Here is a 55391-nt window from a genome sequence, read left to right as displayed (position 1 = left end):
TCGGCATCCATGGCCGATGATGCTCCCATGCCGAGCGTCTCCACCCAGATCACCTACATCGTGGTCGGGTACGCCGTGCTCGTTGCGGTGCTCGCGCTGGTCATCGCTCTCCGTCGCCGGGAGCGGCCGCGCTGGCTGGACCAGATGGTGTGGATGCTCGAGCTGCTGCTCATCGTCCGGGCCCTCGCCGGCCTCGGCCCGCTGGTGGGTGACGACGAGCCCGACTCGACCTCGACGTACGTCGGCTACCTGATCGCGTCGATCTGCGTGCTGCCGATCGCGATGAAGTCGATCGAGGGCGATCGGGCCGTCTGGTCGTCGGCGGTCGTCGCGGTCGCCGCGCTCGCGATCGGCGTGATCGCCGTACGACTGGAGATGACCGCATGAGCACCCGCTCGGGGCCGCACAAGGTCCTGCTCGCGTTCTACGCCCTGTTCACCCTCGCCGCCGGTGCGCGGGCGCTCGTCCAGCTGACCACGCAGTACGACGAGGCCCCGGTCGCGTACTGGCTCTCGCTCGCGGCGGCGGTCACCTACGCGCTCGGGTGGTACGCGATCCGCGAGGCGTCGGCCGGCCGCACGGGATTCGCGAGCGTGATGCTCTGGATCGAGCTGGGGGGCGTGCTCACCGTCGGCACGCTGAGCATCGCGGTCGAGCGCTGGTTCCCCGACGCGTCGGTGTGGTCGGACTACGGCATCGGCTACGGCTTCGTGCCCGCGGTGCTGCCGATCGCCGGCCTGCTGTGGCTGCGGCGGCAGAAGCAGGACACTCGCACGAATCTGTAACGTGTTCTAGATTCGGCTCGTGACCGACGTCTTCGCCCCCGCGACCCTGGGCCCGGTGCGGCTGCGCAACCGGACCGTCAAGGCCGCCACCTTCGAGGGCCGGACGCCCGAGGGGCGGGTCACCGACGAGCTGATCGAGTACCACGCGTCGGTCACCCGCGGCGGCGTCGGCCTCACCACGGTCGCGTACCTCGCGATCGCGCCGGAGGGCCGCACCCACCGCGAGCAGATCGTCGTGGGCGAGCACTCGCTGGCGGGGCTGCAGCGGCTCACCGACGCGATCCACGCGACCGGCGCCGCGATCGCCGGCCAGGTCGGGCACGCCGGCCCGGTCGCCAACGGCCGGTCCAACGGGGTCAAGGCGCTCAGCGCGTCGCGGATGCCGAGCCCGCTGTCGATGCAGATGATCGGGTCGGCCTCCGAGGCGGACCTGACCCGGATCACCCGGGCGTACGTCAGTGCCGCCCGGACCCTGGTCCGGGCCGGCTTCGACGTGCTCGAGCTGCACATGGCGCACAGCTACCTGATCTCCTCCTTCCTCGCGCCCGGGCTGAACCGCCGCAAGGACCGGTGGGGCGGCTCGCTGGAGAACCGCGCCCGGCTGGGGCGCCAGGTCGCGCGCGCCGTACGCGACGAGGTGGGTGCGGAGGTGGCGCTCACGGCCAAGGTCTCGCTCTCCGACGGGTTCAAGGGCGGGGTCACGACCGAGGAGGGGCTGGCGTACGCGCAGCTGCTCGAGGCCGACGGATGCCTGGACGCGCTGCAGATGAGCGGCGGCTCGTCGCTGATGAACCCGATGTACCTGTTCCGCGGTGACGCCCCGGTCTCGGAGTTCGCCTCGACCATGCCGCTCGTCGTACGACTCGGCATGAAGACCCCGGTCGGCAAGGGCTTCCTCAAGAGCTACCCGTTCGAGGAGGCCTACTTCCGGGAGAAGGCGCTGCGGTTCCGCGCCGGGCTGTCCCTGCCGTTGATGCTGCTCGGCGGCATCAACCGACGCGACACCATGGAGCAGGCGATGGCCGACGGCTTCGACTTCGTGGCGATGGGCCGGGCGCTGCTCCGCGAGCCCGACCTGGTCGACCGGCTCCAGTCCGAGCAGGCCGCCGCCGGCGTCTGCATCCACTGCAACCGCTGCATGCCGACCATCTACTCCGGGACCCGCTGCCCGGTCATCACGGCGGCGCCCCTTCCGCGAAACTAGAACATGTTCTAGGTTGACCGCATGGCAGAACCACTGAAGGTCGTCGTGTGGTCCACGGGCACCGTCGGGCGGCACGCGATCGCCGGCATCGACGCGCACCCGGACCTCGAGCTGGTCGGGGTGTGGGTGTCGAACCCCGCCAAGCACGGCAAGGACGCCGGCGAGCTGGCCGAGCTGGGCCGCGAGCTCGGGGTCCCGGCGACCACGGACCGCGACGAGCTGCTGGCGATGAAGCCGGACGCGATCGTGCACACCGCGATGACCGACGACCGGGTGTTCGAGGCCATCGAGGACCTGACCGGGTTCCTCGAGGCGGGGGTGAACGTGACCTCGAGCGGCCCGGTGCTGCTGCAGTGGCCGGAGCAGATCCTGCCGCCGGAGCTGATGGAGCGGATCACCAAGGCCGGGGAGCGGACCGGAGCGAGCCTGCACGTCAACGGCATCGACCCGGGCTTCGCGAACGACGTGCTGCCGCTGGTCCTCACCAGCCTCAGCCAGCGCATCGACGAGGTGCGGGTCATGGAGATCTGCGACTACTCGACGTACTACCAGCCGGTCGTGATGAACGACCTGTTCGGCTTCGGCAAGCCGATGGACCAGCCCGGGTTCCTCTTCGCGCCCGGGATCCTGAGCATGGCCTGGGGCAGCGTGGTCCGGCAGCTCGCCGCCGGGCTCGGGATCACCCTGGACGAGCCGCTGACCGAGGACGTCGACCGACGCCCGGCGGAGGTCGACACCGAGAGCGTGTCGGGCGAGGTCAAGGCCGGCACCATGGGCGCCGTCCGGTTCCAGGTGATCGGCAAGGTCGAGGGCGTGCCCCGCGTCGTGCTCGACCACATCACCCGTACGGCGCCCGACCAGGTGCCCGAGTGGCCGACCCCGCCCGAGGGTGACGGCTGCTACCGCATCGTGATCAAGGGAGAGCCCTTCATGCAGTGCGACTTCGTCCACCACGGCGAGCACGGCGACCACAACGTGTCCGGGATGATCGTCACCGCGCAGCGGATCGTGAACACGGTCCCGGCCGTGGTCGCGGCGAAGGGCGGCCTGGTGACCGCGCTCGACCTGCCGCTGGTGACCGGCAAGGGCCTGGTGAGCAAGGCATGACCATCCTCGACCGCTTCGCGATCCCCGGCCAGGTCGCGATCGTCACGGGCGCCGGCCGCGGGCTCGGCGCCGGCACGGCCGTCGCCCTCGCCGAGGCGGGCGCCGACGTCCTCATCTCCGCGCGCACGGAGCGCCAGCTGGACCGGGTCGCCGAGCAGGTCCGCGCCGCCGGACGGCGGTGCCTCGTCGTACCGGCCGACCTCAGCGACCTGGACGCCGTCGCCGGCCTCGCGCAGGCGGCGTACGACGAGTTCGGCCGGCTCGACACGGTCGTGAACAACGTCGGCGGCACGTTCCCGACCGAGTTCCTCAAGACCAGCAACGAGTTCCTCAACGAGGCGTTCGCGTTCAACGTCACCACCGCCCATGCGCTGACCAGGGCGGCCGTGCCGCTGATGCTGCAGGACGACGACGGCGCCCAGAAGAGCGTCGTCACGATCAGCTCGATGATGGGCCGGACGGCGGACCGCGGCTTCATCGCCTACGGCACCGCCAAGGCCGCGCTCGCGCACTGGACCAAGATGGCCGCCCGGGACCTCGCGCCGCGGATCCGCGTCAACGGGATCTACGTCGGCTCGATCATGACCAGCGCTCTCGAGTACGTCGCCGGCCAGCCCGAGATGATGAGCCAGCTCGAGACGAAGACGCCGCTCGGCCGCGTCGGCGAGCCCGAGGACATCGCGGCCGGTGTCCTCTACCTCGCCTCGAAGGCCGGGCAGTACGTCACCGGCAAGCTGCTCGAGATCGACGGCGGCATCCAGCAACCGACCCTCGACCTCGGGTTCCCGGACATCGCGCCGTAGGGTCCGACCCGTGACCACGACCTCCACGGCGCACGCCGTCTCGCCGGACTCGGGCGAGCACTGGAGCAAGGAAGGCGCGTGGCGGGTGGCCGACGGGATCCACCGGATCCCGCTGCCGCTGCCGATGGACGGGCTCAAGGCCGTCAACGTGTACGCGATCGAGACCGACGACGGCCTCACGCTGATCGACGGCGGCTGGTCGATCGAGGTCGCCCGCAACCTGCTCGAGCGCTGCCTGCGCGACATCGGCTTCGGCTTCGGCGACATCCGGCGCTTCCTGGTCACCCACATCCACCGCGACCACTACACGCTGGCGACCGTGCTCGGCCACGAGTACGCCGCCGACGTCGCGCTCGGCCTCGACGAGAAGCCGGGCCTGGACCTGCTCAACGGCAAGCTCGAGCTCACCGGCAACCCGTTCCTCGACGTGCTGCGCACCGCCGGCGCGCACGAGGTCGCCGACCAGTGGGCGGCCGGTCCGGCCGAGCTGCCGGACCCGGCGTGGTGGCAGTACCCGCACACCTGGCTCGTGGGCGACCAGCGGATCGCGGTCGGCGACCGCACGCTCGACGCCGTGCACACGCCCGGCCACACGCCCGGCCACTTCGTGTTCGCCGAGCAGGCCGCCGGCCTGCTCTTCGCGGGCGACCACGTGCTGCCGACGATCACGCCGTCGATCGGCTTCACGGTGCCGGCCGTGGCCGACCCGCTCGGCGACTTCATGGCCTCGCTCACCAAGGTGCGCGCGCTGCCCGACCTGACGGTCCTGCCCGCGCACGGTCCGGTCGCGCCGTCCTCGCACGCCCGGGTGGACGAGCTCCTCGTGCACCACGAGAAGCGGCTCGACCTCAGCCTCGCCGCCCTCGCCGGTGGTCCGCTCACCGGGCACCAGGTCGCCCACCACCTGCCGTGGACCCGCCACGACCACGCGTACGACGAGCTGGACCTCTTCGCCCAGGGGATGGCCTCGATGGAGACCAAGGCGCACCTGGACCTGCTCGTCGCGCAGGGCCGGGCGAGCGCCGAGCACACCGCGGACGGCGTGCGCTACTCCGCTACCGGCTGAGCCGCATCGGGGTGTGCGGGATCCCGTCCTCGAGGAACTCCGGTCCGTCGACCTCGAACCCGAGGGACGCGTACCAACGCACCAGCGGCGACTGCGCGTCGAGGACGACGTCACGGCCCTTCGACACGTCCAACGCGGTCCTCATGATCAGGTCTGCCCAGCCGCGTCCACGGGCATCGGGCGCGAGGAGGACGCGACCGATGCGCCAGGTCTCGCCCTCGTCGAGCACCCGGCCGTAGCCGAGCAGCGCGTCGTCGATGGACAGCAGGACGTGCCGGGTCTCCGGGTCGACGTCCCGGGCGTCGAGATCGGGGTAGGGACACTGCTGCTCGACGACGAAGACGTCCTGCCGGAGCTTGCAGATCGCGTACACCGCATAGGGATCGAGCCGGTCGAAGGGAACCGCGACGGCCCTCAGCGGAGGAATGCCAGTGTGCTTCGCCATGCGTCTCTCGCTTCCGGGATCAGGGGCAGCAGGGGATAGACGTGGAGGAGTCCGGGCCGCTCGACGTACGTGAGGTCCCAGCCGGCCCCGGCCGCGCGCCGCGCGAGCATGCGGCAGCCCGGCGCGAGGGTGTCGCGGGTGCCGCAGAACGTCAGCGCCGGCGGCAGCCCGGACAGGTCGCCCAGCGCCGGTGACACCTCCGGGCGGCCGAGGTCCTCGGGCGTGCCGGCCCACCAGCCGGCGTACGCCTCGAGCTTCCCGAGGAAGAGCCACGGGTCGTCCGCGGAGTACGCCGCCGTCTCCGGCGTGCTGGTCGTCAGGTCCACCCAGGGCGAGTGCAGGAGCAGCCGGCCGGGCTGCGGGCCGCCGCGGTCCCGGAGCGTCACCGCGACCGCGAGCGCGAAGCCACCGCCGGCCGAGTCCCCCGCCAGCACCAGGTCGTCGGAGTCCGCCGCCCAGCGCTCGGTCAGGTCGGCGACCTGGTCGTGGGAGTCGCGCCACGTGTGGGCGGGCGCGAGCGGGTAGTCCGGCAGCACGATCCGCGCGTCGAGCGCGGTCGCGAGGCGCGCCAGGTAGCGGACGTGGAACGGGTCGACGCCGGCGACGTACCCGCCGCCGTGCAGGTAGACGACGGTCCGGTGCGGGTCGCTGCCGCGCGGGGTGATCACGTACGACGGGAACTCGCCGCTCGCCCCCTTCAGCTCCTCGGTGAGGACCGAGAAGCGCTTCTCGAAGCGCGGCACCAGCTCGCGGCGGACCCCGCCCTTCGTCGTCGACCGCGCCTTCGCCTGCCACGCCAGGAGGGCGGCGCGCTCGGTCTCCGGGCTCTCGAGCTCGGCGCTGCCCCGCAGTCGGGGGAGGGCCCAGGCGAGGAGCTCGTGTCGACGGCTCGGGCGCATGGGGGGAGTGTCACAGATCCGCGGTGGTCGGTGTCTCGTGGTCGACGATCGAGAACGAGGAGTCAGCATGCCCAGCACATTCCGCATCCCCAAGGCCCCCGTGACGGGCCTCTACGGCAAGTTCCTCACGGCGTACGCCCGCCGGACCTACGGCGAGGTCCCGGACGGGGTCCACGTCTACTTCCACCACAAGCCGGTGCTCAAGGCGGTCCTCGGCTTCGAGGGCAAGGTCGCCAAGTGGCGCGAGCTCGACCCGTCGCTGAAGTCGTACGCCCAGCTCGCGAGCGCGTCCGTGATCGGGTGCAGCTGGTGCATGGACTTCGGCTACTTCCTCGCCCACAACGACGGTCTCGACGAGGCGAAGGTCCGCGAGGTGCCCCGGTGGCGCGAGTCGGGCGTGTTCACCTCGCTGGAGCGCGAGGTGCTCGCGTACGCCGAGGCCATGTCCACCACGCCGATGACGGTCACCGACGAGATGACCGTCAGCCTGCTCGCCCAGCTCGGGACACCCGCGGTCGTCGAGCTCACCCAGATCGTCGCGGTCGAGAACATGCGGTCGCGCTTCAACTCCGCCGCCGGGCTGCAGAGCCAGGGTTATTCGGATGTGTGCGAGCTGCCGCTCGCCGTACCGTCGGGTGCTGTGAGGGACGCACCGCGGGACCCATCGGGGCACGCATGAGGAACACGGACGTCTTCGTCGAGCACCGCAACCTGCTCTTCACGGTGGCCTACGAGATGCTCGGCTCCGCGGCGGACGCCGAGGACGTCCTCCAGGAGACCTGGCTGCGCTGGTCCGAGGTGGACGCGGCCGAGGTGCGCGACGAGCGCGCCTACCTGGTCCGGATCACCACCCGGCTGGCCCTGAACCGGATGCGCACCAACGCCCGCCGCCGCGAGTCCTACGTCGGCCCGTGGCTGCCCGAGCCGCTCCTCACCACCCCGGACGTGGCCGAGGACGTCCAGCTCGCCGACAGCGTGTCGATGGCGATGCTCACCCTGCTCGAGTCGCTCGGTCACACCGAGCGCGCGGTGTTCGTGCTGCGCGAGGTCTTCGCCTTCGGGTACGACGAGATCGCGGCAGCCGTCGACAAGACGCCGGCCGCCGTACGCCAGATCGCGCACCGCGCCCGGGCCCACGTCGACGAGCGTCGGCCGCAGGGCGCGCCGACCTCGTCGGAGCACGACCGGGCGATGCACTGCTTCCTCAACGCGGTGGCCACCGGCGACATCCAGAGCCTGATGGACGTGCTCGCGCCGGACGTCGTGCTGATCACCGACGGCGGCGGCGTGAAGAAGGCCGCGCTGCGGCCGATCCTCGGGCGCGACAAGGTGGTCCGGTTCCTCGACGCGGTCAGCGGTGGCCTCGACGCGGTCGCCGACGTGGTCGTCGTCAACGGCGCCCCGGCGCTGCGCGTGGTGGTCGACGGCGAGCTCGACACGATCGCGTCGATGGTCGTGGAGGACGGCCTGGTCACGGGACTCTACGTCGTCCGCAACCCGGCCAAGCTCGCCCGGCTGGACGCCGCCGTCACGCTCACGAGGTGAGGGCGGCGCTTCGCGCCTCTCGCTCGACCACCTTCAGCGGAGCCGCTGGCGGGTCTCCGCTACCCTCGACATCAGAAGACAGGGGAGCACGCCTCACCACGTGCTGAGAGTGCGGATCAGCCGCAGACCCTACGAACCTGCTCCGGTTAGCACCGGCGAAGGGAGTCGGAGTTGAGACGCATGCTGGCCTTGGCGCCTGCCCTGGTCCTCGTGGCCACGGGCTGCTCGGCGATCGGGGAGGACAGCGGCGGCGACGGGCCGTCGTTCGACCGGGTCGTGCTCGTCACCCACGACTCGTTCGCGCTGCCGAAGCCGCTCATCCGGCAGTTCGAGCAGGAGTCCGGCTACGACCTCGTGGTCCGCGGGTCCGGTGACGCCGGGGCGCTCACCAACAAGCTGGTGCTCACCAAGGACGACCCGCTCGGCGACGTGTCGTTCGGCGTCGACAACACCTTCGCCTCCCGGGCGCTCGACGAGGGCGTGTTCGCGCCCTACGACGCGCAGCTCCCGGCCGGTGCCGACCGGTACCGGCTGCCCGGGGACGGTGCGGACGGCAAGGCCCACGACCTCACGCCGATCGACGACGCCAGCGTGTGCGTCAACGTCGACGACACCTGGTTCGCCGCCCACCACCTCGCGCCGCCGAAGACCCTCGACGACCTCGTCGACCCCCGCTACCGCGACCTGTTCGTCACTCCGGGCGCCACCACCAGCTCGCCGGGGATGGCGTTCCTGCTCACCACCATCGCGGCGTACGGCGAGGACGGCTGGCAGGACTGGTGGACGAAGCTGATGGCCAACGGCGCCAAGCTCGACGACGGGTGGTCGCAGGCCTACGAGGTCGACTTCACCCAGGGCGGCGGCAAGGGCGACCGGCCGATCGTGCTGTCCTACGACTCCTCACCGGCGTTCACGGTCTCCGACGGGAAGTCCTCGACGAGCGCACTGCTGGACACCTGCTTCCGGCAGGTCGAGTACGCCGGCGTGCTCGCCGGCGCCGAGAACCCGGACGGCGCCGAGGCGCTGATCGACTTCCTGCTGACCCCGGAGGTGCAGGCCGCGCTCCCGGACAGCATGTACGTCTTCCCCGTCGACTCCTCGGTCGAGCTGCCGGCGGAGTGGGCGAGGTTCGCCGTGCAGCCGACGGACCCGTACGCCGTGGCTCCCGCGGACATCAGCGCGCACCGCGACGAGTGGCTGCGCGAGTGGAGCGACCTCACGTCCCGATGATGACCAGGTGGTCACGGCCACTCACCCTGGCGGGGCTGGCTGCGGTGCCGCTCGTGGTGCTCGGCGTCTTCTTCGTGCTGCCGGTGCTCGGGATGCTCTCCGAGGGCTTCTGGGCGGACGGGAAGCTCGACCCGGGAGCGGTCGCGGAGGTGCTGGCCCGGCCGCGGGTGCACCGGGTCGTCTGGTTCACCGTCTGGTCCGCACTCGCCGGTACGGCGTTCTCGCTGCTGCTCGGCATCCCTGCGGCCCACCTCCTGCACCGGCGCCGGTTCCCGGGGCGGCGGGCGCTCCGCGCACTGCTGCTGGTGCCGTTCGTGCTGCCGACCGTGGTCGTCGGCGTGGCGTTCCGCGAGCTGATCGGCGAGGCCGGGCCGCTGGGCTTCCTCGGCCTCGACGGCTCGGCGGGCGCGATCGTCGCCGGTCTGGTGTTCTTCAACGTCGCGGTCGTGATCCGCGCGGTCGGCGCCGCGTGGGAGTCGATCGACCCGCGGCCGGCCGAGGCCGCGGCCGCGCTCGGCGCGAGCCCGGCGTACGTGTTCCGCACCGTCACGCTGCCGATGCTGCGGCCGGCGATCGTGTCGGCGGCGAGCGTGGTGTTCCTGTTCTGCGCGACCGCGTTCGGCGTGGTGCTGACCCTCGGCGGCCTGCGGTACTCCTCGGTCGAGACCGAGATCTACCTCCTCACCACGAACCTCCTCGACCTCCAGGCGGCCGCGGCCCTCTCGATCGTGCAGCTGCTCGCGATCACCGGCCTGCTGTTCGTCACCAGCCGGCTGCGGGCGGTGCCCGACCCGACCCTGGCGCGGTCGACGGGCCGGCCGCCGCGGGTCTCCCGCGGGGACTGGCCCGGTGTCCTGTCGACGCTGGTGGTCGTCGTGCTCGTCGGCCTGCCGATCGGCGCGCTCGTCGTCGGCTCGCTGCAGGTCGGCGACGGGTACGGGTTGGCGAACTACCGCGCGCTGACCACCGAGGGGTCGCGGAACGCGCTCCTGGTGCCGGTCACCGACGCCCTGACCACCTCGCTGCGGACCGCCGTCGACGCGACCTGGATGTCGCTGTCGCTCGGGCTGCTGGTCGCCGTCGCGGTCACCCGGCGCTCGCGCACCCGTGCCGAACGCCGCGCGCGCGGGTTGCTTGACGGCCTGTTCATGCTGCCCCTCGGGGTGTCCGCGGTGACGCTCGGCTTCGGGTTCCTGATCACGCTCGACCGGCCGCCGGTCGACTTCCGCGACTCGCTGCTGCTGGTCCCGGTAGCGCAGGCTCTGGTGGCGCTCCCGCTCGTCGTCCGCACCCTCGCGCCGGCCCTCGGTGGTGTCGACGACCGGCAGCGGCAGGCCGCGGCGTCGCTCGGGGCTGGCCCGCTGCGGACCTTCGTGACCGTCGACCTGCCGGTGATGTGGAAGCCGCTGCTCGCCGCCGCCGGCTTCGCCTTCGCGGTCTCGCTCGGCGAGTTCGGGGCGACGTCGTTCCTCGCGCGCGAGGACCACCCGACGATGCCGATCGTGATCTTCCACCTGATCGGGCACCCGGGTGCGATGAACTACGGCATGGCCCTCGCCGCCTCCGTCGTCCTCGCCGCCACCACCGCCCTGGTCATGCTGCTCGTCGAGCGGCTCCGCGTCCCGTCGGTGGGGTCGTTCTAGTGCTCACCCTCGACGGCGTCACGATCGCCTACGACGGCAGGCCCGCCGTCGTCGACGCCTCGCTCGCCCTCGAGGACGGCCACGTGCTGGCGGTGCTCGGCCCGAGCGGCTCGGGGAAGTCCACGATGCTCCGGGCGATCGCCGGGCTGGAGCCGACCGCGGCCGGCCGGATCTGCTGGGACGGCGCCGACCTGGCCGCCGTACCGACCCACAAGCGCGGGTTCGCGCTGATGTTCCAGGACGGGCAGCTGTTCGGGCACCTCACCGTCGCGCGCAACGTCGGCTACGCGCTCCGGCTGCGGCGTACGCCGGGCGCGGCGAGCCGGGTGCGCGAGCTGCTCGCGCTCGTCGGTCTGTCCGGGTACGAGGACCGGCTGCCCGCCACCCTCTCCGGAGGGGAGCGGCAGCGGGTCGCGCTGGCCCGCTCGCTGGCCGTGCAGCCGCGGCTGCTGCTGCTCGACGAGCCCCTGTCCGCGCTGGATGCCGGGCTGCGCGAGCGGCTGGCCGCAGACCTGCGCGACATCCTGCGCGAGGCGGGCACCACGGCGCTCATGGTCACCCACGACCAGGAGGAGGCGTTCGCGGTGGCGGACCGGCTGGCGGTGATGCGCGACGGCCGCATCGTCCAGCAGGGCGACATCGCCCAGGTCTGGCGGGCCCCCGCGGACGCGGAGACGGCGCTGTTCCTCGGGTACGCACGCGTCCTCTCCGGGGCGCCGGCCGCGGCGCTGCTCCGGGCCGCGGAGCTGCCCGCGGCGCCCGCGGTCGCCGTACGGCGCTCGGCCCTGGTCGTGGCGGCGAGCGGACCGTTGTCGGGGACCGTCGTGTCCGGCCGGGTCACCCCCGAGCAGATCCGGCTGGTGGTCGACGTGGACGGCATCGGCGAGCTCGACGCCGTGGCGAGGCTCGACTCGCACCCGGGCGCCGGCGACCGCGTCGCGCTCGTGGTGGACGCCTCACGGTTGGCGCCGACGCCGTACGCCGGCTGACTCCCTAGACTGGCGGGCGTGTACCGCCGCGCCTATGTCCTCCTCGTGGGGAACGCCGTCTTCATGGGCGTGGCCGCGATCGTCGTCGCGGTCGTCTACGACAAGCGGCTCGTCGACCCCGACGGCAGCTTCCTCGGCCCGTCCTGGGCGCGGCTGCCCATCCTGCTCGGCGCCGCGGTGCTGATCGACCTGCTGCCGCGCGCGCTGTGGCTGTCGAGGATGAACCCCAAGCTGATGCCCGCCGTCGTCCGGGAGCGCTGGCGGACGCACTGGAACCGGGAGCGGCTCACCCTGGTGGCCCTCGGCGTCGTGTGCTTCTACGTCGTGTACGTGAGCTACCGGAACCTCAAGTCGTTCCTGCCCTCGGTCATCTCGACCAAGTACGACCGCGAGCTGCACATGCTGGACCGGGCCCTGCTCTTCGGACACGACCCCGCCGTCCTCCTCCACCACATCTTCGGCGAGGGCTTCATGGCCTGGCCGCTGTCGTTCGTCTACCTGTGGTTCCTGCCGCTCGTCCCCATCGCGGTCACCGTCTGGCTGGTGTGGTCGCGCAACCTGTCGTTCGGCTACTGGTTCGTGACCTCGCAGTGCCTCGCGTGGACGCTCGGCACCGCGTCGTACTACGCGCTGCCGACCCTAGGCCCCGGCCTGAAGTACGTCTGGCTCTACGAGGGCCTGCCGAACACCCCGGCCAGCCAGCTGATGGAGTCGCTGGCCAACGGCCGGCACATCGTGCTGTGGGCGGGGAGCACCGACACCGTCCAGTCTGTCGCGGGCTTCGCGAGCCTGCACGTCGCGATCACCCTGCTGGTCGCGCTGATGGTGCAGTACACCGTCCGCGGGCGCTGGCTGAAGATCGTCTTCTGGGTCAACTTCTCCTTCACCGTCGTCGCCACCCTCTACTTCGGCTGGCACTACATCGCCGACGACATCGCCGGCGTGATGATCGCGTTCGTGTCCTTCTGGGTCGGCGGGCTCGCCAGCGGCCAGAAGTTCGACCGGCAGGGCCTCTCCTCGCACCCCACCACCACCGACTCGCGGGTGCCGGTCGAGCGCTGAGGTCGGGGTAGTCCCTGCCCGAAATGTCGGTTTCGGCATGCCCGGAGAGCATTTTCGGCAGGGAGTACCGCAGTCTTCGAAGAGTTACACGCGTGTAGTTCGTCAAGCCGACACGCCGTGCGTTCGAGAAAAAGTCGAGGAATTCGTTCCCTTTGTGACAAAAGTTGTCTAGCGTGCTCCGAGTGCCGCATGGGGCGGCAGTGACGACGAGGGGGATGGCACGGTGCGTGCGAGCGGGGCGGCAGCGGCTCTGGCCCTGGTGCTCGTCACGGGCGGTGCCATCAGCGGCGCGGCGGTCGCGGACGACCACGGGACCCCCACCCGGCAGGACGTCCGCGACGCCCGCGCCGCGGTCCGTGACACCGCCGACACCGTGGCCGGTGTCCGCGCCCGGCTGGTCGTCGCCAACCAGGCGCTCGAGCAGTCCGCGGTCGTCGCCGCTCAGGCCGCCGAGGCCTACAACGGCGCGCGCTGGAAGGCGGCCGAGGCCCGCAAGGCCGCCCGCGAGGCCCGCCAGCGGTCCCGGACCGCCGCCGCCGACGTACGCCGCCAGCAGGAGTCGTACGGCGACGCGCTGGTGTCGTCCTACGAGATGTCGCCCACCCTCACCGCGCTCGCCGGCATCGTCAGCTCCGACGGCATCGACACCGTCGTCGAGCGCACCACCGCGCTGCAGAACGCCGAGAGCGCGATGGACGACACCTACGACCGGTACCGCGCCTCGGCGACGCTCGCCGACGTCGCCACCAGCCAGGCGGAGGACGCCGAGGACGCGGCCGTCGCCGCGCAGCAGGAGGCCAGGGACGCCAAGGTGGCCGCGCAGGCCGCCGCCGACCAGGCCGCCGCACAGGCGTCCTCGATCGCCGCGGAGAAGACCGCGCTGATCGGCCGGCTCGCCGAGCTCCAGCACGTCAGCGTCCGGCTCGCGCAGCAGCGGCAGTCCGCCCTCGAGGAGCAGGCCGCCGCAGCCGCCGCGGCCGCCGCCCGGCACGAGCAGGAGCAGCAGGGGCAGCAGTCCGCCGGCACGCCGACTCCGACCCCCACCCCGGAGTCGACCCCCACGCCGACCCCGAACCCGACGTCGACCCCGGACCCGACGCCCACCCCGGATCCGACGCCCACCCCCACGCCCGACCCCACCCCGCCGCCACCGGCCTCGGGCGCATCCGCGGCGATCGCGTTCGCCCGGGCCCAGATCGGCGAGCCGTACCGCTGGGGCGCCGCGGGCCCGGGCGCGTGGGACTGCTCGGGTCTCACGATGGGCGCCTGGGGCGCGGGCGGGAAGCCGCTGCCGCACTACTCGGTCGCGCAGTACGAGCAGTCCACGCCCGTGTCGGCGAGCCAGCTCCAGCCCGGGGACCTGGTCTTCTGGGGTTCGTCCAGCGACCCGTCGTCGATCTACCACGTCGCCCTCTACGTCGGCGGCGGCCGGATCATCCAGGCGCCCCGGACCGGTGAGAACGTCGAGGAGACCTCGATGTACTACTGGATCTCGCCGAACTTCTTCGCCCGCCCGTAGCGGTCCAGATCACTGCTTGGCGAGTCGTCGGCGCGGGTAACGGACGGACATGGCCACCGACACCGCGGCGCCGCCGACGACCGGCTACGTCCAGCCCGAGGTCGACGTACCCGCCCTGACCGCCCTGCTCGACGGCAGGTACGCCGAGGTCCGCGACCTGGTCCGGGCCAACCTCGCGACGTACGCCGACATCCTCGAACAGGCGGAGGAGCTGTCCGTCGACGACTTCCGCGAGCGGGTCCGCGAGGTCGTCGTCGAGATGGCCGCGACCGGCCAGACCGGCATGGGCTTCCCCGAGGAGTACGGCGGCGGCGGCGACATCGGCGCGTCCATCGCGGCGTTCGAGACCCTCGCGTACGGCGACCTCTCGGTCCTCGTGAAGGTCGGCGTCCAGTTCGGGCTGTTCGGCGGCGCGATCCTCCAGCTCGGCAGCAAGCACCACCACGACGCCTACCTCGCGGACCTGGTCAGCGGGAAGGTGATGGGCTGCTTCGCGATGACCGAGACCGGCCACGGCTCCAACGTCCAGGCGCTCGGCACGGTCGCCACGTACGACGCGGACGCGCAGGAGTTCGTGATCACGACGACGACCGAGTCCGCGCGCAAGGACTACATCGGCAACGCCGCGAAGCACGCCGAGCTCGCGGTCGTCTTCGCGCAGCTCGAGGTCGGCGGCACGTCCGAGGGCGTGCACGCGTTCGTCGTCCCGATCCGCGAGGACGGCGAGCCGTGCGCCGGCGTACGCATCGAGGACGACGGCCGCAAGCTGGGCCTCAACGGCGTCGACAACGGGCGACTCTGGTTCGACGGCGTCCGCGTGCCGCGCACCGCGCTGCTCAACCGGTTCGCCGACGTGACGCCCGAGGGCCGCTACGAGAGCCCGATCGAGAACCCCCACAAGCGCTTCTTCACCATGCTCGGCACCCTGGTCCAGGGCCGGGTCTGCGTCGGCGGGGCGGCCATCAACGCGGCCAAGGTGGCGCTCGCGATCGCGACGAAGTACGCCGTCCGTCGCCGGCAGTTCGAGGCCACCTCGGACACCGAGGAGGAGCTGCTGCTCGACTACGGGCTGCACCAGCGCCGGCTGTTCCCGTTGATCGCCCGCACCTACGCGCTGCACTTCGCGCAGGAGGTCGTCTCGGGGCAGCTGCACGACGTCTTCTCCGGCATCACCGACGACGAGCACACCCGGCGCGAGCTGGAGTCCCGCGCCGCCGGCACCAAGGCGCTCGGGACCTGGCACGCGACCCGCACCATCCAGGAGTGCCGCGAGGCGTGCGGCGGTGCCGGCTACCTGGCGGTCAACCGGTTCGCCGCGCTCAAGGCCGACAGCGACATCTTCACGACGTTCGAGGGCGACAACCACGTGCTGCTGCAGCTCGTCGCCAAGGGCCTGCTCACCGACTACGCGAGCGAGTTCGAGGACCTGGACCAGCTCGGCATGGTCCGCTTCGTCACGAACCTCGCGGTCGAGACCGTCATCGAGAAGACGTCGGTCCACAAGCTGTTCGAGCGGGTGAAGGACCTGCTCCCCGGCGGTGACGAGTGGGACCAGGAGGCCGGCCTCCTCGACCCGGAGTACCAGCTCGCGATGCTGCGGTTCCGCGAGGAGCACATGCTCGCCGGCGTCGCCCGTCGCCTCAAGCGCGGCATCGACCAGAAGATGAACCCCGGCCAGGTGTTCTCCCACGTCCAGGACCACGTGGTCGCGGCCGCGAACGCGCACGTCGAGCGCCTGGTGCTCGAGGCGTTCGTCGAGAAGGCCCGCGCCGTACCGGACGGCGACAACAAGGTCGCGCTGAACCTGCTCCGCGACCTCTTCGCGCTGTCCACGATCGAGGCCGACCGTGCCTGGTTCATGGAGCACGGGCGGCTGACGGTGCAGCGCTCGAAGACGATCAGCCGCGAGGTGAACAACCTGTGCCGCAAGATCCGCCCGATCGCGGTCGACCTGGTCGACGCCTGGGCGGTGCCGCCGGAGATGCTCCGGTCACCCGACCTCGTGGGGTGACGGACCGCTGCGACCGGGTCAGTGGCCGTCGGTCGCGAGCCGCTTGAACGACGCCTGCACCTCGGCCTCGGCCTCGGTGCGGCCGACCCACTCGGCGCCCTCGACGGACTTGCCGGGCTCGAGGTCCTTGTAGACCTCGAAGAAGTGCTGGATCTCGAGCCGGTCGAACTTCGAGACGTGCGAGATGTCGCGCAGGTGCTCCAGGCGCGGGTCGGTCGCCGGGACGCAGAGGACCTTGTCGTCGCCGCCGGCCTCGTCGGTCATCCGGAACATGCCGATCGCGCGGCACCGGATCAGGCAGCCGGGGAAGGTCGGCTCCTGCAGCAGCACGAGGGCGTCGAGCGGGTCGCCGTCCAGGCCGAGGGTGTTCTCGATGTACCCGTAGTCGGCCGGGTACTGCGTCGAGGTGAAGAGCGTCCGGTCCAGCCGGATCCGGCCGGACTCGTGGTCGACCTCGTACTTGTTGCGCTGACCCTTGGGGATCTCCACCAGCACGTCGAACTCGAGCACGTCATCCTCCGGCAATCGTCTGCGTCGTCCATCGTCGAGGGGCCCGGGACGCGGGCCTCGTCCAGTCTCCCGCACAATGACCGCAAACAGTGAGTCGGGAAGGGGAGACGAGTGGGCGGACGTGACGCACGCCACCTGACGCTCTGGCTCCCCGTGATCCTCGTCCTGGCGGTCCTCGCCGCCGCGACGACGGCGTACCTCCTGGACCCCGGCGCCCCCGAGCCCGACCAGCCGGCCGCGATCCCGCCGCCGCCCGGGCTGGACCTCCCCGCCGTCCGGACGCCCGCGCCCGTCGTCGCCGCCGCCACCGGCACCCCCGACCCTGCGAAGGTGCGCCGAGCCGTCGCCGGCCTGCTCGAGGACTCCGACCTCGGCCCGCACGTCCTCGCGACCGTGGCCGGGCTCGACGGCACACTGCTCTACACACGCGGCACGGGCGAGGCGACGCCGGCATCGACGCTCAAGCTGCTGACCACGACCGCCGCGCTCGAGACGCTCGGCCCCGACCACACCTTCGACACCACCGTCGTCGCCGACGGACGGCACGTGGTCCTGGTGGGCGGCGGGGACCCGCTGCTGTCCCACGCGGACCTCCGCAGGCTCGCCCGGCAGGCGGCGCCGCAGCTCGGTGGCAAGGTCCGGGTCGGCTTCGACACCAGCCTGTTCAGCGGGCCGGCGGTCAACCCGCACTGGCCGGACACGTACGTGCCCGAGGGGGTCGTCGCGCCGATCGAGCCGCTGTGGGTCGACGAGGGCAGGACGAACGGCGGGTTCGGCCGCGCCACTGACCCGGCCGCGGCCGCCGCGCGGGAGTTCGCCGCCGAGCTCACCCGCGCCGGCGTCACCGTCGTGGGTACGCCGGAGGAACGGCGCGCCCCCGACGCGGCGTCGCGGCTGGCGGTGGTGACCAGCAAGCCGCTCGGGCTCATCGTCGAGCACACGCTGGCCACCAGCGACAACGAGGCGGCCGAGGTGATCGCCCGCCAGGTCGGGCTCGCCACCTCCGGCGTCGGGTCCTCCGTCGCCGGCGTCGCCGGCGTGCTCGACACCCTCGACGCCCTCGGCGTTCCCACGACGGGCGCGGTCGTCCACGACGGCAGCGGGCTGTCCCGCGAGGACCGTCTCGACCCGGACACCCTCACCGCGGTGCTGGAGACGGCGGGGTCGGCCGGGCACCCGGAGCTCCGGTCGGTGCTGACCGGTCTCCCGGTCGCCGGGTTCACCGGGTCCCTCGAGTACCGGTTCGACGCCGGGGACCCCGGCCGCGGGCTGGTGCGCGCGAAGACCGGCACGCTGTCCGGGGTCACTGGGCTCGCCGGCACGGTGATCGACCGGGACGGTACCCCGATGGTCTTCGCGCTCCTGGTCGACCGGGTCGCGCTGGTCGACACCCTCGGTGCGCGGGCCGCGCTCGACGACGTGACGAGCGCGCTCGCGGACTGCCGTTGCGGGGGCGCGGGTACGGTCGCTCCATGAGCAGCGCCGGCATGGTCGACTGGGGCCTCGCGGTCTCGTTGGGGTCCCGTCTCGCGGGAGAGGGCCCCCGGGTCTCCGGGGCCGACGCTGCCGCGGTCGTGGCCGAGTTGCGCGCGGACGCCCACCGCTCGACCGGCCTGGTCCGTGACTTCACCGGCCTCGACACCGCGTCGGACACCGCGCCGGTCCTCGTGGTCGACCGCGCCGGCTGGGTCGCCGCGAACGCCGACGGCTTCGCGACCGTGCTGGCGCCGGTGGTCGACAAGCTCACCTCGAAGAAGGGCGCTCCGTCCGGCCTGTCGCTCGCGATCGGGTCCCGGGTCACCGGCGCCGAGGTCGGGGCGCTGCTGGGGTTCCTCGCCGGCAAGGTCCTCGGCCAGTTCGACCCGTTCCACCCGCCCAGTGGCCGGCTGCTGCTGGTGGCGCCGAACGTCGTGCACGTCGAGCGCGAGCTGGGCGTCGACCCGCACGACTTCCGGCTCTGGGTCTGCCTCCACGAGGAGACCCACCGGGTCCAGTTCACCGCGACACCCTGGCTCGCCGACCACCTGCTCGACGAGATGCACGCCCTCGCGGAGACCCTGGAGCCGACCGGCCTCCTCGACGACGGCCTCGGCCGGATCCTGGAGGTGGTGAAGGGGGAGGGCAGCCTGATCGACGCGATCGGCAGCCCGGAGCAGAAGGAGATCGTGGACCGGGTCACCGGCGTCATGTCGCTGCTCGAGGGCCACGCCGACGTGGTGATGGACGGCGTCGGTCCGAGCGTGATCCCGACCGTGGCCACGATCCGCTCGAAGTTCAACAAGCGCCGCAAGGGCTCCGGCTCGCTCGACCGGATCGTGCGTCGCCTCCTCGGACTGGACGCGAAGATGGCCCAGTACCGCGACGGCGCCCGGTTCGTCCGCGCCGTCGTCGACAAGGCGGGCATGGCCGAGTTCAACGCCGTCTGGGAGCGGGCGGAGAACCTGCCCTCCAAGGCCGAGATCGCCGATCCCCCGGCCTGGATCAACCGGGTGCTGTGACACCCGGATGAGCCTGCACCCGGCGGTCGCGGCGGTACGCCGGTCGGTCCGCCGCTCGCTCTCCGGCGTCGACCCCGGCCGGACCGTCGTGGTCGCGTGCTCCGGCGGAGCCGACTCGCTGGCGCTGCTCGCAGCAACCGTCTTCGAGGGCAGGAGGGCCGGCTGGCACGTGGTCGGCGCCACCGTCGACCACGGCCTCCAGGAGGGATCGGCGGCGCACGCCGCCCACGTGGTCGACCAGATGGCCGTCCTCGGCGCGGACGAGACCGTCGCCGCGACCGTCCAGGTGGACGCACCCGGGCTCGGCCCCGAGGCCGCTGCCCGTCGCGCGCGGTTCGCGGTCCTCGAGGAGCTGGCGGAGCGACTCGACGCCGCGGCGGTGCTGCTCGGCCACACCCGCGACGACCAGGCGGAGACCGTGCTGCTCGGCCTCGCCCGCGGCTCCGGCGGCCGGTCGCTGGCAGGGATGCGCCGCTCGTTCGACCGGTTCGTGCGACCGCTCCTCGACCTCTCCCGCGACGACACGGTCACCGCCTGCCAGGTCGAGGGGATCGAGTACTGGCTGGACCCGCACAACGAGGACCCCGCCTACGCCCGGGTGCGGGTCCGCCGCACCGTCCTGCCGGTCCTCGAGGAACAGCTCGGCCCCGGTGTGGCGGCGGCTCTCGCGCGCACCGCCGACCAGCTCCGCGCCGACATGGACCTGCTGGACGACGTCGCGGAGGCGGCGTACGCCGAGCTCGCCGACCTGCCCGTCGACGGGCTGCTGGCCCAGCCGGCCCCGGTCCGGCGCCGGGTGCTCCGCCTCGCCGCGCTGGCCGCCGGGAGCCCCGCGTCGGAGCTGTTCCACGAGCACGTGCTCGGGCTCGACGCCCTGCTGACCGACTGGCACGGCCAGAAGTGGGTCGACCTGCCGGGGCCGGTCCGCGCCACCCGGCGCGACGGCCTGCTCCACCTCGAACGGTGAGAGTTCCGGCGTTCGCGTCACGGGGAGCGCCTCGCGGCCTCACACTCGTACGCGTGCCGGAACCGAGGAGAACCATGCATCGTCGTATCGCCGCCGCGATCACCGCCTGTGGCGCCCTGATCGTCGCCTCCCAGGCGCTGCCCGCCTCGGCCGCGCCGACGGCCGCGGACGCCGGCTCGTCCGCCGTCGCCGTGGCCCGGCCGCCGGTCGGCAAGGCGTGGTTGGTCGGCGTGGTCACCGACCAGGCGAAGCACCCGCTCCAGGACGTCAACGTCGAGGCCTGGCTCGACGACCCCACGGCCGAGGCGCCGGTCGCGAGCGACCTGACGTACGAGGACGTCGCCGACGGGCAGGAGGGCTACTTCCGGCTCGAGGTCCCGATCCACGCCCACTACCTGATCGTCGTCTCCTCCGACACCGGGGACCCGTACCGCACCTTCGAGTACAACGACGGCGACCCGATCAAGGTCGGTCTCCGCAAGGTGCGCACGCTGGGCACCACCGAGATCGCGAGGGTCGCGCTCCAGGCGTCGACCACCTCCGCCAAGCTCAAGCCGGGGACCGTCAAGGTGAACAAGGCGGGCGCCATCACGATCACGGTGCGGTGCAAGAACGTCTACCCCGTCCTCGGCAAGGTCACCGCCGCGGTCGGCGGGAAGAAGGTCGTGGGCGTCCTGAAGCAGAAGGACCACGGCCAGCTGACCCTGACGCTGCCGAAGCTGAAGAAGCCCGGCAAGTACACCGTCGAGGCGTCGTACCTCGGGGACGACTTCGTGAAGAAGTCCTCGAAGAAGATCACCCTGACGGTCAAGAAGTAGGCGGCGCGGGGACCCGACCCTCGCTGATCTAGAGTCTGCGCCATGGACTCGTCCCACGTGGAGAACGACCTGGTCAACGTCCTCTTCACGGAGGAGCAGATCCAGGGCCGGCTCCGGGAGCTCGCGGCCGAGATCGAGGCGGACTACCAGGGCAAGGACCTCCTCATCGTCGGCATCCTCCGGGGGGCCGTGATGGTGATGGCGGACCTGGCCCGCAGCTTCACCCGGCACCTCGAGATGGACTGGATGGCGGTGTCGTCGTACGGCTCCGGCACCAAGTCGAGCGGTGTCGTGCGGATCCTCAAGGACCTCGACACCGACATCTCGGGCCGGCACGTGGTCATCGTCGACGAGATCATCGACACCGGGCTGACGCTGTCCTGGCTGACCTCGAACCTGACCTCGCGCAGCCCCGCGAGCGTCGAGATCTGCACGTTGCTGCGCAAGCCCGAGGCCCTCACCATGCCGATCGAGGTGAAGTACGTCGGCTGGGACATTCCTAATGAGTTCGTCGTCGGCTACGGCCTCGACTACCGGGAGCGCTACCGGAACCTCCGCGACATCGGCACCCTCGCCCCGCACGTGTACTCCTGACCGGTCCGGTGCGCCGATCGAGGTGAAGTACGTCGGCTGGGACGCTGAGCACGTTCCGGGCAACGAGTTCGTCGTCGGCTACGGCCTCGACTACCGGGAGCGCTACCGGAACCTCCGCGACATCGGCACCCTCGCGCCACACGTGTACTCGTAGCGGATCGTCGGCTCGCCGGGCCTGCTTGCCCGCCCCGACGCCTGAAGGGGTCGGCTCTGGACCGGCCTGCGACAATGGGAGGGGCCGGCGGTGCCTGTACCGTCGACTCTTCCGATCAGGTCGTCCGAGAGAAGTCTGTGAAGCGCATATTCAAGGGTCCGTGGCTCTGGATCGTCCTCGCCGTGGTGGGCGTGCTCCTCGCCCTGCAGTACCTCGCCCCGAACGGCGGGTACGACGAGGTCGAGTCCTCCAAGATGGAGAGCTACATCACCAGCGGCGAGGTCAAGGAGATCACCTTCGTCGACGGCGGTGACCAGCAGATCAAGGCGACCCTCGACGACGGCAAGAAGGTGTCCTCCTTCTGGCTGGACGGCACCCAGGCCGACATCAAGAACGAGATCCAGGCGCAGGTCGACAAGGGGGCCATCGAGCAGTACAACGTCGACGTCCCGAAGCCCAGCCTGATCGGCTCCATCCTCGCGACGCTGCTGCCGTTCGCGCTGATCATCCTGCTGTTCCTGTTCCTCATGAACCAGGTCCAGGGCGGCGGCGGCCGCGGCGTGATGCAGTTCGCCAAGTCGCGCGCCAAGCTGATCACCAAGGACATGCCGAAGACGACGTTCGCGGACGTCGCCGGCTGTGACGAGGCCGTCGAGGAGCTCGGCGAGATCAAGGAGTTCCTCCAGGAGCCGGCGAAGTTCCAGGCGGTCGGCGCCAAGATCCCCAAGGGCGTGCTGCTCTACGGCCAGCCCGGCACCGGCAAGACCCTGCTGGCGCGTGCCGTCGCGGGCGAGGCGGGGGTCCCGTTCTACTCGATCTCCGGCTCCGACTTCGTCGAGATGTTCGTCGGTGTGGGTGCCTCGCGCGTCCGCGACCTGTTCGAGCAGGCCAAGGAGAACGCTCCGGCCATCGTGTTCATCGACGAGATCGACGCGGTCGGGCGGCACCGCGGCGCGGGCATGGGCGGCGGCCACGACGAGCGGGAGCAGACGCTGAACCAGCTGCTGGTCGAGATGGACGGCTTCGACGTCCGCGGCGGCGTGATCCTGATCGCCGCGACCAACCGCCCCGACGTGCTCGACCCGGCGCTGCTGCGTCCCGGCCGCTTCGACCGCCAGATCCAGGTCGACGCCCCCGACCTGTCCGGCCGCGAGCAGATCCTCCAGGTCCACTCCCGCGGCAAGCCGCTCGCGCAGGACGTCAACCTGCTGTCCGTCGCCCGGCGTACGCCCGGCTTCAGCGGCGCCGACCTCGCGAACGTGCTCAACGAGGCCGCGCTGCTGACCGCGCGCAACAACGAGAAGCTGATCACCAACCTCGCGCTCGACGAGGCCATCGACCGCGTGATCGCCGGCCCGCAGCGGCGGACCCGCCTGATGAGCGAGAAGGAGAAGCTCATCACGGCCTACCACGAGGGTGGCCACGCGCTCGTCGCGGCGGCGCTGCCGGGCAACGACCCGGTGCACAAGATCACGATCCTGCCGCGTGGCCGGGCGCTGGGCTACACGATGGTGCTGCCCGACGACGACAAGTACTCCCAGACGCGCTCGCAGATGTTGGACACGCTGGCGTACATGCTCGGCGGCCGGGCCGCGGAGGAGATGGTCTTCCACGACCCGACGACCGGCGCCGGCAACGACATCGAGAAGGCCACCAACCTCGCCCGTGCCATGGTCACCCAGTACGGCATGACCGAGCGCCTCGGGGCGATCAAGCTGGGCGACACCAACTCCGAGCCGTTCCTGGGCCGCGACCTGGGCCACTCGCGGAACTACTCCGAGGAGATCGCGGCGATCGTCGACGAGGAGACCAAGAGGCTGCTCGCGACCGCCCACCAGGAGGCGTTCGAGATCCTGGAGGAGAACCGCGACGTCCTGGACGCCCTGGTCCTCGAGCTCTTCGACAAGGAGACGCTCGACAAGGCGCAGGTCGCCCGGATCTTCGAGCCGCTGCGTCGCCGTCCCGAGCGCCCGGCATGGACCGGGTCCGACCGACGCCACCCGTCGGCGATCCCGCCGGTGGAGATCCCGCAGTGGATCAGGGACCGCACCGCCGCCCAGAACGGTCAGAACGGCCGTCCCGAGCAGGAGGCCGGCGCCGTCCTGACGCCGCCGGGCGCCGGTGGCGACGTGCACGGCGACCCCGGCGTCGAGCAGCCCGGCTCCGGCCCCGACCTGCCTTCGCACTGATATGACCGACGCGATCCGGTACGCCGACCGCGATCCGGCCGACATCCCGCCCTACGACCACGCCCGGGCGGCGGCAGCGGTGCGCGAGCTGCTGATCGCGATCGGGGAGGACCCCGACCGGGAAGGCCTGCACGACACCCCGGCCCGGGTGGCGCGGGCTTACGCCGAGCTCACCTCCGGGCTGCGGATGCGTCCCGAGGACGTGCTCACGACGACGTTCGACCTCGGCCACGACGAGATGGTGCTGGTGCGCGACATCGAGCTCTGGTCGATGTGCGAGCACCACCTGGTGCCGTTCACCGGCGTCGCGCACGTCGGGTACATCCCGGCCGAGAGCGGCAAGATCACCGGGCTCTCCAAGCTGGCCCGGCTGGTGGACGTCTACGCGAAGCGGCCGCAGGTCCAGGAGCGGCTCACGACCCAGGTCGCCGACGCGCTGATGCGGATCCTCGAGGCTCGCGGCGTGATCGTCGTGATCGAGGCCGAGCACCTGTGCATGACCATGCGCGGCGTGAAGAAGGCCGGCGCCCGCACCATCACCTCTGCCGTCCGGGGCACCATGCGCTCCAACGCGTCCACCCGCGCCGAGGCGATGGCCCTGATCCACCGGAACCGCTGACCGATAGCCTCCGGACCCATGACGACGATCCCGGTGCTGATGGGCGTCGTCAACGTCACGCCCGACTCGTTCTCCGACGGCGGCCGCTGGCTGGAGCCGGGAGCCGCGGTCGCGCACGGCCGGGAGCTGCTCGCCGACGGCGCCGACATCCTCGACATCGGCGGCGAGTCGACGCGCCCCGGCGCCACCCGTCCGCTGGTCGAGGAGGAGCTGGGCCGCGTCGTGCCGGTGATCACCGCGCTGGCCGGTGACGGCGCCGTCGTCTCCGTCGACACCATGCGGGCCGAGGTCGCCGAGGCGGCCCTCGCTGCGGGCGCGACGATCGTGAACGACGTCTCCGGCGGACTGGCGGACCCGCGCATCCTGGACGTGGTCGCGGCACACGACGCGACGTACGTCGCGATGCACTGGCGGGCGCACGCCGACCACATGCGCGACTTCGCCGTGTACGACGGCCCGGGAGGGGTCGTCGCGGCGGTCTGCGACGAGCTGTCCGCCCGGGTGGAGGCGATCCTCGCCGCCGGCGTACGCCGCGAGCAGGTGGTGCTCGACCCGGGCCTGGGCTTCGCCAAGCGGGCCGAGCACAACTGGCAGCTCCTCCGCGACCTCGAGCCGCTGCTCGGGCTCGGCCACCGGGTCCTGGTGGGCGCCAGCCGCAAGTCCTTCCTCGGTAGGCTGCTCGCCGACAGCGGCGGGACGATGCGCCCCGTCGACCAGCGCGAGCACGCGAACACGGCGCTCACGGTCCACCTCGCCCAGCGCGGCGTCTGGGGGCTGCGGGTGCACGACGCACGAGCCGCTCGGGACGCCCTGCGCGTCCTCGAGCGCCTGAACGGGGAGGTGAGGGCGTGACCGACGAGCCCTTCGACGTGACCGCTCGTCCCTCGCGGGTCACTCAGGACGAGCCCTTCGATACGACCGCTCGTCCCTCGCGGGTCACTCAGGACGAGCTCTCCGTGACCGGCATCGAGTGCTACGGCCACCACGGCGTGTTCGAGTTCGAGAAGCGCGAGGGCCAGGTGTTCGTCATCGACCTGGCGCTCGGCATCGACACCAGTGCCGCGGCGGCTTCGGACGACTTGCAAGACACGGTGGACTACGGAAGTCTCGTGGCCTCGGTGAAAGCCGCCGTGGAGAAGGATCCGGTCGACCTGATCGAGACCCTCGCCCAGCGGATCGCGGACGTCTGCCTCTTGGACGACCGTGTTGAATGGGCGCGGGTGACGGTCCACAAGCCGGATGCCCCCATCGAGGCGACGTTCTCGGACGTCGTCCTCACGATCACCCGGAAACGTGAGGTCCCTCGTGACTGAGACCCCCAACCCGAACATCGTCGACACGGACACGCTGACCGGCGAGATGCGCCCGATCCGGCGAGCCGTGCTGGCCCTGGGGTCGAACCTCGGCGAGCGGATGGCGAGCCTCCAAGGCGCTCTCAACGCGTTGGCGGACACTCCCGACGTCTGGATCACCGCTGTGTCCCCGGTCTACGAGACGGAGCCGGTCGACTGCCCGCCCGAGGCCAAGACCTTCCTCAACGCGGTGGTGCTGATCGACACCACCCTGGCCGCGAGCCGGCTGATGGACCGCGCGCTGGCCATCGAGGACGCCTTCGCCCGCGAGCGCGGCGAGGTCCCCAACGCCCCGCGCACCCTCGACGTCGACCTGATCGTCGTCGGCGACCGGCGCAGCGACGAGCCCTCCCTGCGGCTCCCGCACCCGCGGGCCGCCGAGCGCGCGTTCGTGCTGCGCCCCTGGCTCGACGTGGAGCCGGACGCGGAGTTCCCGGACCGCGGTCGGGTGGCCGACCTCGTGGAGAAGACCGACCAGAGCGGGCTCAAGCTGCGCGACGACCTGGTCCTCGAGATCCAGTGAGCGCCGGCCCGGCCGGCGACGAGCCGTCGGGCGGCCGGCTGAGACCCACCTCCGCGGCGACCCTCACGGTGTGGGCCGTCGTCGGCCTGGTCGGTGGCTGGCTGCTGCACCCGATCGCCGCCCGGGTCCTGGACAGCGCCCCGATCGTGACCTGGGCCCAGCCGCTGGCCCTGGTGCTGGTCGCCACGATCCTCGGCGCGACGGCGTACCTCACCTGGCGCACGATGCACGTCCAGCACCAGCGGCTCGAGCCGCACCGCGCCGTCAACCGGCTGGTGCTCGCCCGCGCCTGCGCCCTGGTCGGCGCGCTGGTGGCCGGCGGGTACGCCGGCTACGCGCTGAGCTGGGTCGGCATGGACTCCGACCTGGCCTCCCAGCGGCTGTGGCGCTCGGTCGCCGCCGCGCTCGCGGGCGTTGCGATCGTCGTCACAGCGGTCGTCCTCGAGCGTGCGTGTCGCGTCCGATCCGACGAGGACGAGGCCTAACGTGGTCGCATGGCTTCCCCCCAGGCACCTGCCGCCGCCCGTCCCGGTCGGCGTCGCCAGCGCAGCACCCGGCTGACGGTCGCCGTCGCCCTCCTCCTCGTCGCCGCCGCCCTGGTCGTCGCGACGATCGCCAGCGGCTCGCTGGTGCTGGTCGCGGTCGCCGCGGCCGGCGCCGTCGTGCTCGGTGCCGCCGCCACCCGCATCACCCACTCCGAGCTCGCCCTGACCCGCCGCGAGGCCGCCCGCGACCGCGCCGAGCAGGCGCAGGCCTACCGGGAGATCACTGCGGCCCGCACCGCCGAGAACGCCGCGTTCGCGGAGTCGATGCAGGCCCGGATCCAGCGGCACGAGGCGTCGATCCACGACCTCGAGGACGCCCTGACCGCCGCCCAGGGCCGCGCAGCCGACGCGACCCGCAAGATGAACGTCGAGGCGCGCCGCGCGGACGCCGCCGAGCGCGACGGGCAGGCCGTCTCCGTCCGGCTCGCCGAGGCCGAGCAGCGGGCCGCGGACGCGGTCGTCCGGGTCGCCGAGCTCGAGCAGGAGCTGGACGTCGTCCGGGCCGAGCTGGACGTCGTCACGACCGCCTGGCACGAGGCCGAGGCCGCGCAGCGCAAGCACGCGTGAGGTCCTCCCCACGTTTCCGCCCCCCTGCGGAGCGGGCAATGGGGGACAGTGATCCCCGATCAGAACCGCTTCCAGAGCGATCCCGACCAGCTGGTCGGTGATCGGCCCGGCCTCCCCGACGGCTGGACCGTGGGGACCCCCGACCCGGCCGACCGGTTCGACGTCGCGCGGCTGACCCACCTGCTCCGCGCGCACGAGCGGCACGGCCGCGGCTGGGCGGGCTCCGGGGTCGACGACGTGCTGGTGGAGGTCTCCGAGCGGGGCCTGCAGATGCGGGAGAACGTCGTCGTGCGCGACGCGTCCGGCGAGATCCAGGCGTGGGGGAGCGTCCACGACCGCTCCGCGGGGCGGATGCTGTTCGTGCACATCGTCGAGCGCGACCTCGCCGACGAGGTCGCGGACGCCTGCTCCGACGTGCTCCTGGCGTGGGCGGAGGGCCAGGCCAGGTCGGTGGGATCAGCGCGCGGCCTGCCGGCCCAGCAGATCGACACGGGCACGTTCGACGGCGACGAGCGGCAGGCCGGGTGGCTCCGCGCGGCCGGGTACGAGAAGGTGCGTCGCTGGTGGCAGATGAGCCGACCGGTCAGCCCCGACGAGCAGGACCTGGTGCCCGACCCCGACCGCTGGGAGACCGGCGGCGTGGTGTTCCGGCTGGTCGGACGCAGCGGCGACGGCATGCCGGACCACGACGACCTGCGCGAGGTGCACGACGTCCTCGAGGGCGCGTTCGTGGACCACTTCAACTCCAGCGAGGAGACCTTCGAGGAGTTCCTGTTCCGGCTCCGCGAGGACCCCGGCCACCGCTGGGACCACTGGTGGCTGGGCGAGCTGCTCGACGGTGACCGACCGCAGCCCGTGGGCGCGCTCATCGGCACCGTCTCGGAGAGCTCCACGGGCCCGGACGGGTCCTACGTCTCCTACCTCGGCGTCCTCGAGGCCGCCCGCGGTCGCGGGGTCGCCAAGGGACTGCTCCGCACGATCATCGCCGACGCCGCCGCCCGGGGGCGGGACCGGGTCGGGCTCGAGGTCGACGCCGACTCACCCACCGGCGCCGCTGGGCTCTACGCGTCGATGGGCTGGACGACGAAGTACGCCACGGAGTCCTGGCACCGGGACGTGCCGGTCAGCTGACGGTGGCCATCTCGGCGAGCGCGGCCCGCAGTGCCCGGTGGACGCCGTTCGGCGTGAGGACGCCGACGAACTGCGCGTCGCGCTTCACCGCGACCATCCCCCGGTCGTCGCGAAGCAGCACGGTGAGCGCCTCGCCCAAGGTGGTGTCGATGTCGATCGCCGCACCGAGGTCGCCGACGCTCACGCCGTCCAGCGGCTCGAGGTGTGCGGGGTCCAGCGGGATCACCTGGAGCCGCCGCAGCCCGGTCGTCGAGCCGACGAAGTCGGCCACGAAGTCGTCCGCCGGCCGGCCCAGCAGCCGCGCCGGAGTGTCGTACTGCGCCAGCCGTCCGCCGGCAGCGAACACCGCGACCCGGTCGCCGAGCCGGACCGCCTCGTCGATGTCGTGCGTGACGAACACGACCGTCACGCCCAGCTCCGCCTGGAGCCGGAGGAACTCGTCCTGGAGCCGGAGCCGGACCAGCGGGTCGACCGCGCCGAACGGCTCGTCCATCAGCAGGACGGGCGGCCTCGCCGCGAGCGCGCGGGCGACGCCCACCCGCTGCTGCTGTCCACCGGAGAGCTGGTGGGGGTAGCGGTCGGCGTACCGCGCGGGATCGAGCCCGACCAGCTCCAGCAGCTCGAGCGCCCGCTCCCGGGCCGTCGCCTTGGACTCGCCGTGGAGCAGCGGCACGGTCATCACGTTGGCGAGGATCTTCTGGTGCGGGAAGAGCCCGACCTCCTGGATCACGTAGCCGATGTTGCGGCGCAACCGGACCGGGTCCTCCCCGGTGATGTCCTGGCCGTCGATCTCGATCCTGCCGGAGGTCGGCTCGATCAACCGGTTGATCATCTTCAGGGTCGTCGACTTGCCGCACCCCGACGGCCCGACGAGGCAGACCAGCTCGCCCCGCCGGACGTCGAGGTCCAGCTCGCGTACGGCGACGGTGCCGTCGTCGTACGTCTTCCCGACTCCGGAGAGCCGGATCATCGGCTCGTTCAGAGCAGTCCCTTGTCCTCGAGGAACTGCTGGGCGACGTCCTCGGGCTTCTTGCGCTCGAGGTCGACCTGCACGTTCATGTCGGCGAGGTCCTCGGTGGTCAGCGCCGCGGACAGCTGGTTGAACACGTCCTCCAGGTCGGGGTTGGCGTCGATGAAGTCGCTGTTGACCGCCGGGGTGAGGTTCTGGGCCGGCTGGATGCCCTTGTCGTCGTCGAGGAGCACCAGGCCGAGGTCCCCGAGCGTGCCGTCGGTCGTACCGGTCTCACCCAGCTGCACCTCGCCCTTCTTCACGGCGTCCTTCACCTGCGCGCTGGCGAAGTCCAGCGGCACGATCTCCTTGATGTCGAAGCCGTAGGTCTTGGTCAGCCCGCCCGCGCAGTCGGAGCGTCCCTCGCAGTCCGGCGGCGCGCCGAGCTTGATCGGCTGGTGCATCGCCGCGAAGTCGGACAGCGTGGTCAGGTCGTTCTGGTCCGCGAAGTCCTTCGTGACGAAGAAGGCGTTCTGGTCCGTGGCGTCCGACGGCGGCAGGATCGAGATGCCCTTGGCCTCGGCCAGCGGCTTCAGCGCCTGCAGGGTGGCGTCCGGGTCGTGGCTGGAGACCAGGGGGGCATCGGCGCCGTTCGCCTCGCTGTTGAGGAAGTCGGTGAGGCCCGCGAGGTAGTCGGGGACGATGTCGACCGAGCCCTTGCTCAGCTCGGGCAGGTAGACGTCGCGGGTAGTGACCAGCTTGGTCTGCACGGTGTAGCCGGCGTTCTCCAGCACCTTCTGGTAGATCGCGGCCATGATCTGGCTCTCGGTGAAGTCCTGTCCGCCTACGGTCACCGAGCCCTTGTCGGCGCTGCCGGTGCTGTCGCCCGAGCCCGTGTCCTCCAGCGAGTCGCTCCCGCCGCACCCGGCCGTCGCGAGCAGGAGCGCTCCGGCCACCATCCCTCCGAGTACGCGTCCGATGCGCATGGGCGCCACCACCTTCTGTGTCCCGCGGGAATCCCCGCGCGTGTCCGATGGGCGCCCGTACGGCACCCGCTGTCTGACCCTAACGCGGACCACCGACAGCCGTCGGTGACGATCTGGTGACGGAGACCCGCGCACGACGCATCGGATCGGCGTAGCGCTGGATCAGGGCCATCGTCGCCTCCAGGACCAGTGCCCCGAGCGCGACCAGCACGGCGCCCGCCACCACCTCGTAGGTGCGGTGGTTGGCGAAGCCGCGCGTGATGATCCGGCCCAGCCCGGGACCTGCCACGAGGGCGGCGATCGTCGCCGTGGCCCAGACCTGCACCAGCGCCACCCGCACGCCGGTCATCACGACGGGCATCGCGAGCGGGAGCTCCACCGAGCTGAACACCTTGGCCCCGTTCATGCCCATCCCGCGCGCCGCCTCCACGGCACCGGGATCGACCTCCACCACGCCGACGTACGCGTTCGTGATGATCGGCGGCAGGGCGAACAGCACCAGGGCGATCAGCGTCGCCAGCCCGGCCCGGCCGTAGGGTCCGAACTGCTCCGATCCCACCGGTCCGAGGGCGAGGACCAGCAGCACGGCGAAGACGGGTACGGCGCGCCCGACGTTCGTCACGTTGACCGCGAGCGTGCCGCCGTGGTGGCGGTGGCCGAGATAGAGCGCGAGCGGCAGCCCGAGCACCATCGCGATCAGCAGCGCGGTCACGGTGAGCAGCAGCTGCTGGACCATGAAGGTGCCGATGCCGGTCGACCCGGACCAGTTCGACCCGTCGGTGAGGTAGGAGAAGACGTCACCGAGCACGGCGCGTCCAGGGGGTGAGCAGGCGCTGGACCAGCACCAGGGCGAGGTCGAACGCCACCGCGAGCACGACGCACAGGACGCTCGCGGCGAAGATCTGAGCCTTGAACTGGTTGCCGACCGCGAGCAGGAGCAGGTTGCCGAGGCCGCCGTACGACACGATCGAGCCCACGGTGACGAGGGCGACGGTCGAGACGGTCGCGACCCGGATGCCGGCCATGATCACCGGCAGCGCCAGCGGGATCTCGATCTGCAGCAGCATCCGCCTGTCGGAGTAGCCGATGCCGCGCGCCGACTCCTTCACCTCCTCCGGCACCGAGCGCAGACCGGCGATCACGTTGCGCACCAGGATCGTCAGCGAGTACAGCGCCAGGCCGATGATCACGGTGGTCGAGGTCAGGCCGGTGAACGGCAGCAGCAGCGAGAACAGGGCCAGCGATGGGATCGTGTAGACGATCGTCGTGCCGCCGACCACGGCGGTCTCCAGCGTCGGGTTGCGGCGGGCAAGCAGCCCGAGGGGGATCGCGATGAGCAGCCCGGCGAGGACCGAGACCACGGTCAGCCAGATGTGCTCGACGGTGGCGTCGACCAGCTCGGGACGGTAGTCGTGCCAGTACTGCGCGCAGATCCAGTCGTTGTCGACGTAGCACTGCGGCACGTCGTCCACGAGAGCGAGCACGGGCTGACGCTACTCCCGGATCTCGAAGTCGCGTAGTGCCAGCGCCACGGGGTCCACGCTGCCGGTCTCGATCACGGGGACGTCGATGCGAGCGCCCGACCCGGTGTGGACCTGGGGGACCGGGCCGCCGATCCGCGCGACGTACTCCATCACCGCGGTCGCGTCGTCCCGGCGGCCCATCTGCACCAGCCAGCCGGTGAGCCGGTGCACGGGCGGAAGCCCGGAGTGCACCAGCGACCGGGTGCCCCAGAACTCCCGCACGCCCGCGACCAGCAGGTCCCACCACTCGTCGGAGCAGCCCGGGATCTCGGTGAAGTAGCGGTGCAGGTCGCCGGCGAGCACCCGGTCCACGAAGACCTTGGTGACCTTGTCCGAGCCGAAGCCGGTCACGGTGGCCAGGGACATCCGCTTGGTCGTCCAGCGGTCCCGCAGGTCGTCGAGCGAGGAGCGCTGCTGGGTGATCGAGGAGCCGTCGTACCGGATCCGCCAGTGGTAGACGACGTCGGGCACCACGCCGAAGCGTCGCGCCCGGACGTACGCCGCGGTGGTCGTCGGCTGGTCCTCGTAGCGGATGCCCTCCGGCCAGGACAGGCCGGCGTTGTCCCAGAAGTCGCGCCGGTACAGCTTGTTCCACGCGAACACGTCGCCGAGCAGCTCGGGATGCTCCTCGACCACCACCGCCGCGCGCTGCCGGTGCAGCCGCCGCATCCAGGGCAGCTCGGCCAGCGTGTGGCCGTCCCAGCGCGCGACCGACCCCGTGACGAAGTCCGCGCCGGTGCGCCGCATCTGCCGGTGCAGCACGGCGTACGCGTCCGCGGGCACGACGTCGTCGGAGTCCGCGAAGGCGAGCAGCTCGCCGGTCGCGTGCCGAAGCCCCTCGTTGCGGGCGGCACCGAGACCGCGGTTCTCGACGTGCACGACGCGGACCCGGGGGTCCCGGGCGGCGTACTCGTCCGCGACGGCGCCGGAGCCGTCGGTCGACCCGTCGTCGACGACGACCACCTCGAGGGCGGGGTAGGTCTGGCCGAGCACGCTGTCCAGCGCCTCGGGCAGGTACGCCTCGACGTCGTACACCGGCACGATCACGCTGACCAGCGGTGAGCGGCGCCCGAACTTCATGGGGGAACGCTATCGACCGTAGAGTTCGACAGCGTGAGCGCCGAGCCAGCAGCCGACCCGTCCGCCGTGGACCGCAGCGACGTCGACCCGTCGGCCTACCCGCGGAAGGTGCTGTTCGTCGCCGGGGCCGGCCGCAGCGGCACCAGCACGATGGCCGGGCTGATGCAGATCATGGGCCTGCACGTCCCCCTGCCCGAGGTGGCTGCCGACGAGACGAACCCCAAGGGCTTCGGCGAGCCGCAGTGGGTGGTCGAGAACCACGACCGGCTGCTCAAGGAGTCCCTGGTCCAGGTCAGCGACGCGCGCCCGGACGCGTGGTTCGAGACCGGGCGCGTGTCGACCAAGGAGCAGGAGCGGATCCGCGCCGCCGAGTGGCTCGAGGGCCACTTCGCGGTGAACTCCGAGCTCGTCGTGAAGGACCCGCGGCTGAGCTGGTTCCTCTCGTTGTGGCGGGTCGCCGCGATCCGGACCGGTGCGACCCCGGTCTTCGCGACCATGCTGCGCCCGCCCGCGGAGGTGGTCGGCAGCAAGCAGACCTACTACAAGAACCGGCTGGGCTCGGCGCACCTCGCGGCGTCCTGGCTGAACATGCTGCTGCACACGGAGCGGGCGACGCGTGAGTCCGTGGCCGACGGCGGCCGCGTGTTCGTGCGGTACGGCGACCTCCTCGACGACTGGACCAGGGTGGTGATGCGGGTCGGCGAGCAGCTCCAGCTGGAGCACGTCATGCACGCGCGCAGCGAGGCGATCCGCAACGGGCACCGCTTCGTCGACCCGAACCTGCGCCGGATGAGCCAGACCCTCGACGACCTCGGACTGCCGCCGCGCCTGCACGAGCTGACCGCCCAGACGTGGGAGGAGCTCAACAAGCTCGCCGAGCCAGATGGCGACACCGCCGAGGTGCACGCCGCCCTCGACCAGCTCCGCGAGGGGTACGTCGACCTCTACGAGGAGGCGGAGGCGATCTCGGCCTCGTCGGTCGTGGCCGCCGAGCAGAAGACCCGCAAGCAGCTCAAGGGCGGCGCGAAGCCCGCGCCGGCTCCGGCCGCGTCGGGCGCGGACAGGATCCCGCACGGCGTCCGCGCTGCCGTGCCGGCGCCGGTGCGCCGGGGCATCCGCAAGATGCTCGGCAAGAGCCGATGAGGCGGGGCCGATGACCGCACACCTCGGCGCGACCGGCCTGCAGAATCTCGAGGGCCACACGGACTTCGACATCACCTGGCCGTGGCTGCGGCCGGAGGGCCTGCGGCCGGGCTCGACCGCGGTGCTGCGCGTGAAGAACGAGGCGCCGTCGCTGCCATTCGTCCTGCCTCCGCTGCTGCGGGCGTGCGACTTCGTGCTGCTCGTCGACAACGGCTCCGAGGACGGTACGCCGGACGTCGCGCGCGAGACGGCGGCGAGGGCGGGGCACGCCGACAAGCTGACGGTCACGTCGTACCCGTTCCCGGTGGCGCGCGCAGGCGCCGAGCACCTCGAGGTGCACGAGCTGTCCGTGCACTCGCTGTCGTACTTCTACAACTGGTGCTTCGCCCAGGTCGGCACCCGCTACTCGTGGAAGTGGGACGGCGACATGGTCCTCACCACCGAGGGCGAGGTCACGATCGCGGACCTCGGCTGGCAGGTCGGGGACGTGCAGACGATCATCCGGGTGCCGCGGCACGGGCTGTACCTCGCGAGCGGGTCGAAGGGCTACCTCGACCTCGGCTGGCGCAACGCCGAGGAGTGGGGCTTCCCGATCGGTCCGGAATTCGTCTACACGAAGGCCTTCGAGTGGGAGATCCGGACCACGCCCGAGGGCGTCCGCTCGGTCGGGCTGCCGCACGGGATGTGCGTGGAGCTGAAGTACCTCGACGGCGAGGAGTTCGCGCACTGGACGGACCCGGAGTCGTTCGCGACGTCCTGGCGCAACCGCCGCAAGCGCCGCGAGTGGGAGGTCTTCCACGCGCTCAAGGACGGCGTCGTGCTGCCCGGCGTGCACGAGATCACCGCGCCGCCCGGCGTGCACATCGTGGACCACGTCACCCACGACTGGCTGCCGCGCGCACCGCGGCCCCTCGACGTCGGCTGAGTCCCACCAGTCCCGACGTGTCGGCTACGTCACGTGCACACGCGGTTACGTAGGTCTGGACCGGGGCGTAGATTCGGCACCGCCGGGGAAGAACGACCCCGACACACCACCAGACGAGCACACCGTCCGGTACCCACACCGGCCCCGAACCGCAGACGCGGAGAGGGGTGGTCGGAGGGACTGGAACGAAAGGTTCGACACCCATGACGCATCGGATCGGCGTTGTCGGCGCGGGACGCGTCGGCGCTGTCCTGGCCGCCGCCCTCCAGTCCGCCGGCCACACGGTCGTGGCCGCCGCCGGCGAGTCGGACGCCTCGCGCTTCCGCATCGCCGACCTGCTGCCGGGCGTGACCCACGCGAAGCCGACCGACGTCGCCCGCGCGTGCGACCTCCTGCTCCTGACCGTCCCCGACGACATGCTCGCGAACGTCGTCACGGTGCTCAGCGACAGCGGTGCCATCCGGCCGGGCCAGTACGTCGTGCACACCTCCGGTCGGCACGGTCTGGCCGTCCTCGAGCCCGCCCGCCGCATCGGCGCGCACGTCGTGGCGATGCACCCCGCCATGACCTTCACCGGCACCGCCATCGACCTGGACCGGCTGGCTGGCTGCGTCTTCGGCCTGACCGCGGCCGACGCGGAGCGCGCGTTCGCGGAGGGGCTGGTCGCGGACCTCGGTGGCCGCTCTATGTGGGTGCCCGAGGAGATGCGCACGCTCTACCACGCGGGTCTCGCGCACGGGGCGAACCACCTGGTCACGCTGGTGACGCAGGCGATGGAGCTGCTGGCCGCTGCCGGCGCCGACGACCCCGCCGGCACCCTGCGCCCGCTGCTGACCGCCGCTCTCGACAACGCCCTCGACCAGGGCGACTCCGCGCTCACCGGCCCGATCGTCCGCGGTGACGTGAACACCGTCCGGGCCCACCTCGCCGACATCGCGGCGAACGCGCCCCACACGATGCCGTCGTACGTCGCCCTCGCCCGCGACACCCTCGACCGGGTGGTCACCGACGGCCGGGTCCTCCCGATCCGCGCGGCCGCGATCCGCCGGGTCGTCGACGACGCCGAACGCACCGCCCAGCTCCAGGCCGCGCGACGCCGATGAGCTCGGGCCCCGCCCTCGCGAGCACGCGCGAGGAGCTCGCCACGCTGCTCGCGGACGCCCGCGGGCCGGTCGGCTTCGTGCCGACGATGGGGGCCCTGCACGAAGGGCACGCCAGCCTGCTGCGGGTCGCCCGGGAGCACATCGGCGGCGGACCCCTCGTCGTGTCGATCTTCGTGAACCCCCTGCAGTTCGGGCCGACGGAGGACCTGGACCGCTACCCACGCACGCTCGACGCCGACCTGGAGATCTGCGCGCGCGAGGGTGTGGACGTCGTGTTCGTCCCCAGCGTCGACGAGGTCTACCCGGGCGGAGAGCCTCAGGTCACGATCCAGCCCGGCCCGCTCGCGAAGGTGCTCGAGGGCAGGACCCGGCCCGGCCACTTCCGCGGCGTGCTGACCGTGGTCGCCAAGCTGTTCGGGCTGGTGCGGCCCGAGGTCGCGGTCTTCGGGCAGAAGGACTACCAGCAGCTCGCGCTGATCCGCCGGATGGTGCTCGACCTCAACATGGGCGTGGAGGTCGTCGGCGCCGAGACCGTGCGCGAGGAGGACGGGCTCGCGCTGTCCAGCCGCAACCGGTACCTCGATCCCGACGAGCGCGCGCAGGCCGCGACCCTGAGCCGGGTGCTGCGCGCCGCCCAGGACGCGGCGGAGTACGGCGCCGCGAGCGCCCTCGCCGCCGCCCGTGCCGAGCTGCGGGCCGCCCAGGGGGTCGACCTCGACTACCTGGTGGTCACCGACCCGGACCTGGGCGCGCTGCCCGACGACGTACCTCCCGGGACCGAGGCCCGCGCGCTCATCGCCGCCCGCGTGGGCAGCACCCGGCTGATCGACAACATGCCGCTCGTGCTCGGGCGAGCAACCGCACCCCCGAAGGACTCCTGATGCTGCGCACCATGATGAAGAGCAAGATCCACCGGGCCACGGTCACCCAGGCCGACCTGCACTACGTCGGCTCGGTCACCGTCGACGAGGACCTCCTCGATGCCGCCGACCTGCTGCCGGGCGAGCTCGTGCACATCGTCGACATCACCAACGGTGCCCGCCTCGAGACCTACACGATCGCCGGCGAGCGCGGCTCGGGCGTGATCGGGATCAACGGCGCCGCGGCCCGGCTCGTGCACCCCGGCGACCTCGTGATCCTCATCGGCTACGGCCAGCTGGAGACCGCCGAGGCGAGGGAGCTGAAGCCGCACGTGGTGTTCGTGGACGCGGACAACAAGATCCTGGCGACCGGCTACGACCCGGCCGAGGCCGTCGCAGGGACCGGGCTGGTCCGTGGTGACCAGCCGGCCCAGCGGTAGCCTGCGGCAATGTCCTCAGCGTCCACCGCTCCGGTACGCCGCGTGCCCGGTCGCCTGGTCGCGCCGGAGCCCGGCTGGACCACCACCGCCGACGTCGTCGTCGTCGGCTCCGGCATCGCCGGGCTGACCGCCGCTCTGCGGCTTCGCGGCCAGGTCGAGAAGATCCTCGTCGTCACCAAGGACGTGCTGGCCGCCGGCTCCACCCAGTGGGCGCAGGGCGGCATCGCCGCCGCGCTCGGCCCCGGCGACACTCCCGCCGAGCACGAGGAGGACACCCTCGTGGCGGGTGCCGGTGCCTGCGACCGCGAGGCCGTGCGGGTGCTGGTCACCGAGGGACCGGACGCCGTGCGCGAGCTGATCGCCCTGGGCACCAACTTCGACCACGACCCGGACGGCGAGCTCTCGCTGACCCGGGAGGGCGGCCACCACCGGGACCGGATCGCGCACGCCGGCGGCGACGCCACCGGCGCGGAGATCCAGCGCGCGCTGATCGCCGCGATCGAGCAGGCACCCGAGATCGAGGTGGTCCAGCACGCACTGGCCGTCGACCTGCTGCTCGCCGGCGACGGCGGCGTCGCGGGCCTGACCCTGCACGTGATGGGGGAGGGTCAGCGAGACGGCGTCGGCGCCGTCCGCTGCCGGGCGGTGGTGCTCGCGAGCGGTGGCCTGGGCCAGGTGTTCTCCCAGACCACGAACCCGGTCGTCTCCACCGGAGACGGCATGGCGGTCGCCCTGCGGGCGGGCGCGGTGCTGCGCGACCTCGAGTTCGTGCAGTTCCACCCGACGGTGATGTACCTCGGCCCCGACTCCCACGGCCAGCAGCCGCTGATCTCCGAGGCGGTGCGGGGCGAGGGCGCCTTCCTGGTGGACTTCGAGGGCCACCGCTTCATGCAGGGCGAGCACGAGCTCGCCGACCTCGCCCCGCGCGACGTGGTCGCGAAGGCGATCATGCGGCGGATGATCGAGACCGGACAGCCGCACATGTGGCTCGACGCCCGCCACCTCGGTCTCCCGGCGAGCGAAGCGAGGCGCGCCGGTGATCGAGTAGGCGGCGAGGAAAGAGCCGCCGTATCGAGATTCTGGGAGCGCCGGTTCCCGACGATCCTCGCCACCTGCCGGCGGTACGGCATCGACCCGGTGACCGACCTGATTCCGGTGGCGCCCGCGTGCCACTACGCGTCCGGCGGCGTCCGCACGGACCTGTGGGGCCGCAGCAACGTCCCAGGCCTGTACGCGACCGGCGAGGTCGCCTGCTCGGGCGTGCACGGTGCGAACCGGCTGGCCTCCAACTCGCTGCTCGAGGGGCTGGTGTTCTCCCGCCGGATCGCGCAGGTGCTGCCCGGCGAGCTCCGGGCGCTGCAGCCGCCCGCACCGGACACCCGCACCCCGGGCCTGGTGCCGGGCACGCTCCGGCGCGACCTGCAGGAGGTGATGACCTCGCGCGTCGGCGTGCTGCGCAACGCCGAGGGCCTCGTCGACGCCACGAGCCTGCTGGACAAGCTGGCCGGGACGAGCGCCGACGTCGTCGACCAGGACTCGTGGGAGACCACCAACCTGCTGACGATCAGCACCGCGCTCGCCGACGCCGCCGCACTGCGCGAGGAGACCCGCGGCTCGCACTGGCGCGAGGACTTCCCCGAGCGCGACGACCTGCACTTCGCCGGACACTTCGACGCGGTCATGGCCGACGGCGCGACCACCTTGGAGCTCCGGTGACCTCGCCGTACGACGACGAGCTGGCCGCGTCCGGCCTCGACCCGGAGGCGGTGCTCGCCCAGGTCCGGTCCGCGCTCGCGGAGGACCTGCCGCGCGACGACGTGACGAGCGTGGCGACCATCTCGGTCGACGCCCACGGCTGCGGGGTGTTCGCCGCCCGCGAGCCGGGTGTGGTCGCCGGTCTGGGCGTCGCGGCCCTGGTCTTCCACGCCGTCATGGGCGAGAGCGTCGAGGTCACGGACCGGGTGCCGGACGGCACCAGGGTGGAGCCCGGCGACGTCGTGATGCGCGTGTCCGGCCCGACCCGCGGGTTGCTCACCGCCGAGCGCACCGCGCTCAACTACGCCAGCCACCTCTCCGGCGTCGCGACCGCCACGTCGCACTGGGTGGAGGCGCTGGCCGGGACCAGCGCGCGGGTGCTGGACACCCGCAAGACCCTGCCGACGTTCCGCGCGCTGCAGAAGTACGCCGTGCGCTGCGGTGGCGGCGTGAACCACCGCTTCAGCCTCAGCGACCGGGCGATGGTCAAGGACAACCACGTCGTCGCCGCCGGCGGAGTGGTGCCGGCGTACGAGGCCGTGCGCGCGGCGTACCCCGACCTGCGCGTCGAGGTCGAGGTCACCGACCTCGACCAGCTGCGCGAGCTGCTCGACGCCGGCTGCACCGAGATCCTGCTCGACAACATGGACACCGCCACGATGGCCGAGGCGGTGCGTTTCACGGCCGGCCGGGCCACCCTCGAGGCCTCCGGCGGGCTCACCATCGAGCGCGCCCGTGAGGTCGCCCAAACCGGCGTGGACTTCATCTCGGTCGGCGCGCTCACCCACTCGGTGAAGGTCTTCGACCTCGGACTCGACCTCTCCGAGGGCTGACGATGGCCCTGCTCGCCGCCGACATCGGCAACAGCCACACGCTCCTGGGCCTGCTCGCCGACGGCGAGGTCACCGCTGACTGGCGGGTGGCGACCGACGAGCGGCGCACCTCGGACGAGTGGGCGGTGCTGCTCCGGGGCCTCCTCGGCACCGGCCTCGACGAGGTCGACGGGATCGCGGTCTGCGCGACCGTCCCGGCGGTGCTGCACGAGTGGCGGGACATGCTGGCGCGGCACTTCGCCGACGTGTCCTGCCTGGTGGTCGAGCCGGGGGTCCGGACCGGCATTCCGGTGCTCATGGACAACCCGCGCGAGGTCGGCACCGACCGGATCATCAATGCGCTCGCCGCGGTCCACGAATACGGCGGGCCGGCGATCGTCGTCGACTTCGGCGGCACCGCGACCACGTTCGACGTGGTCAATGCCAAAGGACAGTACGTCGGCGGCGCGATCTCGCCGGGAATCGAGATCTCCCTCGAGGCGCTCGGTCGACGCGGCGCCCAGCTGCGCAAGGTGGAATTGCAGCGACCGCGCACCGTGATTGCGAAGAACACCGTCGAGGCACTCCAGTCGGGAATGGTTTTCGGCGTGGCCAGCCAGGTGGAGGGCATCGTCGCCCGGATGACGGCAGAGCTGGGCGAGCAGCCATCCAGGGTGCAGGTGATCGCGACCGGTTATCTCGCCGGCCTGGTTCTCGACGAATGCACCTGCTTCACCCACCACGCACCGTGGCTGACGTTGCGCGGGCTCGAGCTGGCATTCACCCGCAATAGGTGATGGCGCACACCCCGAAATGGGAAAAGTATTCGTCTTGTGGGAGCATGGGAAATAGTCCAATACCTTTTCCCACAGTGAGGTCTAAGAAATGGCCCAGAAGGTCAACATTGTTCTCGTCGACGATATCGACGGGAGTGAGGCGACGGAGACCGTCTCCTTCGGTCTCGACGGCACGACCTACGAGATCGACCTGAACGAGAAGAACGCGGCGAAGCTGCGCGACTCGCTCTCCGGCTACATCGGCCACGGCCGCAAGGTGGGTGCGGCCCCGCGCCGGGGGCGACGCTCCGCAGCTGCCGCGGCGAACGGACCCAGCGCCCGGGAGATCCGGGACTGGGCGCGCTCGAACGGCCACGACGTCCCCGACCGGGGCCGGGTGTCGGCCGACGTACGGGCGGCGTACGACAACGCGCATTGATCACGCCCCCGCGACGGGGTGTCGAGACCCAGCAAGACGACACCCAGCAAGACGACACAGGGCGGTGACCACGCCGGTCACCGCCCTGTTCCGTCCCACCGGGTCTCGACGCGCCCGTCAGGGCTTCGCGTGCGTCGCTCACGCGCTGCTGCTGCCCCCGTGTTCGCTCTCAGCGGACTGACTGGGCTGCGATCGGGGAACGCGTAGGCTGTCCGTGGGGTTGGAGTCCACGTAGCCCCACCGAAGCTTCAGGAGCGATGCGCATGTTCGAGCGGTTCACTGACCGAGCCCGCCGGGTGGTCGTGCTGGCCCAGGAAGAGGCCCGCATGCTCTCCCACAACTACATCGGGACCGAGCACATCCTGCTCGGCCTCATCCACGAGGGCGAGGGCGTCGCCGCGAAGGCGCTGGAGAGCCTCGACATCTCGCTCGAGGCGGTGCGCGCGCAGGTCGAGGAGATCATCGGCCAGGGCCAGCAGGCGCCCAGCGGCCACATCCCCTTCACGCCGCGCGCCAAGAAGGTGCTCGAGCTGTCCCTGCGCGAGGCGCTGCAGCTCGGCCACTCCTACATCGGCACCGAGCACATCCTGCTGGGACTGATCCGCGAGGGCGAGGGCGTCGCCGCCCAAGTGCTGCAGAAGCTCGGCGCGGACCTGAACCGCGTCCGGCAGCAGGTCATCCAGCTGCTCTCCGGCTTCCAGGGCAAGGAGTCCTCGGGTCCCGGCGCGACCACGGGCTCGTCGTCCAGCGACGCGCCGTCGTCCTCGCTGGTGCTCGACCAGTTCGGTCGCAACCTCACCCAGGACGCCCGCGAGGGCAAGCTGGACCCGGTCATCGGCCGGGAGCAGGAGATCGAGCGGGTCATGCAGATCCTGTCCCGCCGTACGAAGAACAACCCGGTGCTGATCGGCGAGCCCGGCGTCGGCAAGACGACGATCGTCGAGGGCCTGGCCCAGGACATCGTCAAGGGCAACGTGCCCGAGACGCTCAAGGACAAGCAGATCTACACCCTCGACCTCGGTGCGCTGGTCGCGGGCTCGCGCTACCGCGGTGACTTCGAGGAGCGCCTGAAGAAGGTGCTGAAGGAGATCCGCACCCGCGGCGACATCGTGCTCTTCATCGACGAGATCCACACGCTCGTCGGCGCGGGCGCGGCCGAGGGCGCGATCGACGCGGCCAGCATCCTCAAGCCGATGCTGGCTCGTGGCGAGCTCCAGACGATCGGTGCGACCACGCTGGACGAGTACCGCAAGTACCTCGAGAAGGACGCCGCGCTCGAGCGCCGGTTCCAGCCGATCCAGGTCGCCGAGCCCTCGATCGCGCACACCATCGAGATGCTCAAGGGCCTGCGCGACCGCTACGAGGCGCACCACCGCGTGACGATCACCGACGAGGCTCTCGTCTCGGCGGCGACCCTCGCCGACCGCTACATCTCCGACCGGTTCCTGCCGGACAAGGCCATCGACCTGATCGACGAGGCCGGCTCGCGGCTGCGGATCCGCCGGATGACGGCGCCCGCGGACCTGCGCGAGTACGACGACAAGATCAGCGAGGTGCGCCAGCGCAAGGAGGCCGCCATCGACGGCCAGGACTTCGAGGCGGCCGCCCGGCTGCGCGACGAGGAGAAGCAGCTGATCCTCAAGAAGTCCGAGCGCGAGCGCCAGTGGCGCGCGGGCGACATGGACGAGGTCGCGGAGGTCGACGAGGAGCTGATCGCCGAGGTGCTCGCCGTGGCGACCGGCATCCCGATCGTGAAGCTCTCCGAGGAGGAGTCGACCCGGCTGCTCAAGATGGAGGACGAGCTCCACAAGCGCGTCATCGGCCAGGACGAGGCCGTCAAGGCCCTGTCGCGGGCGATCCGGCGTACCCGTGCCGGCCTGAAGGACCCGAAGCGTCCCGGCGGCTCGTTCATCTTCGCCGGCCCCTCCGGCGTCGGGAAGACGTGGCTGTCCAAGACGCTCGCCGAGTTCCTCTTCGGCGACGAGGACTCCCTGATCCAGCTCGACATGTCGGAGTTCGGCGAGAAGCACACCGTCTCGCGGCTCTTCGGCTCGCCTCCGGGCTACGTGGGCTACGAGGAGGGCGGCCAGCTCACCGAGAAGGTGCGCCGCAAGCCGTTCTCGGTTGTGCTGTTCGACGAGGTGGAGAAGGCCCACCCGGACATCTTCAACAGCCTGCTGCAGATCCTGGAGGAGGGTCGCCTGACCGACTCGCAGGGCCGGGTGGTCGACTTCAAGAACACCGTCATCATCATGACCACCAACCTCGGCACCCGCGACATCGCCAAGGGCATCAACCTCGGCTTCCAGCAGTCCGGTGACGCGGCCGGCTCCTACGACCGGATGAAGGCCAAGGTGTCGGAGGAGCTCAAGCAGCACTTCCGCCCCGAGTTCCTCAACCGCGTCGACGAGATCATCGTGTTCCCGCCGCTGTCGCAGCAGCAGATCGTCGCGATGGTGGACAACATGATCGCCTCGGTCGAGCTGCGGATGCGCGACCGCGACATGCGGATCGAGCTGACGCAGGCGGCGAAGAACCTGCTCGCCGAGCGGGGCTTCGACCCGGTCCTGGGCGCCCGGCCGTTGCGCCGGACGATCCAGCGCGAGATCGAGGACGTGCTCGCCGAGAAGATGCTGTACGGCGAGGTCGGCCCCGGCCAGATCGTGCTGGTCGACGTCGAGGGCGAGGGCCCGACCGCGTCGTTCTCGTTCCACGGCCAGAAGGTCGGCGAGCTGCCGGATCTGCCGCCGTTCGAGACCGCCGAGGTCACCAGCGGTGACGTGGTGGCCGAGGGACCGGACGACTCCGACAGCGGGTCGGACGTCCCCCGCGCCGAGTGATCCACGCCGAGTCGGCGCAGTCTCAGCTGAGACTGCGCCGACTCGGCATTTCAGGGGAGCGCGTAGGTGTCCGGACCGACGTGCACGACCAGGCCGTCCTCGACGAGTGAGGCCAGGCAGCGCACCCGCTGCGCCTCCTCGGTCCACGCGGCATCCAGCCGCGACCGGTGCACCGGCCCGGCGCTGTCGCGCAGCACGGCGAGCAGCCGGCCCCGGCACTGGCGGTCGGTGCCGGCCCACGTCTGCACCTTGCGCGGCGGCCCGTCGTACGCCGGGTAGCCGGCCGCCCGCCAGGCACACAGGTCGCGCACCGGGCAGGCGTCGCAGCGCGGGTTGCCCGCGGTGCAGACGAGCGCGCCCAGCTCCATCAGCGCCACCGACCAGGTCGGTGCGTCCTCCTCGGGCAGCAGCTCCAGCGCGACCTCGCGCTCGGCCTTCGTGACCGCCACTGACGGGAGCTCGACGCCCTGCACCGTGCGGGCCAGCACCCGCCGCACGTTGGTGTCCAGCACGACGTGGCGCCGGCCGTGCGCGAACGACGCGATCGCGGCCGCGGTGTAGTCGCCGATGCCGGGCAGCGCCCGCAGGTCGTCGTACGCCGCGGGCACCTCGCCGCCGTGCCGCTCGACGATCGCGACGGCCGCGGCGTGCAGCCGCAGCGCCCGGCGCGGGTAGCCCAGCCGGCCCCACGCGCGCACGGCCTCACCGCTCGGCTCGGCCGCCAGCGCGGCCGGCGTCGGCCAGCGCGCCAGCCACTGCTCGTGCACGGGCAGCACCCGGGCGACCGGGGTCTGCTGGAGCATGAACTCGGAGACCATCACCGACCACGGCGACGCCCGGGGGCCGCGCCACGGCAGGTCGCGCGCGTGCTCGCCGTACCAGCGCAGCACCGGACCGTGGAGCCGGCTGCTCGGTGAGGGGTTCATCGGCGCCCATCCTGCCCGGTGTGGCACCACCATCCGGGGCCGGGCGCTGACTAGCGTTCGACCATGCCGCCGCTGACCCGAGGACCGCTCCCCGCGAGGGTCTACTGGACGCGCCGGCTGCTCGTCCTCGGTACGGCGCTCGCGCTGGTCTTCGGCATCGGCCGGCTGCTCGTCGGCGGCAGCGACGGAGCGTCCGGCGAGGACGCCGCAGCTCAGGTCGCCGCCGACACGACGCCCACGACGACCCCGTCCGACACCACCCTCACGACCGCCGTCACACCGTCCGGCACGAACCACCGGACGAGCACACCGGACCCGACGCCCACGCTGGCCGTGCCGGAGGGGGAGTGCGCCGGGACCGACATCGCCGTCACGCCGAAGGTCACCAACGCGGTCGGTGGCCGTCCGGTGCGGATCGTGCTGCAGCTGCGCACCCTCGAGACACCGGCCTGCACCTGGCGGATCGACCGCGACGCGTTCACCGTCAACATCACCTCCGGCAAGGACCAGATCTGGTCCAGCCGCCAGTGCCCGCGCGCGATCCCGGTGAGCGACGTCGTCGTGCGCCAGGCGGTCACGACGAACGTCGCACTCACCTGGAGCGCCCGGCGCTCCGACGACGCGTGCTCGAAGTTCACCGACTGGGCCGGCCTGGGCTGGTACCACGTCACCGCGGCCGCGCTCGGCGGCGAGCCGTCCGACGTGCAGTTCGAGCTGAAGGCGCCCACGGCGACCACCATCACCAGGACCGCCCAGCCGACGCAGAGCCCCAGCAACGGGCCCAGCAACGGGCCCAGCAACGGGCCCAGCAACCGGCCCAGCAACCAGCCCAGCAGCCGGCCGAGCAACACGGCGAGCGGCCGGCCTCTCACCAGCCCGTCGGGCCACCCGGACTGATCGGTTAGACGTACCGCTCGAGGATCGTGGACTCCGCGAGGCGGGACAGGCCCTCGCGCACGCTGCGGGCGCGCAGCTCGCCGACGCCCTCGACCGCCTGGAGGTCGTCGACGCCGGCGGACAGCAGCTTCTGGAGCGTGCCGAAGTGGTCGACCAGCCGGTCGACGACGGTGCTGGGCAGCCGCGGCACCTTGGCCAGCAGCCGGTAGCCGCGCGGGGCGACCGCACCGTCGAGGTGCTCGCCGGTGCCGAGGCCGAGTGCCCGCGCCGCGGCGGCCGGGTCGACGAGCTCGGTCGACGACAGCGACTCGAGCCGGTTGAGCAGCGCCTCGGGGCTCTTGGTCCGACGGCCGGCCGGCAGGTAGTCGCGGATCACCAGCTCGCGCTCGGTGTCGACCCCGGTCACCAGCTCCTCGAGCTGGAGCGAGAGCAGCCGCCCGTCGGTGCCGAGCTCGAGCACGTAGTCCTCGATCTCGACGGCGATCCGGGTGACCATCTCGAGCCGCTGGGCGACGACCGCGACGTCGCGGACCGTGACGAGGTCCTCGATCTCGAGCGCGGACAGGGTGCTGGACACCTCGTCGAGGCGCAGCTTGTACCGCTCCAGGGTCGCCAGCGCCTGGTTCGCGCGCGAGAGGATCTGGCCGGAGTCCTCGAGCACGTGGCGGGTCTCGCCGACGTACGCCGCGATGATCTGCATCGACTGCGACACCGAGATGACCGGGTAGCCGGTCTGCCGTGCCACCCGGTCGGCGGTGCGGTGCCGGGTGCCGGTCTCCTCGGAGGGGATCGTGTGGTCGGGCATCAGGTGCACGGCCGCCCGGCTGATCCGGGTGACGTCCTTGTCGAGGATGATCGCGCCGTCCATCTTGGCCAGCTCGCGCAGGCCGGTGGCGGTGAACGGCACGTCGAGCGTGAAGCCGCCGGTGGAGATCGACTCGACGAGCTTGTCGTGGCCGAGGACGATCAGCGCACCGGTGCGGCCGCGGAGGATCCGCTCGAGCCCGTCGCGCAGGGGAGTGCCGGGCGCGATGGTGGCGAGCGTGGCGCGCAGGCGCAGCTGCTCGTCCGAGCGGTCGGTGGGCACGCGAGGAGTCTAGAGGTCTTCGACGGGTCGCGGACGCTGGACGTCCGTGGTGAGCAGCTGCAGCAGCCGCAGCGCCGAGCCGACGTCGGGAACGTCGAGCACCCGCATGCCGTCGACCATCCACGACTCCGGCGACCGGGCCGCGGGACGCCCGGGCTCGGTCGGCACCACCGCGAGCTGGAACCCCAGCCGGGCCGCCTCGGCGAGTCGCTGCGGCAGGTCCCGGACCCGGCGCAGCTCGCCGGACAGCCCGATCTCGCCCATCGCCACCACGCCGCGCGGCGGGGGGACCCCGCGGCTCGCCGACGTCAGCGCGACCGCGACCGCGAGGTCGCTCGCCGGCTCGACCACCCGGGCGCCGCCGACCGTCGAGGCGAACACGTCGAGCGTGTGCAGCCGGACGCCGCAGTGCTGCTGGAGCACCGCCATCACCATCGCGACCCGGGAGGAGTCGAGCCCGGAGGTCGTACGGCGCGGTCGCTCCGCGGCGCTGTGCGTCACCAGGGCCTGCACCTCGGCGAGCAGCGGCCGCCGGCCCTCCATCGTCACCGCGACGCAGGTGCCGGGCACCTGGGCGTGGTGGTTCTCCACGAACAGCCCGGTCGGGTCGGTGACCGCGTTGATGCCCTCGGTGCCGAGGTCGAAGCAGCCGACCTCGTCGACGGGGCCGAACCGGTTCTTCATCGCGCGCACCATCCGGAACCTCGAGTCCCGGTGGCCCTCGAAGTGCAGCACCACGTCGACGACGTGCTCGAGCACCCGCGGGCCGGCGATCGAGCCGTCCTTGGTGACGTGGCCGACCAGCACGGTGGTGATGTTGCGGGTCTTGGCCACCCGCACTAGCGCGGCCGCGACCTCCTTGACCTGGCTCACGCCGCCGGGGACGCCGTCCACGCCGGGGGCGCCGATCGTCTGCACCGAGTCCACGACGATCAGCGTCGGCCGCACCTCCTCGATGTGGGTGAGGACCGCGCCGAGGTCGGTCTCGGCGGCGAGGTAGAGCTCGTCGTGCACCCCGCCGGTGCGGTCCGCCCGGAGCCGCACCTGCGACGCCGACTCCTCGCCGGTGACGTAGAGCGTGCGGCGCTGGTAGCGCGCGGTCTGGGCCGCGACCTCCAGCAGCAGCGTGCTCTTGCCGACGCCGGGCTCGCCGGCGAGCAGGGTCACCGCACCCGGCACCAGGCCGCCGCCGAGGACCCGATCGAGCTCGGGCACGCCGCTGGTCCGGAAGGTCGAATCCTCCACCGACACCTGGCCGATCGGGACCGCAGGGCGGGTGACCGGCGTGGCGGCCGTGCGTCCCGCCGGCGCGGCGGCGGCCTCGGCCACCGAGCCCCACGCCTGGCACTCGCTGCAGCGGCCGACCCACTTCGAGGTCTCCCAGCCGCACTCGGAGCATCGGAAGGCGGGACGGGCGGTCTTCGGCATGGCGGACACGCTAGGCGGCCGCGCCGACAGCGGGTTCTGTGGTGTCATTGGATCGATCAAGGTCGCGTGGAGAGGAGGGCGGTTGTCCAGGAGCACCGGTCGGCTCGCCACGCCCCCGACGCTCGCCGACGTCGCCGAGCTCGCCGGCGTCTCCCGCCAGACGGTGTCGAACGCCGTCAACAACCCGGACCTGCTGCGCGCCGACACCCTGGCCCGGGTCCTCGAGGCGATCGACGAGCTGGGCTACTCGCCGAACCGCGCCGCCCGCAACCTGCGCACCCGCGCGTCGCACCTGATCGGGATGCGGATCAGCGCGGCCCAGGAGGGCACCGCCAACGCCACCATGGACCGGTTCGTGCACTCGCTGGTGGAGACCTCTCGGGAGGCGGGCTACCACGTGCTGCTGTTCGCGGGCGCCCACGAGGACCCCCTCACCGGGTACGACGACCTGCTCCGCTCGACCGCGGTCGACGCCTTCGTCGTCACCGACACCTACCTCGGCAACCCGCAGGCGACCTGGCTCCAGCAGCAGCGGGCGCCGTTCGTGGCGTTCGGCCGGCCGTGGGACAACCCCACGGCCGAGCACGCCTGGGTCGATGTCGACGGTGCGGCCGGCACCGACCTCGCGACCAGCCACCTGATCGAGCGCGGCCACCACCGGATCGCCTGGATCGGCTGGCGCAAGGACTCCTTCATCGGCGAGGATCGCCGCTCCGGCTGGAGCCGCGCCATGCACGCGCGCGGCCTGTCGACCACCGGGCTCGCCTCCCGTGTCGAGGACACGATCGCCAGCGGCCGGGAGGCCAGTGCCGTGCTGCTCGACGAGGCTCAGCCCTCGGCGTTCGTGTGCGCCTCGGACACGCTGGCGATGGGGGTGCTGCACACCCTGCGTGACCGGGACATGGAGGCCGGCCGCGAGATCTGCGTCATCGGCTTCGACGACTCCCAGGTCTCCCAGGTCGTGCCGCCCGGGCTCACCTCCGTCCGCCAGCCCCTGGAGCAGGTCGCGATCGAGATCGTGAAGGCGCTGGAGGGGATGCTCGCGCACCCGCCCGTCGTCGGCCCCGGCGTGATGCTGACGCCGACGCTGGCCGTGCGTGGCAGCAGCTAGTAGCGCCGCCACCAGAGGTTGACCGCGTAGTCGACCTCGGTGCCCTCGTGGGACGCGAGCACCTCGTCGGCCACCTCGCGGCTGAACTCGATGCGGACGACGCTCTCGAGGTCGGCCCGCGACGAGAAGGCCCACCGCATGTCGACGGGCGTGCGCGTCCAGCCGCGCGTCGACCAGAACCGCTCGACAGCACCGGGGTCGACCTCGGGGTACCCCCGGCGGAACCACGCCCCGAACGTCGAGCGGGTCGGGTCGTTGTCGATCACGAACGCCGTGCCGCCCCGGCGTACGACCCGGTCGAGCTCGGCCAGGCCGGGCTCGCAGCCGGGGCCGAAGAAGTACGCCCACCGGGCGTGCGCTACGTCGACCGACGCGTCCGGGACCGGCAGTGACTGGGCCGTGCCCTGCACGACGGACACGTTCGGCAGCCTCCGGGTACGCCGGCGGGCCAGCGCGACCAGGTCGCCGTGCGGCTCGACGCCGACCACCGACGAGGCGGTGGAGGCGAACCGGGGCAGGTGGAAGCCGGTGCCGCAGCCGACGTCGAGCACCGTGCGCCGGTCCCACGGGGAGACCGCCCGCATCGCCGCCTCGATGGCCCGATCCGGGTCGACCGCGCGGTTCTCGAGCTCGTAGGTCGACGTGTGGTGCCAGATGTTGGGGCTCGGCCGAGCCCCGGGGTCGATCAAAGACGCACGAGGCCGCTGGGCGTCTGGAACTGCGCGGCGAGGATGCCCGGGGTGCCGTTCGGGGCGACCCACTCCACCTTCACGTCCTCCAGCGGCGCCTCGACGGTCTCGCCGAGCCACTCGCTGACCCGCTGCGGGTCGCCGGCGATCTCCAGGCAGGCCAGGGAGTACGCCGGGTCCGCGCCCGCGCTCGGGTGCATCTCCGCGGGGCTCTGCCACTGGATGAAGAACGGCAGCTGCGGGTCCGCGATCAGGCCGTTGACGCCGATCTGCTTCCACACCAGCTCGCTGCCGTCGGGGCGGTGCCGGTTGCCCTTCGCCGCCTCACGGCCGAGCCGCTGCTCGACGGTAGAGATGTCATCGACCGCGACGACCCAGCCCAGCCAGCCGCCGCCGAGGAGGGACCGGGCGCGCACGGCCTGGCCGAACGGGGCCTTGTCCGACGCGGGGTGGTCCAGCACCTCGACGATCTCGAGGTAGGTGTTGCCGGCGAGCGGCAGGATCATGTTGCGGGTGCCGAAACGAGGGTGGACACCACCGTCGACGAAGTCCTTGCCGAGCAGACCCCCGATGCGCTGGGCAGTGCTGGCGAGGCCATCCGGTCCTGCTGCGAAAGAGAGATGGTCCAGGCGCATGCGACGATTCTCGGCGTTCTCTCAGGAACGCCGGACACCGGGGTCCCGGTCTCTTGACGTCGAGAGGTCTAGGCCGGATCGGCCGGATGCAGGGCGAGCGCCGACCGCGACCGCAGGTGCGCCTCGCAGTGCCGCACCAGCTCGGCGTACGCCGCCGCGCCCATCAGCTCGGTCAGCTCGGGCGCGTTGGTGACGTAGAGCGGCTCGACGTTGACGTGCGCCTCGGTGTTGCCGGAGCAGTACCAGTCGAGGTCGTGACCGCCGGGTCCCCACCCGCGCCGGTCGTACTCGCCGATCGTCACCTCGGTGTACGTCGTGCCGTCCTGCCGGCTGACGTCGCGGAAGGTACGCCGGATCGGCAGCTGCCAGCAGACGTCCGGCTTTGTCTCGAGGGGGTTCTTGCCGAGCACGAACGCCAGCGCGTGGAGGGCGCAGCCCGCGCCGTTCTTGAAGTCCGGACGGTTGTGGAACACGCACGCCTGCTGCCCGTCGACCGTGATGGTGAGCGTCTTCCGCTCGCCCTCGTCGTCGACCTCGATCCAGTCCTGCTTGCGCACCTTGTCGGCCGGCTTGTGCTGCCAGAGCTCCTCGTCGAGCATCCCGACGTACGCCGCGACCCGCTTCTCGTCGTCCTTGTCGGCGAAGTGGGCGCCGAGCGTGCAGCAGCCGACGTCAGGGGCGTCCGCGTAGATGCCCGGGCACCCCTGCCCGAAGATGCACATGTAGGCCGACGTCAGCCAGGTCAGGTCGCACTTGAATACCTCGGTCTCGTCGGCGGGGTTGACGAACTCGACGAACGCACGGGGGAACACCAGGTCGACTTCGGGCACGGGGAAACCCTACGTGCCTAGTAGCGTGGAGGCATGCGTCTGGGCGTGCTCGACATCGGGTCCAACACCGGACACCTGCTCGTGGTGGACGCCCACCGCGGCGCGGCGCCGCTCCCGGCCTACTCCTACAAGCAGCCGCTGCGCCTCGCCGAGCACCTCGACGGGACCGGCGCCGTGACCGCTGCCGGCATCGGCGCGCTGGCGGAGTTCACCGCCCAGGCACTCCGCGTCGCGGAGGACAAGGGCAGCGAGGACATGCTGGCGTTCGCGACCTCGGCGGTGCGGGACGCCGTCAACAGCGAGACCGTGCTGGCCGAGGTCCGCGAGCGCACCGGGCAGGAGATCGCCGTGCTGTCGGGCGAGGACGAGGCGCGGCTGACGTTCCTCGCCGTACGCCGGTGGTGCGGCTGGTCCGCGGGCCGGCTGTCGGTGTTCGACATCGGCGGCGGCTCCCTGGAGATCGCGGGGGGCGCGGACGAGGAGCCGGACGTCGCCTGGTCGCTGCCCCTGGGTGCGGCGCGACTGGCCCGGCAGCACTTCGCCGGCGGCGTCCCGGGTGAGGACGACGTCCGGCAGCTCCGCAAGGAGATCCGCGCCGAGATCGCCCGCGACGCGGGCCGGCTGCTGCGCGCCGGGACCCCCGACCGTGCCGCCGCGACGTCGAAGACGTTCCGCTCGCTGGCCCGGATCTGCGGCGCGGCGCCGTCGGCGGACGGGCCGCTCGTGGCGCGCTGGCTGCAGCTCGCGACCCTCACCGAGTGGATCCCCAAGCTGGTCGCGATGACGCCCGACGAGCTCGCCGGGTTGCCGGGTGTCTCGCCGAGCCGCTGCCACCAGGTGGTGCCCGGGGCGCTGGTCGCGGAGGCGGTCATGGACATCTTCGAGCTGCCCGAGCTGGAGATCTGCCCGTGGGCGCTGCGCGAGGGTGTGATCCTCGAGCGGCTCGACCAGATCACGGCCGGACTCTGATGGCGCCGCGCATCGGCCTGTCGACGGTCTCGGTCTACCCGGAGTCCTCGGCGCACGCGTTCGGGTACGCCGCCTCGCTCGGGTACGACGCCGTCGAGGTGATGGTCGGCATCGACGCGCTCAGCCAGCAGACCTCCGCGGTGAAGCAGCTCGCCGAGCACCACGGCGTCCCGATCAGCGCCGTGCACGCGCCGTGCCTGCTGTTCACGCAGCGGGTCTGGGGCACCGAGCCGTGGGGCAAGCTGGAGCGCTCCGCCGAGATGGCGCAGGCCGTCGGGGCGGAGGTCGTCGTCGTCCACCCGCCGTTCCGCTGGCAGAAGACGTACGCCGCCGGGTTCGTCGAGGGCATCGCAGCCCTGGAGACGTCGACCGGCATCGCGTTCGCCGTCGAGAACATGTATCCGTGGCGGGCCTCGACCAGGCGCGGCATGGAGATGTACCTGCCCGGCTGGGACCCCTCCGAGGAGCCCTACGCCAACACCACCATCGACCTGTCGCACGCCGCGATCGCGCAGTCCGACCCGATCCTGATGGCCAGGCGGCTCGGCGAGCGGCTGCGGCACATCCACCTGACCGACGGCACCGGCTCGGCCAAGGACGAGCACCTCGTGCCCGGGCGCGGCTCGATGGGCGCCGCGCCGTTCCTGCGGCACCTGGCCAAGGTGGGGTTCGCCGGCGAGATCGTCGTCGAGATCAACACCCGCAAGTGCCGTGACGTGGTCGAGCGCGAGGCGGACCTGCGGGAGTCGCTCGAGTTCGCGCGCGAGCACCTCACGGTGGCGACCCCGTGACGTCCGCGGCGCCGCGTCGCGGCCGCCGCCCCGGGGCGCCCGACACGCGCGCCGCGATCCTGGCCGCCGCCCGCTCGTCGTTCGCCGCCCATGGGTATGCCGCGACGACCGTCCGGTCCGTCGCCGCCGCCGCCGGTGTCGACGCGGCGCTCGTGCACCACTACTTCGGCACCAAGGACGACCTGTTCGTCGCGGCGCTCGAGCTGCCGGTCGACCCGCGCGCCGCGCTGGCGGGGGCGGCCGCCGAGGGCCCGGACGGTGCCGGGGAGCGGATGCTGCGGGTCTTCCTCTCGGTCTGGGACGACCCGGAGCTCCGGCTGCCACTGCTGGGACTGGCCCGGGGGATGCTCGAGCCCTCGGGCCACCGGCTGCTGACCGACGGCTTCCTCCCGGCCGTGCTCCAGCCGGTCGGCGTCGCGCTGGGCATCGAGCGCCCCGACGTCCGGATGCCCCTGGTCGCCAGCCAGGTCATCGGGCTGATCCTGGTGCGCTACCTGCTCGAGGTGGAGCCGGTCGCGTCGATGCCCCCGGAGGACGTCGTCGCGATCTACGCCCCCACCCTCCAGCGCTACCTCACCGGGCCCTTGCCCTAGGGGTCCGCGCCGGAGCACAATTCATCGCATGGTGAAAAACGCGGTGGAGATCCACGACCTGCACGTCGTGCGCGGGAGGCGCACCGTGCTCGAGCACCTCGACATCGCCGTCGGGGCTGGTGTCACCGGGCTCCTCGGACCGTCCGGCTGCGGCAAGTCCACGCTGATGCGCTGCCTGGTCGGGGTCCAGCAGGTCGCGGGAGGCACCGTCTCCGTCTTCGGCGACCCCGCAGGCAGCAGCCGGCTGCGGGACCGGGTCGGCTACGTCACCCAGGCCTCGAGCGTGTACGACGACCTCACCGTCGACGAGAACCTCCGCTTCTTCGCCCGCGTGCTCGGCGTCGACCCGGCCCACGTGGACCGCGCGGTCGACGCCGTCGACCTCGACGACCACCGTGACCAGGTCGTCGGGCGGCTCAGCGGCGGGCAGCGCAGCCGGGCGAGCCTCGCCGTCGCGCTCCTGGGCGAGCCCGACCTGCTCGTCCTCGACGAGCCGACCGTCGGGCTCGACCCTGTGCTCCGCGCGGACCTCTGGCGGCTCTTCCACGACCTCGCCGACCGGGGCACCGCCGTGTTCGTCTCCAGCCACGTGATGGACGAGGCCGAGCGCTGCGACCGGCTGCTGCTGATGCGCGAGGGCCGGATCATCGCCGACGGCACGCCGACGGAGATCAAGGAGAAGGCCGGCGCCGACAACATCGAGGACGCGTTCCTCGCGATCGTCAGGGGGGCGGCCGCGTGAACCCACGCATCCTGTTCGCCATCGCCGGCCGGGTGCTGGTCCAGCTGCGCCGCGACCGGCGCACCCTCGCGCTCCTGCTGGTGCTGCCCTGCGTCCTGATCACCTTGCTGTGGTGGATGTTCAAGGACACGCCGGTCTTCGACGCGGTCGGTCCCGCGCTGCTGGCGATGTTCCCGTTCATCGTGATGTTCCTCGTGACCAGCGTGACCACGCTGCGCGAGCGCAGCGGCGGCACCCTCGAGCGGCTGCTCGCGATGCCGATGGGGAAGCTGGACTTCCTGCTCGGG

General features: G+C 72.0%; 59 protein-coding genes, 1 pseudogene and 1 riboswitch (2 of these 61 cut by a window edge). Of the genes and pseudogenes, 45 read left to right on the top strand and 15 right to left on the bottom strand.

Features of this window, described 5'->3' with window-relative positions; genetic code table 11:
* Positions 1 to 11: the 5' end (the start) of a putative protein N(5)-glutamine methyltransferase gene (locus ACVW2K_RS01425; protein ID WP_457201260.1), read on the bottom strand. The gene continues 739 nt to the left of window position 1, outside the view; the window shows 11 of its 750 coding nt (coding positions 1-11); the start codon lies at positions 9 to 11; its stop codon lies beyond the left edge, outside the window.
* A gap of 16 nt (positions 12 to 27) precedes the next feature.
* Between ACVW2K_RS01425 and ACVW2K_RS01420 the strand changes: the two genes are divergently transcribed.
* Genes ACVW2K_RS01420 through ACVW2K_RS01395 form a run of 6 tightly spaced genes read left to right on the top strand, consistent with a single transcriptional unit; the run spans position 28 to position 4965 of the window.
* On the top strand, positions 28 to 387 hold the full coding sequence (locus ACVW2K_RS01420) for a hypothetical protein (protein ID WP_036571375.1): 360 nt from the start codon (positions 28 to 30) through the stop codon (positions 385 to 387).
* Positions 384 to 785, top strand: a complete 402-nt coding sequence (locus ACVW2K_RS01415; RefSeq protein ID WP_457201259.1) for a hypothetical protein — start codon at positions 384 to 386, stop codon at positions 783 to 785. Before ACVW2K_RS01420 ends, ACVW2K_RS01415 begins: the two co-directional genes overlap by 4 nt.
* A 19-nt stretch (positions 786 to 804) precedes the next feature.
* Positions 805 to 1989: an oxidoreductase gene (locus ACVW2K_RS01410; RefSeq protein WP_457201258.1), complete on the top strand. Its 1185-nt coding sequence runs from the start codon at positions 805 to 807 to the stop codon at positions 1987 to 1989.
* 21 nt (positions 1990 to 2010) lie between these two features.
* Positions 2011 to 3096, top strand: coding sequence for an NAD(P)H-dependent amine dehydrogenase family protein (locus ACVW2K_RS01405; protein WP_028638751.1), 1086 nt, complete (start codon positions 2011 to 2013; stop codon positions 3094 to 3096).
* Positions 3093 to 3899, top strand: a complete 807-nt coding sequence (locus ACVW2K_RS01400) for an SDR family oxidoreductase (protein WP_028638752.1) — start codon at positions 3093 to 3095, stop codon at positions 3897 to 3899. Before ACVW2K_RS01405 ends, ACVW2K_RS01400 begins: the two co-directional genes overlap by 4 nt.
* Positions 3900 to 3909: 10 nt before the next feature.
* Positions 3910 to 4965, top strand: a complete 1056-nt coding sequence (locus tag ACVW2K_RS01395; RefSeq protein WP_457201257.1) for an MBL fold metallo-hydrolase — start codon at positions 3910 to 3912, stop codon at positions 4963 to 4965.
* Here ACVW2K_RS01395 and ACVW2K_RS01390 read toward each other — a convergent pair.
* Positions 4955 to 5410: a GNAT family N-acetyltransferase gene (locus tag ACVW2K_RS01390; protein ID WP_457201256.1), complete on the bottom strand. Its 456-nt coding sequence runs from the start codon at positions 5408 to 5410 to the stop codon at positions 4955 to 4957. The two genes, ACVW2K_RS01395 and ACVW2K_RS01390, sit on opposite strands and share 11 nt — an antisense overlap.
* Positions 5380 to 6309, bottom strand: coding sequence for an alpha/beta hydrolase (locus tag ACVW2K_RS01385; RefSeq protein ID WP_457201255.1), 930 nt, complete (start codon positions 6307 to 6309; stop codon positions 5380 to 5382). Before ACVW2K_RS01385 ends, ACVW2K_RS01390 begins: the two co-directional genes overlap by 31 nt.
* Before the next feature lie 67 nt (positions 6310 to 6376).
* Between ACVW2K_RS01385 and ACVW2K_RS01380 the strand changes: the two genes are divergently transcribed.
* The 8 genes from ACVW2K_RS01380 (at position 6377) to ACVW2K_RS01345 (ending at position 16308) form a co-directional block, all read left to right on the top strand.
* Positions 6377 to 6988 (top strand): carboxymuconolactone decarboxylase family protein, encoded by a 612-nt coding sequence (locus ACVW2K_RS01380; protein ID WP_457201254.1) that lies wholly within the window; start codon positions 6377 to 6379, stop codon positions 6986 to 6988.
* The gene (locus tag ACVW2K_RS01375; protein ID WP_457201253.1) at positions 6985 to 7854 is read left to right on the top strand and encodes an RNA polymerase sigma-70 factor; all 870 of its coding nucleotides are present in this window, start codon (positions 6985 to 6987) and stop codon (positions 7852 to 7854) included. The genes ACVW2K_RS01380 and ACVW2K_RS01375 overlap by 4 nt, the downstream gene beginning before the upstream one ends.
* A gap of 70 nt (positions 7855 to 7924) precedes the next feature.
* Positions 7925 to 8035: riboswitch (TPP riboswitch) on the top strand.
* Positions 8035 to 9084 carry a thiamine ABC transporter substrate-binding protein gene (locus ACVW2K_RS01370; RefSeq protein ID WP_457201252.1) on the top strand — a complete coding sequence of 350 codons (1050 nt, stop codon included), beginning with the start codon at positions 8035 to 8037 and terminating at the stop codon, positions 9082 to 9084. (Overlaps the previous riboswitch by 1 nt.)
* Entirely contained in the window at positions 9084 to 10727 is a 1644-nt protein-coding gene (locus tag ACVW2K_RS01365) for an ABC transporter permease (protein ID WP_036571579.1), read from the top strand. Before ACVW2K_RS01370 ends, ACVW2K_RS01365 begins: the two co-directional genes overlap by 1 nt.
* Positions 10727 to 11716, top strand: coding sequence for an ABC transporter ATP-binding protein (locus tag ACVW2K_RS01360; protein WP_457201251.1), 990 nt, complete (start codon positions 10727 to 10729; stop codon positions 11714 to 11716). The genes ACVW2K_RS01365 and ACVW2K_RS01360 overlap by 1 nt, the downstream gene beginning before the upstream one ends.
* An 18-nt stretch (positions 11717 to 11734) precedes the next feature.
* The gene (locus ACVW2K_RS01355; protein ID WP_457201250.1) at positions 11735 to 12778 is read left to right on the top strand and encodes a phosphatase PAP2 family protein; all 1044 of its coding nucleotides are present in this window, start codon (positions 11735 to 11737) and stop codon (positions 12776 to 12778) included.
* 223 nt (positions 12779 to 13001) lie between these two features.
* The gene (locus ACVW2K_RS01350) at positions 13002 to 14297 is read left to right on the top strand and encodes a C40 family peptidase (protein ID WP_457201249.1); all 1296 of its coding nucleotides are present in this window, start codon (positions 13002 to 13004) and stop codon (positions 14295 to 14297) included.
* Positions 14298 to 14346: 49 nt separating this feature from the next.
* A complete protein-coding gene (locus ACVW2K_RS01345) occupies positions 14347 to 16308 on the top strand; it encodes an acyl-CoA dehydrogenase family protein (RefSeq protein ID WP_457201248.1) in 1962 nt (653 codons plus the stop codon).
* An 18-nt stretch (positions 16309 to 16326) separates the two neighbouring features.
* Here ACVW2K_RS01345 and ACVW2K_RS01340 read toward each other — a convergent pair whose 3' ends face one another.
* Positions 16327 to 16818, bottom strand: coding sequence for an inorganic diphosphatase (locus ACVW2K_RS01340; protein ID WP_028638762.1), 492 nt, complete (start codon positions 16816 to 16818; stop codon positions 16327 to 16329).
* Positions 16819 to 16929: 111 nt separating this feature from the next.
* Between ACVW2K_RS01340 and dacB the strand changes: the two genes are divergently transcribed.
* The 14 genes and pseudogenes from dacB to ACVW2K_RS01270 all read left to right on the top strand — a co-directional run bounded on the left by dacB (position 16930) and on the right by ACVW2K_RS01270 (position 28775).
* The gene (gene dacB, locus ACVW2K_RS01335; RefSeq protein ID WP_457201247.1) at positions 16930 to 18294 is read left to right on the top strand and encodes a D-alanyl-D-alanine carboxypeptidase/D-alanyl-D-alanine endopeptidase; all 1365 of its coding nucleotides are present in this window, start codon (positions 16930 to 16932) and stop codon (positions 18292 to 18294) included.
* Entirely contained in the window at positions 18291 to 19316 is a 1026-nt protein-coding gene (locus tag ACVW2K_RS01330; RefSeq protein ID WP_457201246.1) for a zinc-dependent metalloprotease, read from the top strand. Before dacB ends, ACVW2K_RS01330 begins: the two co-directional genes overlap by 4 nt.
* A 7-nt stretch (positions 19317 to 19323) precedes the next feature.
* On the top strand, positions 19324 to 20283 hold the full coding sequence (gene tilS, locus ACVW2K_RS01325) for a tRNA lysidine(34) synthetase TilS (protein WP_457201245.1): 960 nt from the start codon (positions 19324 to 19326) through the stop codon (positions 20281 to 20283).
* A gap of 74 nt (positions 20284 to 20357) precedes the next feature.
* On the top strand, positions 20358 to 21101 hold the full coding sequence (locus ACVW2K_RS01320; protein ID WP_457201244.1) for an Ig-like domain-containing protein: 744 nt from the start codon (positions 20358 to 20360) through the stop codon (positions 21099 to 21101).
* A 42-nt stretch (positions 21102 to 21143) separates the two neighbouring features.
* A complete protein-coding gene (hpt, locus tag ACVW2K_RS01315; protein ID WP_028638766.1) occupies positions 21144 to 21695 on the top strand; it encodes a hypoxanthine phosphoribosyltransferase in 552 nt (183 codons plus the stop codon).
* Between the two features lie 13 nt (positions 21696 to 21708).
* Positions 21709 to 21849 (top strand): annotated as a pseudogene (locus tag ACVW2K_RS01310) (hypoxanthine phosphoribosyltransferase); the annotation flags it as partial.
* A 137-nt stretch (positions 21850 to 21986) separates the two neighbouring features.
* The gene (ftsH, locus tag ACVW2K_RS01305; protein WP_457201243.1) at positions 21987 to 24038 is read left to right on the top strand and encodes an ATP-dependent zinc metalloprotease FtsH; all 2052 of its coding nucleotides are present in this window, start codon (positions 21987 to 21989) and stop codon (positions 24036 to 24038) included.
* Between the two features lies 1 nt (position 24039).
* The gene (folE, locus tag ACVW2K_RS01300; RefSeq protein ID WP_457201242.1) at positions 24040 to 24657 is read left to right on the top strand and encodes a GTP cyclohydrolase I FolE; all 618 of its coding nucleotides are present in this window, start codon (positions 24040 to 24042) and stop codon (positions 24655 to 24657) included.
* Between the two features lie 18 nt (positions 24658 to 24675).
* Positions 24676 to 25509: a dihydropteroate synthase gene (gene folP / locus ACVW2K_RS01295; RefSeq protein ID WP_457201241.1), complete on the top strand. Its 834-nt coding sequence runs from the start codon at positions 24676 to 24678 to the stop codon at positions 25507 to 25509.
* Positions 25510 to 25613: 104 nt separating this feature from the next.
* Positions 25614 to 25970 (top strand): dihydroneopterin aldolase, encoded by a 357-nt coding sequence (gene folB / locus ACVW2K_RS01290; protein WP_028638769.1) that lies wholly within the window; start codon positions 25614 to 25616, stop codon positions 25968 to 25970.
* Positions 25963 to 26532 carry a 2-amino-4-hydroxy-6-hydroxymethyldihydropteridine diphosphokinase gene (gene folK / locus ACVW2K_RS01285; protein WP_028638770.1) on the top strand — a complete coding sequence of 190 codons (570 nt, stop codon included), beginning with the start codon at positions 25963 to 25965 and terminating at the stop codon, positions 26530 to 26532. Before folB ends, folK begins: the two co-directional genes overlap by 8 nt.
* Positions 26529 to 27017, top strand: coding sequence for a DUF3180 domain-containing protein (locus tag ACVW2K_RS01280; protein ID WP_028638771.1), 489 nt, complete (start codon positions 26529 to 26531; stop codon positions 27015 to 27017). Before folK ends, ACVW2K_RS01280 begins: the two co-directional genes overlap by 4 nt.
* 9 nt (positions 27018 to 27026) lie before the next feature.
* Positions 27027 to 27644 (top strand): hypothetical protein, encoded by a 618-nt coding sequence (locus tag ACVW2K_RS01275; protein WP_028638772.1) that lies wholly within the window; start codon positions 27027 to 27029, stop codon positions 27642 to 27644.
* Positions 27645 to 27692: 48 nt separating this feature from the next.
* On the top strand, positions 27693 to 28775 hold the full coding sequence (locus ACVW2K_RS01270; protein WP_457201240.1) for a GNAT family N-acetyltransferase: 1083 nt from the start codon (positions 27693 to 27695) through the stop codon (positions 28773 to 28775).
* Here ACVW2K_RS01270 and ACVW2K_RS01265 read toward each other — a convergent pair.
* The 5 genes from ACVW2K_RS01265 to ACVW2K_RS01245 all read right to left on the bottom strand — a co-directional run bounded on the left by ACVW2K_RS01265 (position 28768) and on the right by ACVW2K_RS01245 (position 33313).
* A complete protein-coding gene (locus tag ACVW2K_RS01265) occupies positions 28768 to 29745 on the bottom strand; it encodes an ABC transporter ATP-binding protein (RefSeq protein ID WP_028638774.1) in 978 nt (325 codons plus the stop codon). The genes ACVW2K_RS01270 and ACVW2K_RS01265 overlap by 8 nt on opposite strands.
* 8 nt (positions 29746 to 29753) lie before the next feature.
* On the bottom strand, positions 29754 to 30710 hold the full coding sequence (locus ACVW2K_RS01260; protein ID WP_457201239.1) for an ABC transporter substrate-binding protein: 957 nt from the start codon (positions 30708 to 30710) through the stop codon (positions 29754 to 29756).
* Between the two features lie 79 nt (positions 30711 to 30789).
* Positions 30790 to 31518 (bottom strand): ABC transporter permease, encoded by a 729-nt coding sequence (locus tag ACVW2K_RS01255; RefSeq protein WP_457201238.1) that lies wholly within the window; start codon positions 31516 to 31518, stop codon positions 30790 to 30792.
* Positions 31508 to 32194, bottom strand: coding sequence for an ABC transporter permease (locus ACVW2K_RS01250; RefSeq protein WP_197025407.1), 687 nt, complete (start codon positions 32192 to 32194; stop codon positions 31508 to 31510). The genes ACVW2K_RS01255 and ACVW2K_RS01250 overlap by 11 nt, the downstream gene beginning before the upstream one ends.
* A 9-nt stretch (positions 32195 to 32203) precedes the next feature.
* Positions 32204 to 33313 (bottom strand): glycosyltransferase family 2 protein, encoded by a 1110-nt coding sequence (locus ACVW2K_RS01245; protein ID WP_457201237.1) that lies wholly within the window; start codon positions 33311 to 33313, stop codon positions 32204 to 32206.
* A 33-nt stretch (positions 33314 to 33346) separates the two neighbouring features.
* On the opposite strand from ACVW2K_RS01245, the gene ACVW2K_RS01240 reads away from it, so the two are divergent.
* The 10 genes from ACVW2K_RS01240 (at position 33347) to ACVW2K_RS01195 (ending at position 44406) form a co-directional block, all read left to right on the top strand.
* Positions 33347 to 34456 (top strand): sulfotransferase family protein, encoded by a 1110-nt coding sequence (locus ACVW2K_RS01240; protein ID WP_457201236.1) that lies wholly within the window; start codon positions 33347 to 33349, stop codon positions 34454 to 34456.
* A 10-nt stretch (positions 34457 to 34466) separates the two neighbouring features.
* The gene (locus ACVW2K_RS01235; protein ID WP_457201235.1) at positions 34467 to 35381 is read left to right on the top strand and encodes a hypothetical protein; all 915 of its coding nucleotides are present in this window, start codon (positions 34467 to 34469) and stop codon (positions 35379 to 35381) included.
* Between the two features lie 203 nt (positions 35382 to 35584).
* A complete protein-coding gene (locus ACVW2K_RS01230) occupies positions 35585 to 36484 on the top strand; it encodes a Rossmann-like and DUF2520 domain-containing protein (RefSeq protein WP_457201234.1) in 900 nt (299 codons plus the stop codon).
* On the top strand, positions 36481 to 37365 hold the full coding sequence (gene panC, locus ACVW2K_RS01225; protein WP_457201233.1) for a pantoate--beta-alanine ligase: 885 nt from the start codon (positions 36481 to 36483) through the stop codon (positions 37363 to 37365). Before ACVW2K_RS01230 ends, panC begins: the two co-directional genes overlap by 4 nt.
* Positions 37365 to 37784 carry an aspartate 1-decarboxylase gene (gene panD / locus ACVW2K_RS01220; protein WP_028638782.1) on the top strand — a complete coding sequence of 140 codons (420 nt, stop codon included), beginning with the start codon at positions 37365 to 37367 and terminating at the stop codon, positions 37782 to 37784. The genes panC and panD overlap by 1 nt, the downstream gene beginning before the upstream one ends.
* Before the next feature lie 9 nt (positions 37785 to 37793).
* Positions 37794 to 39500 (top strand): L-aspartate oxidase, encoded by a 1707-nt coding sequence (locus tag ACVW2K_RS01215; protein ID WP_457201232.1) that lies wholly within the window; start codon positions 37794 to 37796, stop codon positions 39498 to 39500.
* On the top strand, positions 39497 to 40372 hold the full coding sequence (gene nadC / locus ACVW2K_RS01210; RefSeq protein WP_457201231.1) for a carboxylating nicotinate-nucleotide diphosphorylase: 876 nt from the start codon (positions 39497 to 39499) through the stop codon (positions 40370 to 40372). Before ACVW2K_RS01215 ends, nadC begins: the two co-directional genes overlap by 4 nt.
* 2 nt (positions 40373 to 40374) lie before the next feature.
* Positions 40375 to 41148 (top strand): type III pantothenate kinase, encoded by a 774-nt coding sequence (locus ACVW2K_RS01205; RefSeq protein ID WP_457201230.1) that lies wholly within the window; start codon positions 40375 to 40377, stop codon positions 41146 to 41148.
* Between the two features lie 88 nt (positions 41149 to 41236).
* Positions 41237 to 41566, top strand: a complete 330-nt coding sequence (locus tag ACVW2K_RS01200; RefSeq protein ID WP_028638785.1) for a histone-like nucleoid-structuring protein Lsr2 — start codon at positions 41237 to 41239, stop codon at positions 41564 to 41566.
* Positions 41567 to 41829: 263 nt separating this feature from the next.
* Positions 41830 to 44406 (top strand): ATP-dependent Clp protease ATP-binding subunit, encoded by a 2577-nt coding sequence (locus ACVW2K_RS01195; RefSeq protein ID WP_028638786.1) that lies wholly within the window; start codon positions 41830 to 41832, stop codon positions 44404 to 44406.
* A gap of 50 nt (positions 44407 to 44456) precedes the next feature.
* On the opposite strand, the gene ACVW2K_RS01190 is transcribed toward ACVW2K_RS01195, so the two are convergent.
* A complete protein-coding gene (locus ACVW2K_RS01190) occupies positions 44457 to 45332 on the bottom strand; it encodes an A/G-specific adenine glycosylase (RefSeq protein WP_457201229.1) in 876 nt (291 codons plus the stop codon).
* Positions 45333 to 45395: 63 nt separating this feature from the next.
* Between ACVW2K_RS01190 and ACVW2K_RS01185 the strand changes: the two genes are divergently transcribed.
* Positions 45396 to 46229: a PT domain-containing protein gene (locus ACVW2K_RS01185; protein WP_457201228.1), complete on the top strand. Its 834-nt coding sequence runs from the start codon at positions 45396 to 45398 to the stop codon at positions 46227 to 46229.
* A gap of 4 nt (positions 46230 to 46233) precedes the next feature.
* Here the strand turns inward: ACVW2K_RS01185 and disA are convergent, their stop codons facing one another.
* Positions 46234 to 47316, bottom strand: a complete 1083-nt coding sequence (disA, locus tag ACVW2K_RS01180; protein WP_028638789.1) for a DNA integrity scanning diadenylate cyclase DisA — start codon at positions 47314 to 47316, stop codon at positions 46234 to 46236.
* Positions 47317 to 47325: 9 nt separating this feature from the next.
* Positions 47326 to 48744 (bottom strand): DNA repair protein RadA, encoded by a 1419-nt coding sequence (radA, locus tag ACVW2K_RS01175; RefSeq protein WP_457201227.1) that lies wholly within the window; start codon positions 48742 to 48744, stop codon positions 47326 to 47328.
* A gap of 82 nt (positions 48745 to 48826) precedes the next feature.
* Here radA and ACVW2K_RS01170 point away from each other — a divergent pair, with 82 nt between their 5' ends.
* Positions 48827 to 49855, top strand: a complete 1029-nt coding sequence (locus ACVW2K_RS01170) for a LacI family DNA-binding transcriptional regulator (RefSeq protein ID WP_028638791.1) — start codon at positions 48827 to 48829, stop codon at positions 49853 to 49855.
* Here ACVW2K_RS01170 and ACVW2K_RS01165 read toward each other — a convergent pair.
* From ACVW2K_RS01165 to ACVW2K_RS01155, 3 genes are all read right to left on the bottom strand, one after another.
* Entirely contained in the window at positions 49852 to 50544 is a 693-nt protein-coding gene (locus ACVW2K_RS01165) for a class I SAM-dependent methyltransferase (protein WP_457201226.1), read from the bottom strand. The genes ACVW2K_RS01170 and ACVW2K_RS01165 overlap by 4 nt on opposite strands.
* Entirely contained in the window at positions 50541 to 51179 is a 639-nt protein-coding gene (locus ACVW2K_RS01160; RefSeq protein ID WP_457201225.1) for a VOC family protein, read from the bottom strand. The genes ACVW2K_RS01165 and ACVW2K_RS01160 overlap by 4 nt, the downstream gene beginning before the upstream one ends.
* 68 nt (positions 51180 to 51247) lie before the next feature.
* Complete coding sequence (locus tag ACVW2K_RS01155) at positions 51248 to 52009, bottom strand: hypothetical protein (protein WP_457201224.1); 762 nt, start codon at positions 52007 to 52009, stop codon at positions 51248 to 51250.
* Between the two features lie 33 nt (positions 52010 to 52042).
* On the opposite strand from ACVW2K_RS01155, the gene ACVW2K_RS01150 reads away from it, so the two are divergent.
* The 5 genes in view from ACVW2K_RS01150 to ACVW2K_RS01130 are tightly spaced (at most 28 nt apart) and all read left to right on the top strand, a layout consistent with a single transcriptional unit that may run on beyond the window.
* Positions 52043 to 52978, top strand: coding sequence for a Ppx/GppA phosphatase family protein (locus ACVW2K_RS01150; RefSeq protein WP_457201223.1), 936 nt, complete (start codon positions 52043 to 52045; stop codon positions 52976 to 52978).
* A complete protein-coding gene (locus tag ACVW2K_RS01145) occupies positions 52978 to 53769 on the top strand; it encodes a sugar phosphate isomerase/epimerase family protein (RefSeq protein ID WP_457201222.1) in 792 nt (263 codons plus the stop codon). Before ACVW2K_RS01150 ends, ACVW2K_RS01145 begins: the two co-directional genes overlap by 1 nt.
* The gene (locus tag ACVW2K_RS01140; RefSeq protein WP_028638797.1) at positions 53766 to 54362 is read left to right on the top strand and encodes a TetR/AcrR family transcriptional regulator; all 597 of its coding nucleotides are present in this window, start codon (positions 53766 to 53768) and stop codon (positions 54360 to 54362) included. Before ACVW2K_RS01145 ends, ACVW2K_RS01140 begins: the two co-directional genes overlap by 4 nt.
* A 28-nt stretch (positions 54363 to 54390) precedes the next feature.
* On the top strand, positions 54391 to 55104 hold the full coding sequence (locus ACVW2K_RS01135) for an ABC transporter ATP-binding protein (RefSeq protein WP_457201221.1): 714 nt from the start codon (positions 54391 to 54393) through the stop codon (positions 55102 to 55104).
* A protein-coding gene (locus tag ACVW2K_RS01130; protein ID WP_457201220.1) for an ABC transporter permease crosses the window boundary here: on the top strand, positions 55101 to 55391 show its start. It continues 441 nt past the right edge of the window; 291 of the gene's 732 nt are visible here — the first part of the coding sequence; its start codon is at positions 55101 to 55103; its stop codon lies beyond the right edge, outside the window. The genes ACVW2K_RS01135 and ACVW2K_RS01130 overlap by 4 nt, the downstream gene beginning before the upstream one ends.

This window comes from Nocardioides sp. HB32 (genome assembly GCF_054058995.1).
The sequence above is the reverse complement of the archived record's forward strand: the minus strand, read 5'-3'. Positions and strand labels throughout refer to the sequence as shown.

Coding starts and splice junctions, on each gene's coding strand:
- ACVW2K_RS01400 (WP_028638752.1), top strand. CDS start 3,093: ATGACCATCCTCGACCGCTTCGCGATCCCCGGCCAGGTCGCGATCGTC.
- ACVW2K_RS01390 (WP_457201256.1), bottom strand. CDS start 5,410: ATGGCGAAGCACACTGGCATTCCTCCGCTGAGGGCCGTCGCGGTTCCC.
- ACVW2K_RS01145 (WP_457201222.1), top strand. CDS start 52,978: ATGGCGCCGCGCATCGGCCTGTCGACGGTCTCGGTCTACCCGGAGTCC.
- ACVW2K_RS01190 (WP_457201229.1), bottom strand. CDS start 45,332: ATGAACCCCTCACCGAGCAGCCGGCTCCACGGTCCGGTGCTGCGCTGG.
- ACVW2K_RS01365 (WP_036571579.1), top strand. CDS start 9,084: ATGACCAGGTGGTCACGGCCACTCACCCTGGCGGGGCTGGCTGCGGTG.
- ACVW2K_RS01135 (WP_457201221.1), top strand. CDS start 54,391: ATGGTGAAAAACGCGGTGGAGATCCACGACCTGCACGTCGTGCGCGGG.
- ACVW2K_RS01415 (WP_457201259.1), top strand. CDS start 384: ATGAGCACCCGCTCGGGGCCGCACAAGGTCCTGCTCGCGTTCTACGCC.
- ACVW2K_RS01375 (WP_457201253.1), top strand. CDS start 6,985: ATGAGGAACACGGACGTCTTCGTCGAGCACCGCAACCTGCTCTTCACG.
- ACVW2K_RS01185 (WP_457201228.1), top strand. CDS start 45,396: ATGCCGCCGCTGACCCGAGGACCGCTCCCCGCGAGGGTCTACTGGACG.
- panC (WP_457201233.1), top strand. CDS start 36,481: ATGAGCTCGGGCCCCGCCCTCGCGAGCACGCGCGAGGAGCTCGCCACG.
- ACVW2K_RS01320 (WP_457201244.1), top strand. CDS start 20,358: ATGCATCGTCGTATCGCCGCCGCGATCACCGCCTGTGGCGCCCTGATC.
- ACVW2K_RS01245 (WP_457201237.1), bottom strand. CDS start 33,313: ATGAAGTTCGGGCGCCGCTCACCGCTGGTCAGCGTGATCGTGCCGGTG.
- ACVW2K_RS01215 (WP_457201232.1), top strand. CDS start 37,794: ATGTCCTCAGCGTCCACCGCTCCGGTACGCCGCGTGCCCGGTCGCCTG.
- ACVW2K_RS01385 (WP_457201255.1), bottom strand. CDS start 6,309: ATGCGCCCGAGCCGTCGACACGAGCTCCTCGCCTGGGCCCTCCCCCGA.
- folE (WP_457201242.1), top strand. CDS start 24,040: ATGACCGACGCGATCCGGTACGCCGACCGCGATCCGGCCGACATCCCG.
- ACVW2K_RS01160 (WP_457201225.1), bottom strand. CDS start 51,179: ATGCGCCTGGACCATCTCTCTTTCGCAGCAGGACCGGATGGCCTCGCC.
- panD (WP_028638782.1), top strand. CDS start 37,365: ATGCTGCGCACCATGATGAAGAGCAAGATCCACCGGGCCACGGTCACC.
- ACVW2K_RS01230 (WP_457201234.1), top strand. CDS start 35,585: ATGACGCATCGGATCGGCGTTGTCGGCGCGGGACGCGTCGGCGCTGTC.
- ACVW2K_RS01195 (WP_028638786.1), top strand. CDS start 41,830: ATGTTCGAGCGGTTCACTGACCGAGCCCGCCGGGTGGTCGTGCTGGCC.
- ACVW2K_RS01275 (WP_028638772.1), top strand. CDS start 27,027: ATGGCTTCCCCCCAGGCACCTGCCGCCGCCCGTCCCGGTCGGCGTCGC.
- ACVW2K_RS01345 (WP_457201248.1), top strand. CDS start 14,347: ATGGCCACCGACACCGCGGCGCCGCCGACGACCGGCTACGTCCAGCCC.
- ACVW2K_RS01380 (WP_457201254.1), top strand. CDS start 6,377: ATGCCCAGCACATTCCGCATCCCCAAGGCCCCCGTGACGGGCCTCTAC.
- ACVW2K_RS01420 (WP_036571375.1), top strand. CDS start 28: ATGCCGAGCGTCTCCACCCAGATCACCTACATCGTGGTCGGGTACGCC.
- ACVW2K_RS01370 (WP_457201252.1), top strand. CDS start 8,035: ATGCTGGCCTTGGCGCCTGCCCTGGTCCTCGTGGCCACGGGCTGCTCG.
- tilS (WP_457201245.1), top strand. CDS start 19,324: ATGAGCCTGCACCCGGCGGTCGCGGCGGTACGCCGGTCGGTCCGCCGC.
- radA (WP_457201227.1), bottom strand. CDS start 48,744: ATGCCGAAGACCGCCCGTCCCGCCTTCCGATGCTCCGAGTGCGGCTGG.
- ACVW2K_RS01265 (WP_028638774.1), bottom strand. CDS start 29,745: ATGATCCGGCTCTCCGGAGTCGGGAAGACGTACGACGACGGCACCGTC.
- ACVW2K_RS01150 (WP_457201223.1), top strand. CDS start 52,043: ATGCGTCTGGGCGTGCTCGACATCGGGTCCAACACCGGACACCTGCTC.
- ACVW2K_RS01405 (WP_028638751.1), top strand. CDS start 2,011: ATGGCAGAACCACTGAAGGTCGTCGTGTGGTCCACGGGCACCGTCGGG.
- ACVW2K_RS01205 (WP_457201230.1), top strand. CDS start 40,375: ATGGCCCTGCTCGCCGCCGACATCGGCAACAGCCACACGCTCCTGGGC.
- folP (WP_457201241.1), top strand. CDS start 24,676: ATGACGACGATCCCGGTGCTGATGGGCGTCGTCAACGTCACGCCCGAC.
- ACVW2K_RS01200 (WP_028638785.1), top strand. CDS start 41,237: ATGGCCCAGAAGGTCAACATTGTTCTCGTCGACGATATCGACGGGAGT.
- ACVW2K_RS01260 (WP_457201239.1), bottom strand. CDS start 30,710: ATGCGCATCGGACGCGTACTCGGAGGGATGGTGGCCGGAGCGCTCCTG.
- ACVW2K_RS01235 (WP_457201235.1), top strand. CDS start 34,467: ATGACCGCACACCTCGGCGCGACCGGCCTGCAGAATCTCGAGGGCCAC.
- hpt (WP_028638766.1), top strand. CDS start 21,144: ATGGACTCGTCCCACGTGGAGAACGACCTGGTCAACGTCCTCTTCACG.
- ACVW2K_RS01330 (WP_457201246.1), top strand. CDS start 18,291: ATGAGCAGCGCCGGCATGGTCGACTGGGGCCTCGCGGTCTCGTTGGGG.